The sequence below is a fragment of the Marinomonas sp. BSi20584 genome (genome assembly GCF_002792415.1).
Taxonomy (GTDB): Bacteria; Pseudomonadota; Gammaproteobacteria; order Pseudomonadales; family Marinomonadaceae; genus Marinomonas; species Marinomonas polaris.
The window spans coordinates 1-57,671 of sequence record NZ_KZ454897.1 but is presented as its reverse complement, the minus strand read 5'-3'; the positions used below and the strand labels follow the sequence as shown (position 1 = coordinate 57,671).

The window sequence follows — 57,671 nt, the reverse complement described above, 5'->3', positions numbered from 1 at the left end:
CATTACATCAATTCAGCGGTGGCAAAGAAAACCTGATTGATCAAGCCGCTTGGACATCTAATGGTTTAGCATTTTCCCCTGATAACACCATTATGTATTATTCGGATACTCCGAATCATGTTGTTTATCAATTTGATTATGACTTAGAAAACGGCACCGCAAGCAACAAACGCGTTTTCATTCAATTTCCACACGGCAACGGTCGCCCAGATGGTGCTGCCGTTGATAGTGATGGAAATTACTGGTCTGCTCTTTATCAAGGACAGCGCGTTGTAAAAATTAGCCCACAGGGTGAAATTTTAGAGGAATATCCTGTTCCTGCAACGTACCCAACCATGGTTGCCTTTGGTGGACCAGAAATGACAACACTATTTGTGAGTACTTGCCGTGGCGCACAAACAGATGAAGAGCTGAAACAATTCCCTCAAGCAGGCGGAATTTTTGCCCTTGAAACGAACGTAAAAGGCCAGATTGAGCCGCGTTTTGCAGGCTAAGGCTTTTTTTGTAATTTGATGTTTTTTTGCAATTTAACTTTAATCACTCAACTTTAAAGTACTGATATTATTATGCGCGCAAGCAACTATTTATTCTCTACCCTACGTGATGCACCAACTGACGCAGTCGTCACCAGCCACCAGCTAATGGTTCGTGCAGGCATGATTCGCCAAATTTCAAAAGGTTTGTACACTTGGCTACCTACAGGTCTTAAAGTCTTCCGCAAAGTCGAGAGCATTGTTCGCGACGAAATGGAAAAAGCAGGCTCTCTTGAAGTCATGATGCCAGGCGTTCAACCTGCAGAATTATGGCAAGAAACAGGACGCTGGCAGAAATATGGTCCAGAACTACTACGTCTGCAAGACCGCCACGGTCGCGAATATTGCCTTGGCCCAACCCACGAAGAAGTCATCACAGAACTTGCGCGCAACGAACTGACTAGCTACAAACAGCTACCAATGAATTTCTTTCAAATTCAAACAAAATTTCGTGACGAAGTTCGCCCTCGCTTTGGTGTAATGCGTTCACGCGAATTCTGCATGAAAGATGCGTACTCCTTCCATGTTGGCGCTGAATCACTCCAACAAACCTATGATGTAATGCACCAAGCTTATTGCAATGTATTTGATCGCATTGGCCTTAACTACCGCCCAGTTCGCGCAGATACAGGCAGTATTGGTGGCGCATATTCACACGAATTCCATGTATTGGCCGACTCTGGTGAAGATGATATTGCTTTCAGTGATTCATCTGACTTTGCTGCTAATATCGAGCTTGCAGAAGCCGTTTGCCTAAAAGAAAAAGCCGACACACCAACACAAAACATCGCGGAAGTATTTACTCCAGATTGTAAAACAATTCAAAAAGTCGCTGAGTTTTTAAAATTAGACGTCACCAGCACAGTGAAAACCATGCTTGTGAAAGCCGTTGACGAAAACGAGCAACCAACTATCGTCGCTCTTGTGTTGCGTGGCGATCACAACATCAACGAAATCAAAGTGGAAAAACTGCCTGGTATCGTGTCTCCTTTTGAATTCGCCGATGAAGCTGACATCATCGCAAAAATTGGCTGTGCACCTGGCTCCATTGGACCAAAAGGTCTAGCTGAAAAAGGCGTTCGCGTTATCGCAGATCGCTCAGCAGCCGTTATGTCTGACTTCTGCGCTGGTGCAAACAAAGACGACTACCACTTTATCGGTTTGAACTGGGAACGTGACTGTGCGGCATTTGAAATTGCAGATATCCGCAACGTTGTTGAAGGTGACCCTTCTCCAGACGGACAAGGCACTATCATAATTAAACGCGGCATCGAAGTGGGTCACATTTTCCAACTTGGCCAACAATATGCTGAAGCACTAAAAGCCACCGTTTTAGATGAAAATGGTAAAGCGCAAGTCATGCACATGGGCTGTTATGGTATTGGCGTTTCTCGTATCGTCGCAGCAGCAATCGAACAAAACTTCGATGAAAAAGGCATTTTGTGGCCAGAAAGCATCGCACCATTCGATATTGCTATTGTTGCGATGAACTACGACAAATCCGAAGCAGTACGCACAGAATGTGACCGCCTATACGCTGAATTAAAAGCAAAAGGCTTAGATGTATTACTAGATGATCGCAAAGAACGTCCAGGCGTTAAATTCGCAGATTGCGAACTACTAGGCATCCCGCATCGTTTAGTTGTTGGCGATAAAGGACTAGAAAAAGGCACATTAGAATACAAATACCGTAAAGCTGGCGAGAACGAAGACATTGCTATTGCCGACGCTATCGATTTTATCTTAAGCAAAAAATAAGACTACCAAGCCTGACGGAAGCAGTTCCTTCTGTCAGGCTTTTTATACCAGAGATCCAGTAATAAATAGGAACCAACATGACCACTATTTACCACAACCCTCGCTGTTCAAAATCTCGCCAAACCTTACAACTTCTAGAAGAAAACAATATCCAGCCTGAGATTCGTCTGTATTTGCAAGATCCCCCAAGTATCGAAGAAATCCAAGCATTACTTACACAGCTAGATATAACACCACTAGAACTCATGCGCACTAAAGAAACCATCTACAAAGAACTTGGTTTAAGCAAAGAATCTACCGACGAAGAACGTCTGCAAGCTATGCACACGACCCCAAGCCTAATAGAACGCCCTATTGTTATACACAACGACAAAGCAAAGATTGGTCGCCCACCTGAAGATGTTTTAGCCTTATTTAAATAAATGAGAGCAACTAAATAGGAACTACTGAATGATCCCTTCACCTTACGTATTGGTTTTGTTTTACAGTCGTCACGGCTCAGTCTCAGAAATGGCAAAGTACATTGCTCGCGGCATCAACAAAACCAACGGCATAGAAGCAAAGATACGCCAAGTTCCAGAAGTGGCTGATACAACAAAAGTCGCCGCTCCAGCATTACCAGACGATGGCGCGCCTTATTGCACTTTGGAAGAACTAGCAGATTGCTCAGGACTTGCTATAGGATCACCTTCCTATTTTGGCAGTATGGCCGCACCACTGAAACATTTCATCGATCAGACATCGACACTCTGGCTAACAGGCCAATTAATCGACAAACCCGCTTGCGGCTTCACCAGCGCAAGCACCATGCATGGCGGCCAAGAACAATGCATTCACAGCATGATGACACCGTTAATCCATCACGGCATGGTTTGGCTTGGTTTGCCTTACAAAAACAAAGAGCTAATCAGTACGCAGGCAGGCGGAACGCCTTATGGTGCAAGCCACCTAGCAAACAGCACACATGAAACTGCTTTAACCAATGATGAAAAAGCACTTTGTGAAGCGCAAGGTAAACGCATCGCCGAAATGGCCATCAAGCTAAAAAAATAAGCCTTTTTAGTTTATCTAGAACAAACCATACAAAACGAAAAAAGCCGCAACATAAAAAATTATGCTGCGGCTTTTTACTACCTAATGACTAGTATCTTACAATCAATTCTTAGTGATTAAGCTCAATGCCTTGGAAGCTCGATATCCTTAAACAATAATTCAACATCTTGCCGATTCCCAGCCTCCATCGCAGCCATTACGACATCTTTTGTCAGATGAGGCGCAAAAGATTCAATAAATTTATACATATAGCCACGAATAAATGTATTACTACGAATGCCTATTTTTGTGCAACTGTCTGCAAAAAGATGCGAAGCATCTAAAGCAACCAAATCTGCATCTTGTATTTCATCATGGGCCATTGAAGCTACAATCCCCACACCAAGTCCTAAGCGCACATAAGTTTTAATCACATCAGAGTCCGCAGCAGTAAATACAACATTTGGTTGTAATTCTGCCTCTTGAAACGCCTGATCCAATTGAGATCGACCCGTAAAACCAAATACATACGTGACAATAGGATATTCAGCCAATGCTTGCAGAGTCAGCTTATTTACTTTTGCCAAAGGATGGTCTTTTGGCACAACCACTGAACGGTTCCACGTATAACAAGGCAACATAACCAGATTGCCAAATAACTCTAACGCTTCTGTCGCAATTGCAAAATCGACAAGACCGTCGTTTGCCATTTCTGCGATTTGCATTGGTGTTCCTTGATGCATATGCAAACTAACGTCAGGATAACCTTCAATGAATTGATTAATCACTTTAGGCAAAGCATATCGAGCCTGTGTATGCGTCGTTGCGATATCAAGCGACCCTTTACGCTCATCACTAAATTCTTTCGCCACACGCTTAATATTTTGCGTTTGACTAAGCACTTCACCTGCTAAAGCAATAATTTTTTCGCCAGCCGGTGTCACATGCGTTAGGTGCTTTCCGCTCCGCGCAAAAACCTCTACACCAAGCTCATCTTCCAAAAGACGAATCTGCTTACTAACGCCTGGCTGTGACGTGTATAAACTTTGCGCCGTGGCCGAAACGTTCAAGTCATGACGTGCCACTTCCCATATATACCTAAGCTGCTGTAATTTCATCGTCTGCCTTATTCGAAAAAGAGTTAAAAACATAATAAAATATTACTTTATAGAATAGTAAAAAACCTCTAGTGTTGCCAGCTTAAATAACTTCAATGTGGCTTTTCTAATGGATTTTCTTTGGTACATTTCTGCAGGTGCGGCGGTTGGCTTGGCTGTTGGCATCACAGGTGTTGGTGGCGGCTCACTTATGACACCACTTTTATTGATGTTTGGCTTTCCTCCCCATATCGCGATTGGCACAGATCTTATGTATGCAGGCATTGCAAAAAGCACCGGCGTTGTCATGCATGCTAAACGCGGCAATGTAAACTGGAAAATTGTTTTCGCCATGGCGGCAGGAAGCATTCCCGCTTCCCTCATAACCGTTTGGGCATTATCAAGATTTGAAAAGCCCGATCACTATCAAGAAATTTTAACCAGTACGTTAGGTATGATGCTAGTTCTCACTGCCGTGGTTATATTATTTAGAGCTAAGTTAACCAAAGCACTAAGCTTCAACATATCAGACGACCAAAGTACAAAAATCGTCTTTGTCTGCGGATTTATTTTAGGCGTATTAGTTACCCTTACTTCCGTTGGTGCTGGTGCCTTAGGAACCGCCATCATGATGATATTATTTCCGATCATGAGAGCAAAAAATATTGTGGGAACCGACCTAGCACATGCAGTACCACTAACCCTAGTTGCCGGGACAGGACACATTTTTTTAGGCAACGTTGACTACTCATTACTCGCTGCCCTTTTAATCGGCTCCATACCGACAATATACATTGGTACACGTATCGCAAGCCATGTACCCAACCATGTTTTACAACCTGTATTAGCAACCGCTTTACTCTCTTTTGGCGTGAAGTATCTTTTCTTCTAAAAAGTCAAAAAATCACAGCTAAGCGGTTCATTCAGAGGGAAAAACACGATATTGTAAGCAGCTATAACTAAAAGCAAAAAAGCAGGAAACCCCGCAATGAGTAACAAACGTCTTGAAGACTTAAATATTGCCTCATTTACCTCTCTGGTAACACCGAGTCAATTAAAGAAAGAACTGCCTGTTAGCGAAAGTGTTAGCATCCATGTAGCTAAATCACGCGACATAATCAAAAACATTATGGACGGCAAAGACCACCGTCTGGCTATCGTAATTGGACCCTGCTCTATTCATGATCCAAAAGCAGCTTTGGATTATGCGACACGCCTAAAAGCGCTTGCCGAAAAATTAGATGACACCTTATACATCATCATGCGTGCTTATTTTGAAAAGCCACGTACTACAGTTGGCTGGAAAGGCTTAATCAACGATCCTAACCTAGATGGTACTTTTGACATAAACAAAGGTATTCGCATTGGCCGTAAACTACTTATCGATTTATCCGAGCTTGGCCTTCCACTTGCCACTGAAGCTTTGGATCCTATTTCACCTCAATATATTCAAGACCTTATTAGCTGGTCTGCTATCGGTGCGCGCACGACAGAGTCACAAACTCACCGTGAAATGGCATCTGGTCTATCTGGCCCAGTTGGATTTAAAAATGGCACTGATGGCGGTCTAACCGTTGCTATAAATGCAATGCAATCAGTCTCCCATCCGCATTCTTTCTTAGGCATAAATGAAGAAGGTCAAGTGACCGTTGTAAATACTAAAGGAAATGATTACGGGCACATTGTTCTTCGTGGCGGCGGCGGAAAACCGAACTATGAAACAAAATTTGTAGCTGAAGCTGAACAAGAATTATTGAAAGCTAATCTAAAAGTGAACATCATGGTGGACACCTCCCATGAAAATTCTAGTAAAAAACCTGAACGCCAAGTAACCGTTGCAGAAGACTCAACTCAACAAATCCTTGATGGCAACCAATCCATTATGGGACTAATGATCGAAAGCAACATCGGCTGGGGCAACCAAAAAGTACCAGCAAACTTAAGCGACCTAGAATACGGCGTATCCATTACTGATGCCTGCATTGACTGGGAAACGACAGAAAAAGCGCTAACAGAAATGGCTAATGCATTACGTGACGTACTTCCAAAACGTCAACGCGGATAAGTTTTATTAACTAGAAAGCCACCCAATAAAAAGGGGAATCGCAATATAGCGACTCCCCTTTTTTATTAAATGTTTTTTGTAAGATACACTTACATGAAAGCATTATCTGTAACAGTATGATCCGTAGAGTCTTTAACAGCAGTAAGACCTGGAACTTTCTCCATTAAAGTTTTTTCAACACCTTCTTTAAGAGTCAGATCAACCGCACTACAACCCTGACAGCCGCCACCGAATTTCAATACAGCAACTTGACCATCGATCACTTCAAGCAAACTTACTTCTCCACCATGAGCCGCTAAGCCTGGATTGATATCAGAATAAAGTACGTAATTGATTTGATCTTCAATTGGACTATCTGCCGTGACTTTTGGCATTTTGGCATTAGGCGCTTTAATAGTTAGCTGACCACCCATTTTTTCAGTAGCGTAATCAACAAAAGCTTCATCCAAAAAATTTACAGAATTCTTTTCGATGTACACTTTTAACTTAGGCAAATTCAAGATTTCGTCTGTTTCATTTACTTCGTCTGGACGACAATAAGCAAGACAAGTTTCAGCATAAGGCGTACCCGGCTGCTGGATAAAAATTCGCACTGCAATACCTTCTACACCTTGTTTTTCCAGCAAAGAAGAAAGATATTCTTGGGCACCATCGGTAATTGTAATATTCATAATAACCCTTTCAAAATCTACATAACGATCAATGAGGGTTATATTACAGGAGATAAAGAGCAAAGCCAAAGACCAAGTAAAAAAGTAGGGTATTTTTCCTCTTTCTATATATACCTTTTTCCGATAAAGAGATTCCGAATAAGCCTTATTATGAAAACCACTAAAGATATAGGTAAATATTCATTTTTAGAATAAAGGATATTTGCTAACATAGTTCAACTTACATTTATTAACCACGGTTCATTTCACTATGTATCAATACGACGCCATTGACCAACAGCTTGTTGAAGAGCGTGTAGCACAATTCCGCGACCAAACACGCCGCTATTTAAATCAAGAATTGAGCGAGCAAGAATTCTTACCATTGCGACTACAAAACGGCCTTTATGTACAACGCTACGCACCAATGCTGCGTATTGCTATCCCATATGGAATGCTATCTAGCGCTCAATTACGTAAATTAGCCGATATTAGCTGCCGCTATGACAGATCATACGGGCATTTTAGTACCCGCCAGAACTTACAATTAAATTGGCCTAAAATAGAAGACGTGCCTGATATTTTAGCAGAACTTGCTGAAGTACAGATGCACGCCACTCAAACCAGCGGTAACTGTATTCGTAATACAACGACAGACCAATACGCTGGCGTTATCTCAGATGAAGTCGTTGATCCACGCCCATACTGTGAATTGATTCGTCAGTGGTCTACCTTCCACCCTGAATTCGCATTCCTTCCTCGTAAATTCAAGATTGCTGTCAATGCTACTGAGTCTGCTGACCGTGCTGCCGTACAGGTTCATGACATTGGTCTGCAAATCCGTAAAAATGATGCTGGTGAAATTGGCTTTAAAGTCATGGTTGGCGGCGGCCTAGGTCGCACTCCAATGGTTGGCGTTACAATCAGTGAGTTCATTCCTCGCGTAGACCTACTAACCTACCTAGATGCCATTATTCGTGTATACAATCAACAAGGTCGTCGTGACAATAAGTACAAAGCACGCATTAAAATATTAGTCAAAGCGTTAGGGATCGAAGAATTCCGTAGCCGTGTTGAAGCTGAATGGCAACACCTAAGAGGCAAAGAAAGCACTGTTCCAATGAGTGAATTCGAGCGCCTTCAAGGCTTTTTTAGCGAGCCGAACTATGAAACACTAGAAAACAATCCAGCTAGCTTAACAAACAAGCTAGCTGACAGCGCTGGCTTTGCACGTTGGTTTGAACGTAATACTTTTGAACACAAAAAAGCAGGTTACCGCATAGTAACATTGACTCTCAAAAAAGCAGGCCAAGCACCAGGCGATGCAACCGCTGAACAAATGCAAAAAGCAGCAAATCTTGCCGACCAATTCAGTTTTAGTGAGTTGCGTGTTAGCCATGAGCAAAACCTAGTACTTGCTGATGTTCGTCAAGACCAATTGGTAGAGCTTTGGGAAGCAGCAAAAGAAGCTGGTTTTGCCACACCAACTCTTGGCCTATTAACTGACATGATTTGCTGTCCTGGCGGTGATTTCTGCGCGTTAGCGAATGCGAAATCCATTCCGATTGCAGCACAAATCCAAGAAACCTTTAATGATCTTGACTACCTCTACGATCTTGGAAATATCGATTTGAATATTTCAGGCTGCATGAATGCATGCGGTCATCACCATGTTGGTAACATCGGTATTCTAGGTGTAGACAAGAAAGGTGAAGAGTTCTACCAAATTTCAATTGGTGGCGCTTCAGGGCACGATGCAAGTATTGGCAAAATCCTTGGCCCTTCATTTGCTCAAGAAGAAATCAGCAGCGTTATTCAAAAGCTAATGAACGTCTATGTCGAAAACCGCTCTGAAGAAGAACGTTTTATCGACACTTATCGCCGCGTTGGCATCACACCATTTAAAGAGGCCGCTTATGCCAAAGCTAATTAAAAACGGCGAGATAATCGACAACACTTATAATTGGATACAAGACGTCGAGCAAGAAGTTACACCGAACAGCATTATTGCTGCGCAGAAATGGTTATCTGAAAAAAATACTATTAGTAACGTCGCTGGGATTTGGTTAGAAGCAGGTGACGGAGTCGAGTTCCTACAAGACGTTGATTTAAATCAATTCGATGTTATTGGCGTTCATTTTCCTGCATTTACTGATGGAAGAGGCTTTAGCTATGCGCGTCTTTTAAGAGAGAGATTAAATTACCAAGGTGAAATTAGAGCACTTGGCAACTTCATTCCTGACCAATTGGGCTACCTTTTACGCGTTGGATTTAACAGTTTCCAATTCAACGAAGAAGTAAATTTAGAAAAAGCCCTTGCCCTACATAAGCCATTCTCAATCGCTTATCAAGGTGACGTAACGGACCCTAGACCGCTATTCTTGCGTCGCTAGACAAAACATTTTCAATAAACTAACAAGAAAAGGCCATTACGATGGCCTTTTCTATTGCGTATTGGACGCCTCATCATTATCGTACTAAACAGATAAAGTGATTGATTGTTAAAGGAACTTGACGTGTCTAAAATACGCATTACCAGCCTAATTATTGGCGCACTACTCTCTGCCACTGCGCATTCTGCGACAGTATATATTTCCGACATCCAATTTGTTGCCATCCGCGAGGGGCTAGACAACAATACAAGAGCAGTAGAAAGAGGCTTAAAAAGTGGAACACCATTAGTAGTTTTAGAACAAAACGATGGCTATACGAAAGTTCGAACGCCAAGTGGAAATGAAGGCTGGGTTGCAGATTATTTTCTTAGCGAAGATATGGTAACAAGAGATCAGCTAGAGACACTACAAACTCGTTTAGATAAAAACACCGAAAGCAGAACGGAAGTTGCCGATGCACTGAAAGTAAGCCAACAAAAAATTCAAGAGCTAAACAGCACAAATACTGCGCTTCAGGACGAGAACGAATCGCTAAAACAACAACTGCAAAATGCCGCTGAATTATCAGAAAAGGCACAAGCCATCGTATCTCAAAACGAAGATGTTAGTTATCAAATAGCAACTCTCAAACAGCAAGCAAGTATAGCGATAGCTCAAGCAGAGAAACTACAAGATACGACCGAGCAAAAATGGTTTATGATTGGAGGAGCAACTCTTTTTGGTGGCTTACTACTAGGCATACTATTACCCATGCTACGACGCAAAAAAAGCGGTACAGGCTCTTGGTCTTAAATAGAGGTCTTCGCTTTATATAAGCTCCTAGCTTTATAAAGGATAATTAATGGAAGCATCGATAGTACACTCCTTCTTTTTAGTATTTGCAGGAGCGGCAGTCGTTGCTTCCATAGCCTTATACACAAGGCAACCTATGATTATCGCCTACATTGCACTTGGCGTTTTATTTGGCCCCTCCGCACTATCCCTGATTAACGAACCAAAACTAATGGACGAGATGAGCCATATTGGCATCATCTTCTTACTCTTTCTACTTGGCTTAGATATGCAGCCAAGTCACTTAATAAACATGCTCAAAAAAGCCTCATGGATCGCCCTACTTAGCTCCGCCGTTTTTGCAGCTTTAGGATATGGGGTAGCCATACTTTACGGCTATAGCAGCACAGAAAGTTTAATCATTGGCCTTGCAATGATGTTCTCCAGCACAATTGTTTGCATCAAACTACTTCCAACTACCGTTTTACATCACAAACATACAGGAGAACTTGTAGTCGGTTTATTGCTATTACAAGATATGATAGCAATCGCAGTATTATTGGTACTGCATAGCATTTCCGGCAACGAAAGTATTGACGCAATACATTATATAAAACCTCTAATTGAATTACCGCTACTTGTCGCTTGTGCCTTCCTGTTCGTAAAATATATTTTGCTAAAGTTAATTACTCGATTTGACCGATTCCATGAGTATATTTTCTTGGTTTCTATTGGGTGGTGTCTATCCATGGCCGTACTGGCTGAGATAGCAGGTTTATCAGCAGAAATGGGGGCCTTCATAGCTGGCGTCGCATTAGCAACCAGCCCAATTTCTCAATACATAGCTACTCATCTAAAACCACTAAGAGATTTCTTCTTAATTTTGTTTTTCTTTAGTATTGGTGCGAGCTTTAATCTTGATCTACTAGGCCTCGTCATCGTGCCCGCCTTAATATTGGCCATTAGCTCAATGTTTATCAAACCGGTGGTTTTTCGCTACCTACTGAAAGCCATCAAAGAGGATGCCAGTACATCCTGGGAAGTTGGCTTTCGTTTAGGTCAAATAAGTGAGTTTTCGCTGCTAATTGCTTATCTAGCAGCCAACATAGGCCTAATTGGTAAAGAAGCTTCCCATGTCATACAGGCCACAGCTATTCTTAGTTTTGCGCTATCAACCTATATTGTCATTTTAAACTATCCCAACCCTATTGCCATATCAGATAGATTGCGACGAGATTAGAGCAATTCAGTTGTTTTATCGCCCTCATTAGAAGAACTTCTGCCACATTTATAAAATGCTTTTATCTTGCCTCTTTCTTTAAGTGCATAAAATATAATAGAATAGCGCGAAATACCTGACTACCAATGCAAAAAGTCTTGTATACTAACGCGCAAATTTCGTCCTCACTTATTTAGAGTAATGTAATGGCTGACTTATCAAAATACAGAAACATCGGTATTTTTGCTCACGTTGACGCGGGCAAAACTACTACCACAGAACGTATTCTTAAACTTACTGGTATGATCCACAAGCTTGGTGAAGTACATGAGGGTGAATCTACTACCGACTTCATGGAACAAGAAGCTGAACGCGGTATTACCATCCAGTCTGCGGCTGTAAGTTGTTTCTGGAAAGATCACCGCTTTAACGTTATCGACACACCTGGACACGTTGACTTCACAGTAGAAGTATACCGTTCACTAAAAGTTCTTGATGGTGGTATCGGTGTATTCTGTGGTTCTGGCGGTGTAGAGCCACAATCAGAAACTAACTGGCGTTATGCGAACGATTCTGAAGTTGCACGTTTGATCTTCGTAAATAAGTTAGACCGTCTAGGCGCTAGCTTCTATCGCGTAACTGAGCAAGTTAAAAAAGTACTTGGCGCGACCCCATTGATCATGGTTCTACCTATCGGTACTGAAGATGAATTCTCAGGCGTTGTTGATCTATTAACTCGCAAAGCTTACATCTGGGATGATTCTGGCCAGCCAGAAAACTACAGCATCGAAGATGTTCCTGCTGACATGGAAGAGATTGTTGAAGAATACCGTGAAAAGCTTCTAGAAACAGCTGTTGAGCAAGACGATGACGTAATGATGGCCTACATGGACGGCGAAGAGCCTTCTATGGAAGACCTAAAACGCTGTATACGTAAAGGTACTCGTGATCTTGCATTCTTCCCAACATACTGTGGTTCTGCCTTCAAAAACAAAGGCATGCAACTTCTTCTTGATGCAGTAGTCGACTACCTACCAAGCCCAACCGAAGTAGATCCTCAAGATCTTACTGACGAAGAAGGTGTTCCAACAGGTGAAAAAGCGATCGTAGATGCTAAAGAGCCGCTTAAAGCTCTTGCATTTAAAATCATGGACGACCGTTTCGGCGCCCTTACTTTCGTACGTATCTACTCTGGCGTACTAAACAAAGGTGATACAATCCTTAACAGCTTCACGGGCAAAACCGAACGCGTAGGCCGTATGGTTGAAATGCAAGCGAACGACCGTAATGAAATTAGCACAGCTCAAGCTGGTGATATCATCGCAATCGTTGGCATGAAAAACGTGCAAACTGGTCACACTCTATGCGATCCTAAGCACCCTTGCACTCTTGAAGCAATGGTTTTCCCTGAGCCAGTTATCTCTATCTCTGTTACGCCAAAAGACAAAGGCGGCAACGAGAAAATGGGTATCGCAATTGGTAAAATGGTTGCTGAAGATCCAACGTTCCGCGTTGAAACTGACATTGATTCTGGCGAAACCATCCTTAAAGGTATGGGCGAGCTTCACCTAGACATCAAAGTAGACATATTGAAACGCACTTACGGCGTTGATCTAATTGTAGGTCAGCCACAAGTAGCTTACCGTGAAACTATCACGAAGAGCATTGAAGACACTTACACTCACAAGAAACAATCTGGTGGATCCGGTCAGTTTGGTAAAATCGACTACCGCATCAAGCCTGGTGAAGTGGGTTCTGGCTTCAAGTTCACATCTTCAGTTGTTGGTGGTAACGTACCAAAAGAGTTCTTCCCAGCTGTAGAAAAAGGCTTCAAGTCTATGATGAACCAAGGTGTTCTAGCAGGCTTCCCTGTACTAGACGTTGAGGTTGAATTGTTCGACGGTGGATTCCACGCGGTTGACTCTTCTGCAATTGCCTTCGAAATCGCTGCTAAAGGCGCTTTCCGTCAGTCAGTTCCAAAAGCTGGCCCTCAGTTGATCGAACCGATCATGAAAGTTGACGTGTTCACTCCAGATGACCACGTTGGTGATGTTATCGGTGACTTAAACCGTCGTCGCGGCATGATCAAAGACCAAGAGAAAGGTTTGACTGGTGTTCGCATCAAAGCAGACGTACCTCTATCTGAAATGTTTGGTTACATCAGCACTCTACGTACAATGACTTCTGGTCGTGGTCAGTTCTCTATGGAGTTCTCTCACTACCTACCATGTCCTTCTAACGTAGCTGAAACCGTTATCGCTGCGGTTAAAGAGAAGAAAGAAAGAGAAAAGAACTAAGTTCTAGTTTTTTCTAATCTCTAAAAAAACCCGATACACATTGTGTATCGGGTTTTTTATTGGTCAAAATCCCCCCCTCCTTCACCAGCCAAAATTTTAAAGACATAAAAAAAGCGCCGAAGCGCTTTTTAAATTCATATCAGAGTTAATCAGCTGCCCATTAGAACGGAACAGGATATTCTTTAAAGACTGCCATGATCTCCTTCAAAGCTTCTTCAGACAGTGGCATGTCAAAAGCAGCCATATCTTCTTTCAACTGCTCAAGAGACGTCGCACCAATGATAGTTGAACTAACACCGTCAACTTGATCACACCATGCTAATGCAAGCTGCGCAGCAGTAAAGCCATGTCTCTTAGCCACTTCCATATAAGCGGCAACCGCTTTCTCAACCAAAGGGGTATCACGGAAAATACCGTTACGCTGCGCATAGGTCCAACGACTTCCTGCAGGGCGGGCACCACCAAGATACTTACCTGTTAAAGCACCAGCCGCCAAAGGCGACCAAGGCAAATACGCAACATCTTCATGAACACAGTTTTCAACCAAATAGGGCCAATCTTTTGTGTGTAACAAGCTAAATTCATTTTGAATAGACGCAACTCGAGGCAAACCATGTTTATCACTCAAACGAATAAACTCATTAATCCCCCAAGTCGTATCATCAGATAAACCAAAGTGACGAATTTTACCCGATTTAATACAAGCATCTAACCCTTGAAGAATATCTAATATTTGAGCGGACTGCTCATTACGATCAACATCAGTAAAGCTAATAACCCCAGGGAAGTGCTTTGCAAAATGTGGTGTAGAACGATTTGGCCAATGAAGCTGATAAAGATCAATATAATCTGTCTGCAAACGCTTCAGAGAAGCATCTACTGCTTCAATCACCGTTTTGCCAGAAATATTGCTTCCATCACGAACGTATTTCATTCCAGGGCCGGCAATTTTAGTAGCAAGAATAAATTCTTTACGACGCGATGGATTACGAGAAAGCCAATCACCAATAATAGTTTCTGTTTTACCATAAGACTCAGGCGTTGGCGGTACAGAATACATTTCAGCAGTGTCGATAAAATTCACACCATTTGCTAAAGCGTATTCAATTTGAACATCGGCATCAGCTTGGTTGTTTTGAGTACCCCAAGTCATGGTACCCAAACATACGCGAGAAACTTCTAAGCCAGTTCGGCCAAGTGGAACATACTTCATGATATCAACCCTTTAAATTCAAGCGGCACATACAAGATGCGAAAGAAAATAACTAAAGAATCAATGTAATAAATTTTTTACTTACTAGCCAGTTTTATCAATGAAAACAATAAGGAGTTAAGCCTAGCTGTCACAACAATAACAACACTATTGATCATTAAGTAATGACTCATAGCGCTGATCTGTTAATGTTTTCAAAAACGCAACAATGGCATCCACCCTTTGATCTGGCAAGGCTGGACCCTTTTGCAAATTCACCAAGTCGATATTTTCCGCCACTTCAGGCTCAGCCCAAGGCTTACCTGTTTCAGGGTTTATCGTACGCCTTGGATTATTATATTTATCATAAAAAAGCACTACCGTTCGAAGATCTTTAAAGACACCATTATGCATATATGGCCCTGTAACAGCGACATTTCGCAAAGACGGCACTTTAAACTTACCTGCTTGCTTAGGGTCATCTATGGACGGATTATCCAATAATCCAAGATCTTTTTTATTACCATTGTGCGTCATCAAGTCAGGGTTAGCCGGTACACCAATATTACGATATTCATAATTAGTAAAGGTTTCTTGGGAGTTAAGTGGTGAGGCATTCAGTTGGTGACAAGCATTACAGTTTGTAAACTGTTGAGAGAAAAATAAGGTTTTTCCAAGTTCCTCTTGAGGCGTCAGTTTTATCTCGCCACGTAAAGCTCGATCGTATTTCGAGTCAAACGGCAGGAACATAGCTGTTTTTTCAAACGTCGCAATAGCCTCTGTGATTGCGGCATAACCCTTTATTGGATCATTTAAAATATCTTGCCCATAAATTGAATTAAACAAGCCTTCATAGCGCTCATTTTCTTTTACTCGGTTAACAACAGCCGCACCGTCTGGCAAAGCCATCTCCAAAGGATTTAAAAATGGTCCTTCTGCTTGTTGCGCCAAACCAGAGGCTCGACCATCTAGAAACTGGCCACCACGATATTCACCATTAGACATGCGATGAAAAGCCGGAGCAAACGCCGCATAGGCCGCAGTCGGTGTATTGCGACTCCCCATAGATAATCGATCGCTGCCCAATGAAACCGCACCAAACAAAGCATCTTGTCTTTTATCTACAAAACCGTTTGCGATATCGTGACAGGTTCCACAAGACTGATTGCGCTCTTTAGATAAATTCGTATCAAAAAATAACTGCGCTCCCAACATCGCTTTAGGATCTGTCATTGCAACAGGAAGCTCAGGAGAGGAACTAGTAGACTTAGCTTGCAAAACAACTTGCTTAGGTTCACTGCAAGCAGCTAGAAACAAAGAAACAGCAATCACACCCAAAGAAAAACGCAGCATGTTATCTTACTCTAACAATCAAAAAAGAATGGCTCGCATCATACACCCATGAAAACCTGAGTAAAACGATGACGACTGTACAATAATAATTCGGCACAAAAAAAGCGCCAAACAAGACATACATCAATTGTCTCATTGAGCGCTTTCTTATTATTAACGAGAACTTACCGAAGCACTAATTCTGCTCTGGCAAGGTCACATTTAACTCTAATATTGAACAATCATCGGTATTGTCTAATTGTATCTGCACATCTTCATTGCCGATATTTACATACTTACGAATTACATCAATGATTTCTTGCTGCATCTGTGGCAAATAATCTGGCTGATGGCGTTTACTACGCTCATGAGCAACAATAATCTGCAATCGATCCTTGGCAACAGAAGCGGAGCTAGGCGCGCTTTTGCTTTTAAAATAGTCAAAAATTCCCACTCTAACCTCCTAACAAACGTTTGATAAAACCTTTTTTCTGGACCTCTAAGAAGCGCAAAGGACGCTCCTCGCCCATCAATCGGTCAACAGCGTCCATGTAGGCAAGACCGGCTTCAGAATCTGTGTCTAAAATAACTGGTGTCCCTTGGTTTGAAGCTTTCAAAACAGCCTCTGACTCAGGAATAACACCCAGTAATGGAATTGCTAAAATATCCTCAACATCAGAGACACTTAGCATTTCACCTAACGCAACACGGCCAGGGTGGTACCGTGTTAGAAGGAGATGCTCTTCGATTGGCTCTTTACCATCTTCTGCACGCTTAGACTTACTTTGTAGAATACCCAAAATACGATCCGAGTCGCGCACAGAAGATACTTCTGGATTAGTTACAACGATGGCAGCGTCAGCAAAATATAGCGCCATCTGAGCGCCCTTCTCAATACCTGCTGGCGAATCACAGATAATGTATTCAAAGTCCTTAGCAAGCTCCTCAAGAACTCCCTGAACCCCTTCAATAGTTAAAGCATCTTTGTCGCGCGTTTGCGACGCCGGCAAAATAAACAAATCTTTTGTACGCTTATCTTTTATCAAAGCTTGAGATAAAGTCGCCTCTTTATTTATGACATTCACGAAATCATAAACCACTCGACGTTCACAACCCATAATCAAGTCTAGATTACGTAAACCCACATCGAAATCTATAATTACCGTTTTATGACCTTTTAACGCAATACCAGTCCCAATAGCAGCACTGGATGTTGTCTTGCCGACACCACCCTTGCCCGAGGTGACTACTATAATCTTTGCCAATGTTGTATCCCCCGATAAACTCACACTGAGTCTACCTAACTAATTAAATGAATAATAAATTTTAAAGCGGTACGATTTCTAAGCTATCGTCAACTAATAACACTTGAGCGCTGTCTTTCCAAACGATATTTTGCAGCGCATCGCTCAACATAAAATTACCAGCAATGGAAACCAATTCCGCTTCCATGCTTTTGCAAAAAATTCGGGCGTCCGCATCACCTTTCACACCAGCCAATGCACGACCACGCAATGCACCATAAACATGGATATTCCCATCAGCAAGCACTTCAGCACCAGCACTAACCTGATTAAGTATAATTAAGTCACCTTCAGCATAAACTTGCTGACCAGAACGAATTGGCTTAGTAATCACCTTAGTAGCTTGAGGCACTAAGCGCTCTTCAACCACTGTCTTCACCACTACATCTGGGCTAGTTTCTTCCTTAACAGCAGGAGATATATTAATTGGTCTTGCTTTACTTGCCGGCAATAGAGGAATAGTTACCGAAGCATTCCAAACAGGTAATGCTTCAGGATCACAACGCCAGCCAATTACGCCAAGGCCAAGAGCGCTGACCGATTGAATCAGCACCTCGAATTCTTCTAACCTAATACCACGCTTCATTTTCGAAATATCAATGATGATCGGCGCTTGATTAAAAAAATGCGGGACCTGATCAATCTTCTCTTTTAAATGAAATACAATGTCATCTAATGAAAAGGTTTGAATTTCTAATAAAACCGTTGTAACGACACTTCCTTTAAGTCGGAAGCCTGAGTCTGTCATGCAAACTGTCCTTTTTTAAATAGCTTAAATACTGAAAAGCCGCACTGAACTTTCATCATCAGCGTTAAAAATCTATTCTATCAAGCTGGATGATTAAAGAAAGCCACCACTACAATGTCTTTACACTTACATAAATGCCCATACCGCTCTCTTGTAGTGCTAAGAATAACGCAAAATGAGCAATAATGAACGTAAGATTAAGCATTTGATTTAATTAATATTTTACAACTTACTTACATACTTGTTCCCATAAATCTGGGGAAAACTTTTGCACCAATAACAGTCAGTAAATAAACGGATTAATACCTCATTCTTCTGTCGAATGCACAGCAAATTCAGCAGAAAGACGACTCACCCCCAAACCACTTTGTTTTGTTAACTTAATTTGTACAGGAATACGTTCTTTCAGAGCATTAATATGACTAATAATACCGATAGTTTTACCTGATGAATGCAAGTTATCCAAAGCATCAAGGGCAGACTCTAGCGTCTCGCTATCCAAAGTGCCGAAACCTTCATCTAAGAATAGCGAATCGATACTAGTCTTATGGGACACCAAATCAGACAAAGCCAAGGCTAGTGCTAGACTCACCAAGAAAGACTCTCCACCAGACAGCGTTTTCGTATCGCGCGAGGCGTTCGCTTGCCAAGTATCTACCACAAGTAAAGACAAAGCATCTTCGTTACGCATTAATTGATAGCGACGATGCAAAATATCCAAGTGTTGATTCGCCAAATACACCAAATGATCCAGCGTCAAACTTTGCGCAAAACGACGGAATTTAGCTCCATCAGCAGAGCCGATTAAATGATTCAAGCGCTCGAGATGAACAAACGCCTCTCGACGAGCCTTTAGAGCCTCTTTAGATTTGGTTACCTGATCCCTGCGTTTAACTTCTTCTTGAATCTGCTGAGCAACTACACCCCATTGACGATGCAGAGCTTGACGCTCTAAATCAAGCTCTGCATATTTTTCTTCCAGCTCTTCAAGAGAAGACTTTTCAAAGATAGAGCCGTCAAGAGCAGCATCGTCAAAAACAGCAAGCTTGGACTTGCTTTCGGAATGCTTAAGCAAGGATTCCTCGGATTGAGTTAATAATGTTTGTAATCGAGAAACGGCTTCTTGTAACTTCTTCTGCACGTCTTGACGTTGATTGACTTCCTCTGTGGATAAACTTGCTTGCAACCAAACAGCCTCACTTTCAAAGCCTGTCTCAGCTAAACGTTTTTGCCAATGAGACAAAGCTGCCTCATATTCTGACGTTAATAAAAGCTGCGTTTTATTGAGAGCTTCCAACGTAGCATTACTAGACGCCAATGCTTGAGCGATTTGCTGTCGCTCAGATTCTACCTTTTCTAACGCTTGATGAGCATGATCAGTCTGAGATTGCACTTCTTGACGAAGTTCACCAACACTCTTGCCACCTAAAAGTTCATGTAACTGTTCAGCGATAGCTTTTAAACTCGCATCAAGCTCAGCGACTTTCTCACGTGCTTCAGTATGCAATTGCTGACTCTCTTTTAACGCACCTTGCAGACCTTGGCATTCGTAAGAAAGCTGCTCACGTTGCTGCCATAGAGCATCGTAACCCGTTTTACTGTCGCGCCATTGCGTCATCGCGTCTTGCAACTGCACCAACGCTTCTGCCAAAGACAAATCAAAGTAGCTTTCAGGAACATTTGCTTGCTGCATTTCATTGCGCAAATGCCCAATGGTTTGCTCTTGTTCGTCTCTTCTAGTTGTTAAATTCTGTTGATGCGTTTCTAAAGTTTGCCACAACAGCTGACACTGATTCTGATCTTGTGAAACTTGCTGTTGCGTCGTTTGATGCTGAAGATTCAAGCGTTGTAATTCAGATTCTAATGCCACACGAGATTGTTGGAGCGCTTCTAGCTTAGGCGCGATTTCTTGCAAAGCACGCCAGTCTTGATCGACGCGCTGAACCAGAACCGACACTTGCTCTTTATCAAACAGATTAAAGCTGGCATCTTGGCTATTCACATAGTGAGTTAGTGATGCTATCCATTCTTTCAACTCATTTTCTGTGGTGAGCAAACCTTCAATTAATTGCTGACGTCGAGTTTGACCAGAAGTTAACTCTCGCTGCAGAGATTCTAAATCCGCAGCCAATTGCATGCCTTGCCCCTTAAGGCTATCCAGCTCTTTGCCTAAACGAGCAAATTCTTCCTGGCTGCCAGAATCCACTTGGTACATAGCATTAGCGAGATCATGCTCCGCCGAACCACACAGCGGACATGCATCATGCTCGCCAAGTTCATCACGCAACTGCGTGAGCACGATAATATGTCGCTCTGCCTCTGCAAGTTTTTCAACCGATTTTTGATGACGTAACTTATCTTTATAAGTTTGTCTTTGTTGCTCCAATTGGCTTTGCTGTTGTTGAATGCTGTTTGTCATCGTATTCAGGCTGGCGTCTATATCAGCCAGCTGAGCTTGTCGCTCTTGATACTGATGAAACTGCTTCCAGAGGGATTGCGCATTATACTGAGCGCGTTCAGTCTGATGATAAGCTTTCTGCCAATCAGCATAGTCACGTTGCGACGACAACTGCATAAAAGCATCAAGGGTGTTCTGTAACGCTTGTTGGCGATCAAGCATACCTGCTTGGTCTTGCTCTAACTTAGCTTGATTCGACGCATAAGACGAACGAGCGACATCATAGGATTTTGTAGTAGAGGCAATATTGCTTTCTAGCTCGGCAATGGCTAGAGCATTCGATGCCATACTTTGCACTTGATGCTGCCAACTCGCCAACTGATTTTCGATCTTTTCCGGTGACGCCCAGCGACTCAAAATAGCTTTGCTGTCTTCGCACGCTTTATCAATATCTGCTTGTTTTTCAGTCACCGCTTTTAACTGCGACTGCTGATTTTCGACTTTTTCAGCCGCCTGTTTTAACCGAGCAGACACATCTTGATGTTGCGCCTTCACACTTTCTTGGCGAGACAAGATAGGCTGAATTTCATCATTAATTTTGTTGTTTAACGCTTCTAATTCAGCACGAGTATTCGCTAATTTCGTTTTAGCCTGTTCAACAGATTCCTTGATAATCTGGCTTTGTTTAAGCTGCGCTTGTTGCATTTCAGTATATTGGGCAATATCTGCTTGATTCTGATCCAAGCGAGATTTTAAGCTTTGCTGCTTTTCATAATCAGGCAGCAAAACTTGCGCGGTCAGCGCCTGCTCAAGCTGCTGCTGTTGAGGCGCAAAATCCGCAAGCGCCTGACTCGCTTCTTCTACTTGTTGCTGATACTGAGCAACTTGCTCTTGCAGCTTTTGTTCAGTGCGACGCCATTCAAGTACATTTTGATGTGCTTTTAGCGCCTGCGCATTGGCTTTTTCATTGGCTTCAAAACTCGATTCTGTTTGCTTTAGTTCAGCAAAAGCGTCGTCAGTTAGCAATTGAGTCTGCTCATTGAAGCTTTCAAGCGATGCAATAGATTGCTTTTCTTGCTTATGCTTATCAAACACCCACTTAGACACATCACCGTAAATCTCCGTGCCTGTTAGCTCTTCTAACAACTCAGCACGATCATTAGCAGAGGCATTCAAGAAAGCCGAAAAGCCGCCTTGAGCAAGCAACATAGACTTAGTGAAACGCGAAAAATCTAAGCCAGTGATTTCCGCTATCTTATCGATCTTTTCGTTTATCTTAGTAGTAATGATGTTGCCATCACGTTCGCACAGCTCACAAGTCATGGGCTGTAACTTACCATCACTCTGGCCGCGGGCACGTCGTTGCCCCCAAAAAGCGCGATAACCTTTGCCCTTTATTTCAAACTCGACTTCCGCCAAACATTCAGATGTATGGCGTGTCATCACATCATTCTGACTAGGTGAGACTTTCAGACGCGGTGTTTCATGGTACAAAGCCAAACAGATCGCATCCAATAAGGTCGACTTACCCGCGCCCGTTGGTCCGACAATGGCAAATACACCCGCGTCATCAAAAGGCGCTTTGGTAAAATCAATTTCCCATTCGCCTTTTAAGGAGTTCAAATTCTTCAGGCGCAGTTTACAAATTTTCATAATTGCTTCTCCTCGCCTTTTGACACCTTACTTTCTAACTCTTCTTGCGAATGACCTTGCTGATGCTCTTCCAACTCTACTAAGCAAGTATTGAAAAGCTCGGTCAGTGTTTTACTTTCTTCTGCATCAAGTTCTAAATTCGATTTAAGACTCTGTTCAAAAACATCACCAACAGTTAATTCTGACAAGGTTTTACGCGCCTCAAAGCCTTCGTTCTTTTTCTCTACCGCACTTCTTCGCATGACACGAAGTAATTCAATTGGCTTACCGTCAATGACTTCTAACAAACGCTTATGCACATCGCTCAAATACTCATCAGCAATCACCGTCACTTCCATCCAAAGGGCTTTATCTTCCGCCAATTTCAACCCAGTAATCTGTTTAATCACGTCTTTTAAATTACCCTTCAAACTCGCCATTGGCTGAAAATTAGGTATCGTCACCAATTGAACCGGATCCATAGGCTCAGCAAACAAGTCTTCAACAAAAGTGTCTTCGCCTAATAAATCGGTATCGAACATAACCAAAGTCTTGTCGCGACCCAGCTCATCAAAGCTCAATGGAATCGGCGAACCGCTATAACGGAATCGACCGCTTTTGCTAATCGGCTGAGCACGATGAATATGCCCAAGAGCAAGGTAATCAAACGCCGGAAACACCGACGTCGGCAAAGCTTCCAAAGTACCCACATAAAGATCACGCACCGACTCGCTCACTTGTCCACCCACTGCGGTCAAATGCCCAGTACCAATAATCGGCACAGGCGTTTTCAGTGCTTTGTTTTTCTCACAAGCGGCTTCATAAACTCGCTGATAAAAATCACCAATCATCTGCAATAGACTGAGCTTCTTATCTTGCTCAGACTGCCCAGCAACGCTTTGCATTACATCTTTTGGTCGCAAATACGGCACAGCACACACCCAAGCCGCAATCTCGCCTGTCTTGTCTTTAAGAGGAATTACATGTGAGTCGATATCTTCGAGATTGGCCTGGCTCGACACTTGCGTATCGAGATAAGTCAGCAAGCTCTTGGATTCATTTAGCATACTGACCGAATCGTGATTACCCGCGACAATCACCAACTGACACTGGCGAGCCTTCATATCCAATACCAGCTGATGATACATTTCGCGTGCATAACTTGGCGGCGAGCCGGTGTCGAAAACATCGCCAGCAATGATCACCGCGTCGATAGATTTTTTATCCACCAGCGCCAATAGCCAGTCAATAAAAGCTTTGTGCTCATCGCGACGAGATTTCCCCATAAAATGCTGACCAAGATGCCAGTCTGAGGTGTGTAGTATTTTCATTTATAGAATCCGTTGAATATAAAAATATGCATAAAAATAAATAGGCCAAGTTACCGAACAAAATGCAGCTGATTCGGATGAATCCGCAAAGGACGTAATAACTTACTCCAATCCTTCGCTGACACGTTTTGACCATGATAAATAAGTTGTAGAGATGTGCTGCCAGAATTCGCCAACGCCTCTTGAAGAAAAGCCATAAGCGCATCATCCGCCAAACTAAGCGTCAGATCATTATTCGCATACAAAACAAAATGCCCGAGAAACATTGGCGTATAATCCAATAAAGCTTCACGCCAATAAGATTCAAAAATCCCATTTTCAGGAGAGGAAATAACCACCACTGGCGAATCGGCAATGTCCATTTCGAACAACAAGCGCCCTTTTCTAACGCCCGTTGATAATTGAACATCTAGCTTGTCATTAGACGAAAGCGCCAAGGCTCGTAACCAATCCCCAGCGGAAAGATACTTTTTGTGCAGTACGACTTTTAAAGGCGCTCCGGCAGGATTCAATGCCATACATTCGTAGAAATGAGCTTGCTCATCAGATAATTTTTCAAAGGGAAAAGACACCAAAACGCGATCACCGAAGGATTCGTCACTTGGCCCTAAGAGAGTCAACTCAATCGATACTTCATCAAGTGGAATCTTTCTTAAAACAGAAAAAACGGAAGACTCAGCCGGCGTTTGCCGAGTCAAAGACATCGCCGAAGCAACCGTCGTTTGGCAAGAAAGAATCGACTCGCAATTGCTCGCATCATAAAGACGACACGCACCACAAGCCCCAGCACGACAACCGTAACGAACATCCGCACCCTGAGAAAGCAATGACGACAACAAATTATCGCCCAAAACCGCCTCAAACTGCTCATCATCCAATTCTATCGTCAGCGCCTGCGAATCCATCATCCAACCTCATCTTCGATTGGGCTATTATGACATATTCTAACCCGCTGACCTTGCACCCATTCCAAAAAAGAAAAGGCAATACTTATTGGAAGCATTGCCTTGGGTTCGGTTTGTAATATCAGCTTATTTGGCAACGACAAAGTGAAATGACATTCCTTCTTCGAAACTATCGCCTACCTCGTCGGAAGTTCATTTCACTTTGTTTAAGGGGAAGTTTACCTTATGAATGATGTTTGGCTGCTTTAACAGCCAAACTTAACACTGCGAATAGAGTAAGGTTATTCTTTTTACGCCTCAGTCAGCCGACGCGTTAGCGGTCGGCTGGATTGACTTGTTAGCCTTTTTCTCTATCAATATCGATGAAGTACCTATGTCTTTGTATTCATAGATCGCTTTTGCTCTTTTCACTAGTCTCCTATCCTCTGACAATATTGCAGAGCAGTATGCTCCCATACCGATATGACTAGCATCACTTCTCACATTGTGGATTTTACTAATTTTTCTACATTTCTTTTCCGCTTGAAAACCCAATATATCCATAACTGCATTGCATCCAATTATGCCAAGATACACGGGCCATGACTCATAACCTTGCTTATCAAGGGGATCAAAACCAAAAAACTGATCGCAGCTAATACCAGAACCTTCCATTGTTGAAGATATTATCTCCCAAATTTGTGCAATCTGATATTCTCCTGCGATGCCGCCAATAGTCCCTTTTTCATCACCAAATGCAGCTCTAGTCTTTTTAATGTCATTTCCGTTCGAAATCATATTGTCAACCATCGCATCAAATTCTGGTTTGATGGCGCCGATTTTGTTAGTCATCTCTGCTGTGTCATATGGTAAATCAGATGTTAGTTGTAAAACTTGATCTGCTAAATTATCTGAAAGTTCTTTTAAGGGACCCTCATCTCCACCGCCGTTAACCCACACTTGAAATGGATCAAAAATGGTTTCGTCGAATTCTACAACGCCTATTGCTTCAATATAGTTCTGATAATTCTCAAATGGAGTAAGATCTTCGATCAATCTTGCTTCACCGGTAATTTTCCAGTTTTCATCAAGTACAAGATCCAGCATTATTGCGCCAATCTCATTTAGCACATCTAAATATTTTTCTGGGTTATCGGCTCGCTTGATTTCCGAAAAGTGTTCCTTCGAATAAACCCATTTAATGTCATCTCTTTTGCTAAGGTTTATATGTCCTAGCAACTGGAGACCTATGATGTTTTGATCAATGTAGACTAAGGGGGTACTCATAAATCTCCGGGAAGGCTAACGCCGCATTAAGGTGTGAGCGGCGCTTGGCTATACTTGAGCGAAGCGAAACTGCCAAGCGTTGCGAATCACTCTTAAATGCTTTGTTAGGCATTTGCTTGCTGCTTAGCTTTTTCAATTACTGGAACTACAACCAAGTTAATATACTCATCGATGTCACTTTTAGGAATGTTACGTACACGCTCCCGCAGTTTTTCAATTTTTTGTTTAACTTCCTTGGATGTAACTCTACTTACTCGTTTTGAAACAACTAACAAATCTTGTTCAAGGTCCGATAGTGATTCCTTATTAGTAAATGATTTAAAGCTTGATAGAAAAGCTTGATCCTCTGCACTCTCTGTTGGGATGTCATGTAAGATCTTCAAATATTCAACCAAGACTCTGTTGCTGGATAGTTTGAAAGCAAGCATCGGATCAATCTGAGCGAGAGACTCTACTGAGTCGTGATACTTATCATATAACTCAGATTGTTTACCTATTGGGACGTACTCCATGATTCCTTTTGATATCTCAACAGCTAAGTTATCTGGAATAGCTTCATTTGGATACTTCCTCTTGAGTCCAGCCACAATAGCTTCAGCATATGAGTCAGACGCTATAAACTGTGACATAGATAGATTTTGCCAAACAGATAGCAAACGGAAAAGAGATTGATTTAATTTTTCTTTTTCAGCTTTTCTTTCCTTATAGTGGAATGCAATAAAGCTGATAAGCGAACCTAGGAAAGCACCTAGTACAACCGAAATTATTGAAGTCAAAATTTCTCCTTTTTGATGCCTAACGCCCGCAACACCGGACAAATTGAAGCGCAGCGGAAAATTGTTCCGAGTGCTTGCGTTTGTTAGAGGCTCTCCATGTAACTGTTGAGCTCAAGTATTAACTGTGACGTATGATCCCTGTGCTCATTTTTGATGACCCTCTTGTTATCAAGAAGACCATCTACAGCTTGAGTAGCTTTTCTTTCTTGTTTGGTTCGTATATCGTCTGCACATATATGAACAAAATGAAAGTCTGGGAATTCAGCCTTAAGTTTAGGAACTTCTTCTGCCTTATCTCCATCGAGTATTGCCGCTACTTTTTTAAAACCTAAATCTTGTAGCAGGAAGCAAATAAAACTTATATTCGAGGCTCCCCCAGCCCCCCATCCAAAGAAGGAGGCTGCTATATTTTGCTCTAACTGTTCCGCAATATCAGGAAATAAAAGAACATCCTCTTGACCTTCAACTACGATAATTCCGTCCTCCTGAAAGAATAGCTCTCTTGTATCTAAGCCAAATGTATGCGGGTTATATAAATTCCCGCTAGCTAACTTTTCAATTACCCTTCTGCCCTCAGGTGACAATTGATAAATCTCAGTTCCACTACCATCATTAATGACACGAACCAATTGCGAACCATTAATAATTGACTTGATGTCAACGAAATAGGGGGAGTGGGTCGAAATAATAATTTGTCTATCTTTAGAAAACTCGTTTAATAATCCAAACACGCGCTTTTGTAGGGCTGGATGAAGTGAAAGCTCAGGCTCATCTATAACAATGACATCACCAGGTTTTGAATCATACAGGGAATCAACAATAGCAAATATACTTACAATACCTTCTCCCATGCCATCACTAGTATGAGAGTTATCACCATTGTAGAATTTTAGAAAATATTGCCCTTGGTCAGACTGGTCAATCGACCACTCTGGTTTAAATGGTAGTACTTTATGCAGTATTTTATTAAAAGCCTCTTGATTATCTAATATATTAAATAATCTGAATTGAAAGTTATTCATCATAGAACTGCGTTGAGCAGGAAGCTCTGTGTTATTAAGATATTGCTCCCTCGTTTTAGCTCCTCGGCCGAAAAATGGGTCGAATGCTCGCCTTGACGGCAATACAAATACCTGAAATTGGTGATTTACTTCCGCTTTTCTAGTTTCACTGCTGCCTTTTTTTAAAGACGATATTCTTTCTTCTTTACCATCAATAATGTACGTGATGTCGACCCGATCAACTGACGAGTTTCTTGCGCCAACAGTAAAACTTGGTGCCTGATAGCCACCACGAGCTTTTAGGCATTCTATAATAGATGACTTACCGGAATTATTGGCTCCAGTTATTATTGTTAGCCCGCTACCCAATGTTCCATTTGGGATTGAGAAACAAACACACTGCTTAGAGCTAAACCCCCTGAAGCCGATAATTTCAATTTTTTCTAAGGGCATATTTGCTCCGTATGGCCTCTAACAGTTTAATAGTACGCATGCGCGTTTACACATATTTAAAACCTTCTTAACATAACTATAAGTAACTGACTCCAAAGCCATTAATAGAGATACTAACAAAAGGCAAAACTGGATAAACGAGCATGCGCGTTATTTCTGAATAGTGGATTCTTATTCATTGATATTAAGAGACTTTTTCATTTACTGCCAGCCAAAACACGCAATACCGTGATTATTTATTAAGCAAACTGTGTCAATAATTAGTCATTTTAAAAATAAACTGTATATCCGGACAGTCTATATTAATTTGTCTTGGTGTGTTTGGTGAATACGGATTAAAAGCCTTGGAATGAAAGCTAAATTCCGCGCCGGCCTAAAGGCGAGACCCACCATAGAAAATGAAAGCTTTGCTTTCAACGGCACATTACGCTGCGCTAATGATGACCTGCGATTAGCTAAGAAGAAGTCAGTACGACACGACGAGTCTTATTAATGAGAACAAGAGTGACATTCACCTGAGGTAGGCGGTAGTTTCAAAGGGAATGTCACTCGGTTCGAGTTATGTGTTCGGCATCATGTTCCAAACAGGCGTAGTTAAAGCAAATATCAAGGTGATTTATAGAAAATTGGCACGACCAAAACGGCGGATCACGGTCGTGCCTCCCTCATCGCGCCCTACCATTAGTTACAAAGAAGTCAGTTCGACGCGACTAGGCTTAGTAACGAGAATAAGAGTGACATTCACCTGAGGTAGGCGATAGTTTCGAAGGGAATGTCACTCGGTTCGAGTTGTGTGCGTAAGCCCGAAGAGTTAAGCCTTTGGAACGGATTCCAACAACGCCACAAGTAGTCGCCAAAAATCCCCAACGGAATCAATCTCCATGCGTTCTGTTGGTGAATGCGCGCCGCGGATGTTAGGGCCGAATGAGACCATTTCCATGCCTGGGTATTTCGCGCCGATGATGCCGCATTCTAAGCCCGCATGAATAACTTTAACATTGGCTTCGTGACCCATGACGTTAGTGTGAACAGTTAAGAAATGCTTTAGCAAGCCAGCATTTGGATCTGGACGCCAGCCTGGGTAGCCGTTCTCTAATTTCACATTAGCTTGGATTAACGAAAATGCGGATTTTGCCACGTAAGCAAGGTGTTCCACGGCAGAATCGACAAGGGAACGTACCAATAAGCAAGCATCAAAGGCTTTCTTGCCATCTTCTGTGTTGCGTAGATTGATCACGCCAAAGTTACAGGAGGTTTCTGTCACGCCTTCCAAGTCCGCACTCATGCGATGAACACCATGAGGCGCGCAGTACATGGCATTTAACAAGGCATCTTTATCGTTTGCTTCCAGTTCAGTATCCAATTCAGCGGTTTCTAACGTCACCATCAAATTCGCTTCCGTGGTGATAAATTCTGCCTTAGTGGCTTTTTCGAACTCTTCGATAAAAGCAAATAACTTGGCTTGGTCTTTGTCACTTATATTAATCGTCGCTACCGCGTCTCGAGAAATAGCGTTGCGCAGTGTTCCACCAGTAAACGAGCTTAAACCAAAGTCACAGCGCTCTTTAAGAAGGTTTAACAAGCGCACAATAAGCACGTTCGCACTGGCGCGGCCTTTGTGAATATCCAAACCTGAATGTCCGCCACGTAAGCCCGACACAGTGATTTTGAAGGCTTTTTTATCACTGCCAGTCGCCACAATGGGATATTGTTTTGCCACATTGATGTCCATACCACCAGCACAGCCAATGTACACATCACCGCGATCCTCTGAATCCAAGTTCAATAAGATTTTACCTTTTAGAATGCCCTCTTCAAGCTGCAATGCACCACGTAAGCTGGTTTCTTCTTCGATGGTAAACAAGGCTTCAATTGGCCCGTGAGCTAAATCAGTCGATTCCAACACCGCCATCGCAGCAGCCACACCAATGCCATTGTCAGCACCAAGCGTTGTTCCGGTGGCTTGAACCCAGCCATCGATCACTTGCGTGATAATCGGGTCTCTAGTGAAGTCGTGGTCAATATCAGCATTCTTCTGCGCCACCATGTCCAAATGGCCTTGTAAGACGACTGTTTCTCTGTCTTCCATCCCTTTGCTGGCGGCTTTGCGAATTAACAAGTTGCCGACGGGATCCACATAGGTTTCATGACCTAAATCGGTCGCCCATTGAATCAAGTGTTCTCTTAATACTGCTTCATAGTATGACGGGCGCGGTGTATTACATAGTGTTTGGAAATGGCGCCAAATTGCGGTTGGTTGTAACGTCGTTAGTACTTCGTTCATCTTGGTCTCTTGTATTTTTTCATGGCATGTTGCGAATGCTAGCAACACTAAAGAAGAGCACCAATTGTGGCAATCGAAATTAAGACTAAGCCGATAGAGAAAACGCATGCACTAACAGATCATTCTTAATAAAAATTAACAAATCTAGCAAGCTAAACAGGCACAGAAAATTAAATGAAACGCCGTTTTAATTATTTCTGGTGACAAACAAAAATCTCCTTTAAGATGAGGGAAAGAATAAAAACATGGATAAACACAATGCAAAACATGCTGGATTACCTAACCCACTACGCCAACACCATTCTTGAACACTATCGCGATCCATATCACGGTACGCCGCTTTTCTTTGATGGCTGCAACACTTTTAATAATAAGCCAGTATCATGGAAAAATACCGACGGTACCGAATGGGAACTGTCCAATATTGCCAGCCAACAAAATTTGTTCCGCTTTTTTTATGGATTAAGCGCGTTAACCAATCAACCAAAATACAAACAAGCCGCGCAAGAGGCGATCCAATGGCATTTTGATCATGCCGATTCAAGTGGCCTTATTCGTTGGGGCGGTCACTCTTTTCTTGATTTGAAAACGCTAAATACCGTAGGGCCAGAAAATAAGAATATGGTGCACGAACTCAAACACCATTGCCCGTTTTATGAACTTATGTATGAAACTAATCCAAACGCCACCAGCCGAATGATAAAGGCGATTTGGAATTGTCATGTGACAAACTGGGACAATATGGAAATGTCCCGCCACGGCAGCTATGGATTAGAATTCGATGAAATAACTTTTTGGGACAAACCACAAAACAGACACCTAGAACCACTACGTGAAATGAAAGGATTATCTTTCGTCAATATCGGCAACGATCTAGTATTCAGCGCAGGTATGCTCTACAAGCTAGACAGCGATGAAAAAGCCCTTTCTTGGGCAGAATTTTTAATGAGTCAATACGTCAACAGCCGCCATCCAGACACAAAGCTTGGTTGTTACCAATACAATCGCCCATTAAAAACTGGCGACGCGCCAGAAGACGAAAATGATCCGCAATACACTTTCTCGTTTTGGGGCGACAGGGCGCAGCGACAATTTGGCCCAGAATACGGCGATGTGGCGAAAGAAGCTTGGGTATTGTTCAAAATGGATGAAGAGGCTCTTAATGGGCCAGAAGGAATTTATGGGGACTGCGGTCTAGCGCAAACGCTACTCGCAAGAGAGCTTGGTGAGGATGGTAAACAGCTATTAGATTGGACGACTGAAGGCTTGGAAGCTTGGGCGTATTACGCCTACGATGCCAATACAAATGAAATCAAGCCCATGTTCGCCGATGGCAAAGACCTAACAGGACAACAGATTCCTCGTTACGGTTATTATGGTAAAAAGGGCGTAGAAATTATTCGTCGCCCTGTTCCTTCTCATGTTTTTCTTGCTTACGTCACTAACTGGACAGAAAACTGCTCGGTTGGGAACCAGAGCAATATCATTTGGGCTACCGTCTGCGCTATGGCAAAACATTTTGATCTTGGCAACTGGGTAAACGATGAACCAAACGTCAATCTGCAAACCAAGGCAGACGAACCACTATTCCTATTTGCCACCTTAGAAATGTATCAAGCAACTAAAAACGCGAGCTACTTAACCCTTGCAGAAAAGTTGGGAGAAAACATATTTGAACGCAGTGCAAACCGAGAGCTTTTTACGGCTAGCCACAAACATATTCACTGCCGATTCGACGATATCGAACCGCTCGCCCTACTCAGTCTTATTGCCGCGAAACAAGGTCAACGTGAATTGGTGCCAATTTATCGCAGTCGCGGCGGTTATATTCACGGAGATATGATGATGCCTGATGGCAGTATCAAAAATACCATGGATGTAAAATCGATTTACCCTTGCACTCTATAAACAGAATTAAGACAAGCAACGTTAAAAAAAAACGCGATAACCAAAATAAAAAAAGACGCCCCGATAATATTTACCGTGGCGTCTTTGTTAAGCTCATTAACTGAGCCAATAGCACTGAGCCAGTAAGGCCGAGCTTGTGTTTTCGTCTTATTTTTTCTTTAAAGACGCAGCAGAGAAGGTAACAAATTCTTCTGCGCTTGTTGGATGAACACCCACAGTATCGTCGAAGTCCGCTTTGGTTGCACCAGCTTTGATCGCAATACCTAAGCCTTGAATAATCTCACCAGAGTAATCACCCACCATGTGTGCGCCAATGACTTTGTCGTCCACATTGTTCACCAATAGCTTCATCAAAGAACGTGATGTGCCGCCGCTTAATGTGTGCTTCATTGGACGAAAATCCGTTTGATAAACTCGGAAGTCTAGACCACGTTTTTCAGCTTCTTGTTCGGTTAATCCGACAGTACCGATAGCTGGCTGGCTGAAGACAGCAGTTGGAATATTGTCGTAATCGAAATTCACTTCTTTGCCATCGAACCAGTAAGCAATAAGCGCCATGGCTTCTTTGATAGCAACAGGCGTTAGCTGAATATTGTCGGTCACGTCCCCAAGGGCAAAAACACTTTTCGCAGACGTGGTGAAATTCTTATCAATAATCACTGCGCCATTTTTACCGGTTTTAATGCCCGCTTTTTCAAGCGCTAAAGAAGCAACATTAGGTACACGACCCGTTGCATAAAGAATCAAACCGAATTCTTCCGAGTGGCCATCTTTAAAATGCACTGTTCGAGCGCCGTTTGAATTAGTCGTATCGGCAAGCTCAACACTCTCTACGTCTGTATTCAAACGCACATCGATACCTGACTTTTTGTATTCTTCACTGGCAAAATCACGTACGTCTTGGTCAAAACCGCGAAGTAGCTGATCACCACGATAAGCAAGACTGGTTTCAACACCCAAACCATTCAAAATCCCTGCAAACTCTACGGCAATGTAACCGCCGCCAACAACAAGGGCTTTTTTAGGCAGTTCGTCTAGGAAGAACATTTCGTTAGAACTAACCACTAAATCGCTGCCGTTGAATTCAGGAATAAAAGGCTTAGCACCAACAGCGATTAGAATTCTCTCTGCAGTGTAGGTTTTACCATCTACCATCACAGTGTGTTCATCGACAAAGCTCGCATAACCCGAAATTAGCTCCACGCCAGCATTACCGAGTAAATTGCCGTAAATGCCGTTTAGACGCTCAATTTCTTTGGTCTTGTTGTCACGTAAAACCGACCAGTTGAATTTAACACCTTGATGAGACCAACCAAAGCCTGCAGCTTCGTCAAAACCATGGCCATATTCAGAACCATAAACAAATAACTTTTTAGGCACACAACCAACATTTACACAAGTTCCGCCTAGTGCACTACCTTCCGCAACGGCGACTTTATAACCTTTAGATGCTGCAACACGGCTCGCACGAACGCCACCAGAACCGGCGCCAATAACAAATAAATCGTACTGATAAGACATTCTGAGTCTCCAAAATTATTCACGATGTAATTATGAGAACAGTTTATCAGTCTCGTCCACTTAGAAGAAGGCTGATCAAATAACAAAGATCTATAAAACAAATACTAGATTGAAATTACAAGATTTAAGCAAGGCTAAATTTACATTTATCCTAATTCAGAAACCAAAATAGAATCTCGTTCTTTAATAAAATCAAAACTGTCTACTTTAGCTATTTTGTCTCTGTTTTCAGCGATGACCAACGAAAGCTAGGCCAGTAGTAACTAAAAATAATTAACAACAAAGTAAGCGGCCATGCACCGAAAAACACAGTAAAATCGCTATAATGCGGCATATCTTTCGACAAGATGACAACCAGAACACCTTTTAAACCATAGGTAAGAATCCATGCCAAAGAGACCTCTTGCCAAACTCGATCATATTTTGCAGTGCCATAAAAGGGAGACAGCTTCAAAGATGGAAGCGCATTTTCAGCCTGCGTTCGCACGACTGGTCGCCCTATCAACGAATAAAAACTAAAAACTATGATGACAGTGATAGATCCACCAACCGACAAAAACACACTTTCCTGCTTAATTCCAAAGAAGGTGAAACCATTGAGATATAAAAAATGGGCACTGCCAGAGATAAGGATAAGCGCAATAATGGAAAGTGATTTAGCTTGTTTAGATAACAATTCTAGAAAACCAGAGTAACAAGCAGTTAGCAATAGGGCAGCACCGGCACCAAGACTCCAAAATGCAATATTGTAGAGGATGACTGGTATAATAATGGAAAGTCTCGCTTCCGGTGACAGGAAATAGCTCATTGCTCCGATGGATTTTGTATCCGTCATCTAAAAGTCCTTTTCACAAGAAAGTATTTTAAATAAAAAATGTTACGCTTTAAGTCTCTAAGATATCATCAAGCGCAATAGATAATACGATAACTATTGCGAAAATAATTACTACGAATTGTCCTACAAGGAAGTCATTGATATGTTCGTTTTCATCATCCTCACTTACGTTGTCATCATGGCGCTCTATTTCTTGCGTAAAGAAGACGGTAATAAATTAATTATTGCCATGGCAGGACTAACCGCTATTCCTCTTTTTACCGACGATTATTGGCATTGGTTACAGCTAAGTGCGGCATTGAGTGTGGCGATCTTAGTCGTGGAGGGATATAAAGCGGGACCAACTGGTGGTGGAGCGATTGTTGCTCTTTTTGCTTTTTTTCTGGTCGCTTTTTTTATCAGTATCATCATAAAAACAGTATGGACTTTTTTTACCGACTTCAGCTTCTCGACTTTTCATCTAGACGGTCCACTTAGCTATGAATGGCCTACTTATGTTATTGCTTTATATGGACTCGCTATTATTCTTGCCCTAACTGCTATTTTCCGTAGCAATAAAGAGACTCTAGAATTACAGAACATCAATATTGCTGCATTAGGCTTCGCAGCTTTACCGCATTTCTGTGGCTCATTCCTTTATGGTATGGCACTAAGCTTAAGCATAGTTGCCATATTATTTTTACTCGCAATAATGAGAAAAATAGACTCGGAACAACGCTTCCTTTTTGCATACTCAACGTTAGGTATAATTCCTGGTAGCTTTTTAGTGAAAGGGATCATGATCGCCTTTTTCTGAAGAATACAAACAGGCTTGATATATCAAGAGATAGATCTATCTATAGCAATGAATGCGTAAATCCCTTTATGCCACCAACGCAACTGGGTATCATTAAGAAAATTCGCTATGGAATCATTCACATGAAATTTGTCTCTTTTAATATCAATGGTTTGCGTGCTAGACCACATCAAATAGAAGCATTAGTTGAAAAGCACATGCCAGATGTCATTGGCTTGCAAGAAATCAAGGTACACGATGACGCTTTCCCTCACGAGATTCCTGAATCTGTTGGTTATCACGCCTATTATTATGGACAAAAATCACACTACGGCGTTGCCATTTTTAGTAAGCAAGAAGCGACTAAAGTAGAATACGGTTTCCCAGGTGATGATGAAGATGCTCAGCGTCGTATGATCATTGCGACATTTGATACACCACAAGGTCCAGTAAAAGTATTGAACGGTTACTTCCCTCAAGGTGAAAGCCGTGACCACGAAACTAAGTTTCCAGCGAAACGAAAGTTTTATGCGGACTTAATGGAATATCTTGCGACTTACTCTTCTGATGAAAAAATCATCGTGATGGGCGACATCAATATTTCTCCAACCGATTTAGACATCGGTATTGGGGAGCCAAATGCAAAACGTTGGTTAAAAACAGGCAAATGTAGCTTCTTACCTGAAGAAAGAGAATGGTTTGCGACTTTGGCAAACTGGGGATTGACGGATACGTATCGTCAACTTAACCCTACCAAAAATGATCGCTTTAGCTGGTTTGACTATCGTTCAAAAGGCTTTGAAGACACACCAAAACGCGGTTTAAGAATTGACGTGATTATGGCTTCCAATGGCCTAATGCCCTACTTGGAAAATTCCGATGTGGATTATGATTTGCGTGCACTAGAAAAGCCTTCAGATCACGCACCAATCTGGACTAGCTTCAATCTGAGAGAATAAAAGTCATCTAGGCGGTCATTGTGCAATTATTATACAAAACCATATAATGACCGTCTTACTTGATAAGAGCTGCTACTCAACACCACTAGTCCCAGTCTTATCCACAGACAATGTGGATGGTTTTATTTTTACTATAAAGCTCAGCACGTAATTTGCCGTATTAGAAACGAGAAAAGACCATGAAAAACGAAACACTTACAATGGAAGATATGCTGCAACAATCATCTCAAGCGGCTACATTTCTAAAAGCACTGAGCAACGAAAACCGTCTGATGATTTTATGCCACATACTTGATCAAGAATTGTCCGTGACTGCTTTAAATGAAAAGCTTCCATTAAGCCAATCCGCTCTATCTCAACACTTAGCAGTGTTGCGAAAAGATGGGCTAGTTAATACTCGTCGCGAATCACAAACTATTTTTTACAGCATTGGCGACGCTCGTGTAAAAGAGTTAATCAAAACTCTTCACGGCCTATTTTGTCCGGCACTTTAGAATAGAAAAGAGTTTTATAGATAAAACTCTTTCAGTAAATCCGCCAGCAAGGCCGGCTGCTCTAAAGGCAACATATGCCCGCAGTTATCGACAGTTTTAACATCAAAACATTTTGAGCTTTTCATTTTTGCTAATACTGCACTCGACAATAAAGGATCTTCGCTTCCTACATCAAAACATAGTGGAAATTTGACCTCTTCAAGTATTAACAATAGATCTGGCCGAACCAAACTACTCTTTAATTGCTGAATAAATACCGCTTCCCCCAGTGCCTTATCCATTGCAAAAATAATATCAACAAGCACGCTTTTGTCCTTATTAGTCTGTCCCAACATAGCAGCAGCTTTTTTCTTTGGTATACCGTTGTAACCTTGCTTCAGAACCCAGTTGAGTGCAACTTCACGTTGCTGCTGTTCTGTTGCTAGCAGGCCGCTTGCTGTATTAGATAAAACCATTAGTCGCTTCACACGCTCTGGATACTTCAACGCAAACGCGCAAACCAAATACCCACCCATGGAAAAGCCAAGTAAGTTAATAGGACTTTCTGGCAATATCTCTGCAAGAACATCTACTATGGCTTCGATTGTCTCTTCCATAGGTATTGGCACATGTTGCAAATGTAGCGACTCGCCTAGCGTATTCTGTGTGAAACTCCAAAGACGCTCATCACACATAGTACCGGGCAAACAATAAATTTTCGTAACCAAAACACGCTCTCTTCAAATGAAAATTAATATCGTGTATCACGAAATCTTAGAAAGCTTGCAAACCTAGGGATGCCTCGCTCAGTAAAACCATGATATTTATAAATGACATTATCACCTATATTTGGAGGAGAGTTGCGCTCTTCATCTGAAAAGCCACTGCCTATTTTAAAGCGAATACCAGATGGCATTTCCACTAAAACAGACCCCATCATGCCATCGTATTTACCTGAACCGTTAAGAATCTCAATAACTTGTGCATCCGCTTCCATGTGAGGCTTTAACTTAAGCAAGTTATCAGTACGCCCCCTTTCAAACCGGGCGAGCTTCCTATGCAGCATCAAACCTTCTGCACCTTTATTTACATATGCAGCCAACATACTATGAAGCGCTTCGTTATTACGAACAGAGAATTGTTCAACAGGTCGAACGTGGGGAAGATCTAGAATCGTCAATAGACGAGTATAACGCTTATACCTTTCTTCAAAGGTCATGTTTCTTTCTCTGTCTGGCGCATCAAACACCATGTAGTAAATCTTACGCCATTCGCTGTCTACTGGAGTCTGTTTCCTCACAGTCGACATGATAAAAGAAAAATCATTATGTGTAGACCAAAGTTCTCCATCGAGCCAAACTCGTGGCAATTTATCAGTAAACCATTTAGGAGCAAAAATTGGATTTCCTTGACGAGTTACTAGCTTTTCACCCGTCCAGATAGCACGGATTCCATCGTATTTTTCACTAATAAGATACTCTTTCACATGAACATCTTCGGAAAACACATTGGCCAATTGCACATTAGGTTGTGCAAAAAGAAATAAGGGAAGCAAGCATAGCCATACGGCCAAACATTTTATTTGAAACATTATTCACTCCTTTGACAATAAAAGCGCTATTCCATAGCACTTAATTAAGCTAAACGATTTGATTTAAAGAATCAAATCGTTTGCACTGCGTAACTAAACAGTTATGCATAAAAAAAGCCCATATTTGTTACCAAATATGGGCTTAGGTATCACTTTTTTAAATCACTCTATTTACTTAGTTGAACAATCAATTTATTCATGCGGCTGACAAAGGTCGCAGGGTCTTCTAATTGACCACCTTCTGATAAAGTTGCTTGTTCAAACAACAACCAAGCCATATCTGAAAAGCGCTCTTCATCGGTTTCAGTATCCATTTTAGCAACGATTGGGTGATCTGGGTTCACTTCCAATGTCGGTTTAGACTCAGGAAGCTTCTGACCAGCTTGCTCAAGCAAACGGCGCATCTGCAGACCCATATCGTATTCACCAACCACTAAGCACGCAGGAGAGTTAGTTAATCGATCAGTTGAGTTAACACCAGCAACTTTCTCATTTAACACGGCTTTCATACGATCAAGAAGTGGCTTCATTTTCTCAGCCTTTTCTTCTTTCTCTTTCTTCTCTTCTTCGTTTTCTTGGTCAGCTAAATCTAGCTTGCCTTTAGTGACGTCTTGGAAAGATTTGCCTTCAAACTCTTGTAGAGAAGACATCATCCATTCGTCGATACGATCGCTCAACAACAAGACTTCAAAACCTTTTTTACGCAAGATTTCTAAATGCGGGCTGTTTTTCGCTGTATTGTGGCTCTCGGCGTAAATGTAGTAGATCTTATCTTGACCTTCTTGCATGCGCTCGATGTAATCAGCCAAAGACACAGTTTGTGCAGCTGCATCTGTATGTGTTGAACTAAAGCGCAACAAGCCTGCGATTTTGTCTTTGTTGCCCATGTCGTCAGCTGGGCCTTCTTTGATGACATTACCGAACTCATCCCAGAATTTTTGGTAATCTTCTGGCTCGTTCTTCGCCATTTTGCCTAGCATATCCAATACACGTTTCGTCAATGCTGAGCGCATAGAGTCAACCGCGTGATCGTTTTGCAAAATTTCACGAGATACGTTCAAAGACAAATCATTAGAATCCACCACACCTTTTACGAAACGCATATAAGGCGGTAGGAATGCTTCTGCTTCATCCATAATGAACACGCGCTGAACGTATAGTTTCAGGCCGCGTTGCATATCACGATTCCAAAGATCGTAAGGTGCTTTAGAAGGAATATACAACAAGCTTGAGTATTCCAACTTACCTTCAACTTTGTTGTGAGACCACTTCAAAGGCTCTTGGTAATCATGAGAAATGTGCTTGTAGAATTCTTGATATTCTTCGTCCGTTACTTCATTACGTGGACGAGTCCAAAGTGCTTTTGCAGAGTTAACCGCTTCGTATTCTGGCGCTTTGTTTTCATCAACTGGTTTAGGATTGCCCTCTTCGTCCATTTCTGGATAAACCGGTTTTTCCATTTCCACAGGAATAGAAATATGGTCAGAGTATTTAGTGACCAAATGACGAAGACGGAAGTTATCAGCAAAATCTTTTTCGTCTGCTTTAAGATGAAGTGTGATACGTGTACCGCGAGTTTCTTTATCGATGTTTTCAATAGTGAATTCACCAGAACCATCAGAAACCCAACGTACTGCTTGGTCAGCAGCAACACCCGCACGACGGGTTTCTACAGTCACTTTATCGGCAACGATGAAAGCGGAATAAAAACCAACACCAAATTGACCAATTAACTGACTGTCTTTTTTCTGATCGCCACTCAATTGCTCTAGGAAAGAAGAAGTACCGGATTTTGCAATCGTACCAAGGTTGGTAATCGCTTCTTCACGGGACATACCAACACCGTTATCATCGATAACAACCGTATTCGTATCTTTATCAAATTCAATACGAACACGTAGGTTTGGGTCTTCTGCGAGAAGGTCTGCGTTAGCGACAGACTCAAAACGAAGCTTATCTACTGCATCGGATGCGTTAGAAATAAGCTCTCGTAGAAAGATCTCTTTGTTGGAGTACAAAGAGTGGATCATCAAATGCAGTAGTTGTTTAACTTCTGTTTGAAACCCTAACGTTTCTTTTTGAGTATCAGTTGCCATGTTGTAGCTTGCTCCTATTTGAATGAACCTTCGGACAAAAACCAAAGGCGTATTTCGTTTCACTTGTGCCTCATAGATAAAGCCTCTTGGAGCAATTTCAAGAGGTTGCCTCACTAAAAAAAGTAAAAAGTCACAATAAACTTATGGATATAAACACGTTAGAGGCATTTGGGAAGGAACAAAGAAGATACCTGATCACTTTGCGATCAGGCTTTAGGTGTTTTTCCGAACCAAGGTTAGGCCATCCCCAATCGGAATGAGGGACAGTTCAACGTCTATATCATCATGAATGGTTTTATTTAACTCGCGAACAATCTTTGTGTCTTTATCGATAAACGCCTCATCGGCGACATTCCCCCACCACAGAGTATTATCGATTAACAAACAACCGCCCGGACGTAATAATTGTTTCGCCAATTGATAGTAGGTCAAAAGGTTTTGCTTATCTGCGTCGATAAAGATGAAGTCGAAGGTTTCACGCTCAGCATCTAGAAAAGATTCTATAACAGGCAAGGCTTTATCACAGTAGGTCGTAACACGATCCATCACGCCAGCTTGGTCTAAATAGCGAGTAGCAATATCCAGCCACATTTGCTTTTTCTCGATAGCGACTAATCTTGCTTCTTTTGGCATCGCCATCGCCATAGACAAAGTACTGTAGCCAGTAAAAACGCCAATTTCGAGAAGTTTCTTTGGCGCTTGTAGCTTAACCAACAAGGCTAACAACTGCCCCACTTCCGGCGACAGCTGCATACGAGCCATATGATATTGAGCTGTTTCACGACGTAAGGCTCTTAATAAACCGTCCTCACGAACGGAGACATCAACCAAATACTGGTAAAGCCTGTCATCAACATTAACGGTACGATTAACAGGCTTATCATCTTCAGGTAAAGGTTTAGGAAAATTAGGAAGCATGAGATTTCATAACGAGTCCGCGGCTCAAGGTTTTGAATGTTTTAGAACGGAATTCACGGCGATAAAGTACCGCTACAACCATCAAGCTGGCAGCCATACAGAAATACGGACCAAGGAACCAACCACAAAAAGCCATCGCAAAATAGAAAGCACGTAAACCGTAGTTAAATTGGTTTGCGGCTAGACTGCAAATTTGCGCCATATGCATGGCATAAAGTTCACGCTCGCTATCTTCGATACCACGCTCTGTCGCTAATGGCGCACTGCCAACTAATACGGAGCAAAAGTTATATTGTCTAACGGACCAAGTAAAAGTGAAAAATGCGTAAGAAAAAATTACTACTAAAACGATAATTTTCAATTCCCACTCTTGCTGACTCATCGGAGATAAAAGATAAAAATCCGATAAAATGCCAAGCGCTTTTTCTGAATAGTTAAAAGCGGTAAAAAGACCCGCAATAATCAACAAGCTGCTTGAAGCAAAAAACAAACTACTTCTTTCTAAGTTCGCCATTACAGAGGCATCCGCAATGCGATTATCTCGTCTAAGTAAGCGTGACATCCAAGCTAATCGAAACTGATGCAATACGCTTACCAAACAAGAGCGACGCTTAGAATTATATTGAGCATAAAAAGCATACCCCCACCAACACGCAAAAAAGACAAAAAGTGTTGCTATATCAAGGGGGTTTAACAGTAATGAAATAGAATGCTTTTCCATATTTTAACTCTGCTGAAAGAACAGTTTAGGGTGATAATATTAGACCACTTTTCACTTTACATGTCCCAGTTTCCGCTTAGAAAATTCAGCAAATCATTCTAAAAAAATAAATATAAATACTTCATCAAAAAACACTTGCATCGATAGAAAATATCGGTAAGATCTCGCCCGTCAACACGACATGCGGATGTGGTGGAATTGGTAGACACGCTGGATTTAGGTTCCAGTGCTTCACGGCGTGAGAGTTCGAGTCTCTCCATCCGCACCATCTTATTTGTTTCTTAGCACTCACCTCTTAAGTCAAATTACGAAATTACTAACCTTTTTATTAATTTATAAAACACTCATATCTTTATCATCACGTTTTTGGCATAAAAAAACCGAACCCATTTACTGAATTCGGTTCTATATAGTTACCTAGCCTCAAACCAAGTTACTTTATTTCAATTTCCAAGATACTTGTTTGCCAGCAAAGAAAGGCACAATTGGCTCTCCGTTCGGCAAAGTAATACTGTTAGGCACCTCCCAAGACTCACGAATCAAGGTCACTTTTTCTGTGTTACGCGGCAAACCATAGAAGTCAGCACCATAAAGGCTTGCAAAGCCCTCTAGCTTGTCAAGGGCGCCTAGCTCATCAAATACTTGTGTGTATAGCTCAAACGCAGACCAAGCACTGTAACAGCCCGCACAACCACAATCTGACTCTTTACGGTGTTTAGCATGTGGGGCAGAGTCAGTTCCCAAGAAAAACTTAGGCGATCCAGATTTAACCACTTCACGCAAAGCTTGCTGGTGAGTACTGCGTTTAAGCACAGGCAAACAATAATTATGTGGTCGAACACCACCATCTAGCATGTCATTACGATTCAACAATAAATGCTGAGGCGTAATTGTTGCGGCTACACCATCACGAGCCGCCAAGACAAAATCTACAGCCTCTTTTGTGGTTATATGTTCGAACACCACTTTTAGATTCGGCACTCGATCAACAATATTCACCATGTGCTGATCGATAAATTCTTTTTCACGATCAAAGATATCAATGTGTTTTTGCGTCACTTCCCCATGAATCAGCAACAACATGTCATTGTCTGCCAAGGCTTCAAAAACTGGATACAGTGACTCTAGGGAATTCACACCAGAATCAGAGTTAGTTGTCGCGCCAGCTGGATACATTTTGGCCGCCAACACTCCGGCTTTTTTCGCATCTTGAATATCTTGAACACTGGTTTTGTCTGTTAGATAAATAGTCATGACAGGCATAAAAGTACTACCAGCAGGACGAGCCGCTAAAATACGCTCTTTGTAGCTTAATGCTAACTCAGCAGTCGTAACCGGCGGCACCAAATTGGGCATCACTACAGCACGCTCGAAACAACGAGCCGTAGCTGGAACCGTCTCAAGTAACATATCTTGATCACGAAAATGTAAGTGCCAATCATCTGGCTTGATAATAGTAATTTCGTTCATTATTTACCTACTGTTTTTTTTCAGACGAAAAGTTGTATAACGAATTATCAATAAGCCCATTAGTATAAATTTGTATATAGGCTTTTAATCGCTGCTCTAATTTCTCTAGATTTACTGGCTGCACCAAACCCGCAGGCTTAGTAAATGTTTTTGGTAGCTCACCAGTTTCAACTAATGCACCCTCTGCCATAGGTAACTTCACATATTTTCCTTGTGATAATAACCAAAAAGCATCGTCTTCCTTGATGATTGCATCTGCACGAGCATTCTGTTCCAACAATGAACGCCCAAATGGCAAGATTTTCTCTTGCTCTGGCAGATTCAAATAATCAACGATTGTAGCAGGGATATCGATTTGTTGAGCCATATCGGTGATAACACCATTATCTATTTCTTGATTAGGCTGATACAAAATAATGGGGACCTGATGACGACCTAAAGAAGAGGCAAAACGAGGATCGAAGTTATCCGATGTATGGTCAGCAGTAAGAACAAACAAAGTATCTTTATACCAATCTTTGGTGGCCGCCTCCTCAAAAAAACGTCTCAATGCAATATCGGAGTATTGAATAACTCTATGCATTGGGATATCACCTTCTTGTATTTTATCTACATACTGATCAGGCAAAGTATACGGAGGGTGAGAGCTGATAGTAAAAATACCCGCCATAAATGGCTTAGACATTTTATCCATCTCATTTACAGTAAACTTAAGAAATAGTTCATCAAAAATCCCCCACTGCCCATCAAACTGGGAAGAATCAGGATATTCATTAAGTCCAAAATAGCGATCAAAGCCAAATCGATAGGTTGTGTCGTCAAAGTACATGCTGCCATTCTTCGCACCATGGAAAAAAGCAGTACTGTATCCATAAGGCTTTACGATTTCACCCAAGCCATGCATTACATTTGACTGATACGGCGATCGCATAAAAGCCTCAGACATCAGTGATGGGACACCCACTAAAACCGATGGAATAGCTTCAATAGAACGACGACCGTTCGCAATGCCATTTGGGAAAAAGCGCCCCTTCTCAGACAGCTCTTCTAAAAAAGGTGCGTATGATTTCAAACCATAAGGAGGACCCAAATACTCCAAGCCAAAGCTCTCCAAGATCAAAATAACAACATTATGCTTTTTAATTTCAGAATCACTAGAGATCGATTTATTTTTATCAGCTATTGCCATCAACAAATCACTGTCAGAGGCAAAATAAGCCACCTTTTCTAAATGATCAGCATCCTCTTTTAAAAGTGAAAATGGCGTATTTAGAACAAGAGCCCCTAACCCGCTAGAAGGATAACTATATGCATTCAGAGCTCTAATAGGCTTAGATTGAAATCCTCCCCGCCCAGCCAATACAAAAACCACTGTTAGTACAAGGCAAAGTAACACAACCCAGAATTTGGGCATAAAAATCGGTTTAAGTCGCTTGCTCACCTTAAAAAACAACACGGCATAAAGAAAATAAATCAAAATGCTACCGACAACATACCACCAATAAACAAGGATTAACTCAGGCAACTGGGATACAACATCATTGGCCATAGAGAGCACTTCAAGACCACTACGACGGCCTGTGTATGGGAAATAAACGGTATCCATGAAGTTAATGATAATTGCCGATACACTTACAAAAAACAAGTAGACAAAAACCATTACCATATTCGCTTTGAATAAAGCGCGAAACCAAATTGAAACAAACAAGAAAAGTAAGAGTAAAGAATTTAATAGCGCAATAGTCGCTAAATCAAATCGCAAACCATGCAATAGAGCCAGCAATATATTATCAGAGGTTTCAGCCACAAAATAATCTGAGTGGACTCCAAAAAAGTACAACCGGGTTAAAATAAACCCTATAAATATCAAAATTAGCCCAACACCTAAAAAGACAAGAGGTGTTATATTTATTCTTTTGTTTTTATTATCTTGATGCATGCTGACCCTTTTCAATCAGAGTAAATATTAACGTTCATTTATAACAAAAAAAAACCGCGATTAGGCGGTTTTTTTATTTACATCATTCTAATTAATCGTTTTTACGTGGTGCTCTTGGACGACGCTCGCCGCTGCGATTTGCATCGCGATCACGACCGCCACCAGCACCAGCACTTGGACGACGACGCTCACCACCAGATGGACGACGATCACCACCAGATGGGCGACGATCACCGCCACCAGCTGGACGCTTACGAGTAGAAGGTGCTGCTGCACGCTTATTCAACTCATCGGCATTGTCTAGCTTAGCAATGTCAGTACGCTGACCACAAATACGAGTTTTACCCAACTTACCTAATGCATCCGCGCTTAGGTTAGAAGGTAAATCGACTGTAGCAAAATCTTCATAGATTTCGATATGACCAATGTAACGGCTTTCAATGTCAGCTTCGTTAGCAATCGCACCAACGATGTTGCCAGGCTTAACACCATCACTATAGCCAACTTGAACAACATAACGCGTCATAGACGTATCAGGATCATCCTTTAATGGCATAGCTTCTGCCGTAACTGGACGAACTTTACGTTCGCGTGGTGCACGATCGCCACGATCGCCACGGTCTCCGCGATCACCACGGTCTCCGCGACCGCCATCACGATCATCACGATCATCACGACGTTCTCTGCGTTCTTGACGAACTTCCATTTCAGATAACAACAATGGTGTTTTACCTTGAGCCATATGAGCCAAAGCAGCCGCCATTTTCAATGGATCAACTTCGTTTTCTTTCTGGTAGCTTTGAACAAGTTCCAAGAAGAAATCAAGGTTTTCGTTATCCATCGCATCTGTAATGCTCTGCTTGAAGCGATTAACACGATGCGCATTAATATCTGAAGCAGTTGGTAGTGTCATGCTCTCAATTGGCTGACGAGTTGCGCGCTCAATCGCTTGCAACATACGACGCTCGCGATGAGCAACAAACAATATTGCTGTACCAAGACGACCAGCACGACCAGTACGACCGATACGGTGAACGTAGGATTCAGTATCATATGGAATATCGTAGTTAACAACGTGACTTACGCGTTCTACATCCAAACCACGAGCTACAACGTCAGTTGCAACAAGAATGTCAATTTGACCTTTCTTGATACGATCAACAGTACGTTCACGCAAATTCTGGCTAATGTCACCATTTAAGGCTTCACAAGCGTGGCCACGAGCAGTTAGCTTTTCAGCCAATTCTACTGTTGCCGCTTTTGTACGAACAAAGATGATCATGCCATCATGTTCGTTCATTTCAAGAATACGAGTCAAAGCGTCTAACTTATGTAGACCGCTTACTGGCCAATATTTTTGAGTAATCGTCATCGCAGTAGAAGTTTTTGTAACGATTTTCACTTCTTTAGGATTATTCAAATGACGGTTAGCTACCTGACGAATCACAGGAGGCATAGTCGCAGAGAACAAAGCTATTTGGCGAGTTGGTGGCGTTTGCTCAAGAATCCATTCGACATCGTCGATGAATCCCATACGTAACATTTCATCCGCTTCATCAAGAACTAGGGCTTTAAGGCCGTCTAGTTTCAATGTTTTACGACGAATATGATCCATAACACGACCAGGTGTACCAACAACAACTTGAACACCACGTTTTAGTTGGCGAAGTTGAGTGTCGTATGACATGCCGCCGTAAATTGGCAAAACATGAAAATCAGGAAGGTTACGAGCGTAACTTTGAAATGCTTCAGCGACCTGAATAGCAAGTTCACGGGTTGGAGCCAGTACAAGTAATTGTGTCGTTTTATCTGTAACATCAATGCGAGACAGTAGCGGAAGCGCGAACGCTGCTGTCTTACCAGTACCCGTCTGCGCTTGCCCCAAAAGGTCTCGACCTTCTAATAGATATGGAATACTTTGCGCTTGGATAGCAGATGGTTGCTCGTAACCTAGGTCAGCAACCGCTTTAAGAACAGGGGCGATTAGGCCCAACGAATCAAATGTAGGCTGAGTATCAGCGTCAGACATGTAAATTAGTACCTTTTTTTGGTGAGGATAAGGCCTGTAATCATTTACATGCCTTAATGAAATTCTCTAGAAATTCTCTGAGGAAAAACTGATGGCGAAGTATATACAATAAAAGAGAAATAAGCTAGGCCATATTGAAAATAAGATTGGCGCCCTTGCGGCGCCAATCACTTGTTAGTGCTTATTATCAGTATCCACTTTAGAGTCAATCATCACTGCCAACCAATGCATCTTAGGGTTTGCCTCGAATGCTAGCTTCATGATGATGGTTAGTGGAATCGAAAGCAACATGCCAACTGGACCAAATACCCAACCCCATAGTAGTAAAGAAAGAAACACCACCAAAGTGGAAAGCCCTAACCCACGCCCCATGTAGCGAGGCTCAATCACATTACCAACAATCAGATTCACAATTAAAAACACGCCAGCAACCAAACCCGCCGATAAGCTACCAAGCTGAACAAAGGCAAGCAAAACAGCAGGAACCGCTGCAATAATAGACCCAATATTTGGTACAAAATTTAAAAGAAATGCACATACACCCCATAAAATAGGGAAATCAACACCTAATACCCACATGAAGAAAGTAATTAGGACACCCGTCAACATACTTAGTAAGGTTTTTATCACTAAGTACCGATTAACCGATTTGATGAAGGAATCAAATTTATCCATTGATTTAGAGGCGTCACTGAACGCTAAAGACAGTTTTTTAGGTAGTTCAACGGCTTCAAATAAAATGAAAATCACAATCATCACCACCAAAACAAGATTAGTTAGCGCGCTCCCAAGCCCTCTTAAAGCATTCGCAACCATCTGCATTAAAGCGGAAGGATCAATGTACCCCTTCACTTGATCATAAGATACATGCAACCCTAGTCGATTAATCATTTGTATTAAGCTGGACATTTCTTCGCCAAAGCGCGTTTTGTAACTAGGCAGCTGATTGGAAAAATTATCTAAAGATGCACCTACAAGCACAGCAATAGAACTAATTCCAACCAGTATAACTAACACAACAACCAGGATAGAAAGCCAAGTTGGCAGATTCCGACGACGTAAACTGGACATAGCTGGGGCGCAAATAATGGCGATAAAAACTGACAACATGAAAGGCACCACTATTTGAGAGGCCTCCTTCAGCGCAGCAATTATGATCACAAAGGCCGCAAAACCAACTAGCCAATGAATGCCTTTATGCTGTTCATTCATATAAATTCCTTATAAAGGTATCGGATAAATACTTTGAGCGTAATCAGCCAAGTCCTGTAACATAATTTGTTTCGCTGCAGGCAGATCCGGTGTTTGAGCAATTTGATTCAAACGTTCAAAATACTGTTCCATATTGATTGAGCCGCCGCCATCTTTTTCAAGTAAACGAACCTGCCTATATTCTTCCCACTCGAATTGTTGCTGTTCACTCAATTGATCCGGGTAATTTCGACCAATATAACGCATTAACATTTCAGGCAGGCGACGATCATCAAATGACATAGCCAATTCTGACAAATGGCTAGCCGGTGTCGAACGAATCTTTTCCATCCTCACCCGATCTTCACGAGAGAAAAAACCACCAGAGTAAAGCATGACATCTGGATCTTTGTGTATTGGTCGATCTTCTTGCATAAAGACATCACTGAGCTTAGCCGCTAAACCAGCATGCCCTTTTATGATGGCAAGATTATGACGACAAACTGAACCATCCAATTCTAGACGTTTGACGACGTCAGCATCTTTCAAAAAAGTGGCTGGAGCAACTGCCGGAGATTTATTGTAGTGAATCACTTTTAAAGGCAACCTTTCTAGATCCCCCAACTCATCTTGACGAGTAAAAACCCGATGACGAATCTCTTCCACACTCAAATCAATTAAAGGCTGAGCATCTGCCATAAGATCAAAAACAATCACACCATTTTTGTTCGTTGGGTGTGGCGCAACAGGTACAACAAAAGCCGCGTAGTTTTTTGCCTGCCCAAACATCCCAGAAATATGCAAAAAGGGTTTTAGTCGCGCCACATCAATAAATTGCTGCAATTCGTGTTTTTGGCGCATTTTGAAATAGTAAGCAAACAATTTTGGCTGCTTACTACGAATTAACTTAGCAATCTCAATGGTTCCATAAACATCAGATAAGGCATCATGCGCTTGCTCATGAGCAATGCCATTTGCTTTCGTGAGCGCTTCCAGCTTCATCGAAACCTGGCCGTCTTCATTCTTCGGCCAAACAACCCCCTCTGGACGCATAGCGTAAGTCATACGCACTAAATCAATCATGTCCCAGCGAGAGCAGTTGTTCTGCCATTCTCTGGCATAAGGATCAATAAAATTACGATAAAAACCATAACGAACGACTTCGTCATCAAAACGAATCGTGTTGTAACCCAAAGCGCAAGTACCAGGCTGCGAAAGCTCTGCCTCTACTGCCTGCATAAATTCTGCTTCGCACAAGCCTTCACGATTAGCATCTTGTGGGCTAATACCTGTCAGCAAGCATGCCTCTGGTTGAGGCAGAACATCCTCCGCTAAGCGGCAATAAAACATGATTGGCTCGCCGATGGGATTAAAATCAAGATCTGTTCTAATCCCAGCAAACTGCATAGGACGATCTCGCGCAGGGTCCGTTCCGGTTGTCTCAAAATCAAACCAAAAAAATGAAGTGGGGCCCGATGAAGTCACAAATAATTCCTGTAAGCCGTTAAATAAAAAAGGTATTATACGCATCTTGGCGTGCATTTGGCGATGAAAGGAGTAGATCTATGCCAGTCCCAATGATTTGCCCATGCGGAACAGAAAGTCCTTATGAGATGTGTTGTGGTATGTACCACCACAATCCAGGCACCGCTCCGACAGCAGAAACACTAATGCGTTCGCGCTACACGGCTTTTGCTATTGGTGATTTTCAATACATAGCCGCCACGCAAAAATTAGAAGATGAGCCAGATCAAGACACTGCAGACATCCAAGACAGTAATGAACATACCAAATGGATAAAGCTAGAAATTAACGCAACAGAAGATGGCTTGGAAAAAGACAAAACAGGGGTTGTCACCTTCTCTGCTCATTTCAAAGAAGGCAAACATATAGGTCGCCTAAACGAACGATCTATATTTAAAAAGATAAAAGGACAATGGTTCTATATTGCTGGCGAGCACGATGTTCAGAAGAACACGCCGTTAATTAATTCTGAAGCTATGAACATAGGCAGGAATGACCCATGCCTATGTGGATCTGGTAAAAAATTCAAGAAATGCTGTGCTGTTGCTTAACTTAGTCAACAGCGTCCCATTTTTCTTTTATGCTTCTCAGCTCATCTTCAATGGATAAAAAAGTGCGCACCAACTCTGGATCAAAGTGTGTGCTTGCCGCTTGCTGAATATGCTCAAACGACTCTTCTATTGTCCAACTCTTCTTGTAAGGACGCTTCATAGTAAGCGCATCAAATACATCCGCTAAAGCAACAATACGAGCGGATTGTGGGATATTCTCCCCTATTAATCCTGATGGATAACCCGTTCCATCCCATCTTTCATGATGACCTAATGCAACTTCTGCTGCCAATTTAAATAATGGCGCTTCTCCCCTTATTAAAATTTCATGCCCAATGACGGTATGCTGACGCATTATCACCCATTCATCATCTGTTAGCTTATTAGGAGATTTTAAAATGCTATGAGGAATACCCACCTTACCAGTATCGTGCATAGGTGCAGCCAGTTTTAACAATTCGACCTGTGATTCTTCCCACCCTATCGTCCTAGCTAATGCTGCACAATAATCCGCCATTCTCCACATATGCACACCAGTATCGGTGTCGTTAAGCTGACTTACCGCACCTAACATACCTATAGCGGACTCCAATGCTTCATCAAGCTCTCGAGTTCTATCATCAATAATTTGTTTGTTACGTAAATTTTCTTCAGCTAATTTTAAATGGGTTGACACTCTAGCTAAAGTTGTTAGAGGCGTTATTGGCTTAGTAATAAAATCCACACAACCAACATCAAAACCTTTTTGCTCGTGCTGAGGATCAGTAACAGCAGTTAAAAAAATAACAGGAATGTCTTGTGTTTTTGGGTTGGATTTCAATCGCTCACATACTTCAAAACCATTCATATCTGGCATCATAATATCCAGCAATATAATATCTGGTAAGCATCGATCAATAATATTTAAAGCTAACAGTCCGCTTTTTGCCACTTGAACATGGTACTGTTCCGACAGAATATCTTTAAGTAAATCAATATTTCTAGGCACATCATCAACAATAAGTACTCTTTTGTTTTTTGAAGCCATCCGACTTACTATTTCCTTTGTACTAGCCAATTCGCTCTCCTTTACTACACTCATGACACGAAGCCACGTTTAAAAGCCTGAATCTTACCCATGGCATCTTGATAATCATAAGAAGAAATATCTTCTAGGGCAGACTTTAAAATATCTATACCTTCGTAATCAGAACATTTTTCGATTATTTTTTTGACTAACATTTCAGAATCAGAATCTCCACTCTCTAAAAAAAATTCTAATTTTTCAATGTCAGACCATAAAGAAATTAAACCTTTATTATCCCGCGAAAAAGAGCCGCTTTCTTTTTTAGTCAACGAGTTAAATCCATACTTCATTATCCAAAACTCAAGCTTTTCAATCAAAAGATATGGATCTAACGGTTTATACAAAACATCATCAATACCTAAATCTGCAAGGTTCTCTTGCTTTAAACTTAAAGCATCGGCCGTCAAAAAAAGAATAGGGGGTTTTTTGTTACGCAATGAGCTGAATATCTTTTCACTGGCCTCATAACCATCCATTATGGGCATCCTAATATCCATTAGAATCAAATCATAATCGAGAAGAAGTGACTTTTCCCAAGCATCTTTACCGTTTTCAACCCAATCAACGGATGCCCCTAGCTTTTCAACTATAGCCTTAACGATATTGGCATTTATTTTATTATCTTCAGCTAATAATATAGTTTTGCTTTTAAAGAACTCTTTATTATCTAAAGCAGCCTTAATGGATTTCTCATTCTTTGAATCGTCTTCACCTAAACTAAAAGCAGCTATTTTTTTATGCAGATTGGTAGGAGTAACAAGTCCTGACACTTGACAATCAGGCATATTTAAATCGCTACCATTTAAAAATAGTATATGCCTTTCAAGACCTTTGAGTTGTTCAGAAACCATACCTTCATCATTCAACCAATGACGGCCTGCAATTATCGTCAAGTGATTTTCTGACATATCCGATAGTTTCAACTTAGAGATACGGTCAAAATTTAGCTCTGTAAAAAAAGAAGCTATGCCAAGGTCTTCTTCAAATATAGTCACATTTTCTAAATGTGGTAAAGTCGATTTCGAATCTGGACGGTAAGGAAGTTTAATTGTAAAAACACTACCTTCGTTCAATACACTTTTATAAGAAATATTACCACCAAGCAATCCCACTAGTTTTTGCGTAATACTCAAACCCAAGCCAGTACCACCATATAATCTTGTAGTACTGCTATCGGCTTGTTTAAACACACCAAACACATCGACATTGTCAGCTATGCCAATACCACTGTCCTGCACATCAATCAAAATTCCTTCGGTATTTGATTGATGAATTTTAACCATGACGGAACCGGAATCAGTAAACTTAATTGCATTACCAACCAAATTTACTAGAATTTGCTGAAGTCTGGTCTTATCACCAATCAAACTATCACTAATGGTAAAATCACGAACAATCATAAAATCTAACTTTTTGGATCGAGCTGGGTTTTCACCCGTCTGATAAACATACTCCAGTACTTCATCTAAGCTAAACGACCTATTTTCTAAATCTATTTTGCCTGATTCAATTTTTGAATAATCTAAAACACTATTAATGATCGAAAGAAGAGCATCGGCCGATTGCTGAATTTTAAGCACTTTTTCGCGATGATCCCTACCCAAATCCCCATCTAATAATAAATAACTAAAGCCGACAATAGCATTCATTGGTGTACGAATTTCATGACTCATTGTTGCTAAAAACTCTGATTTAACTTTTAAAGCTTGCTCTGCAGAAAAAACAGCAATTTCAAGCTCGCCAGCTAATTTCTGAGATCTTTCAAAGGACTCTTTAGCTACTTTAAGCTGCTTAAACAGCATAACAATTATGATCATCATAGTGATTGTTAATAAGGCAATCAAAGAGCCTAAATAGAGAAATAACCCCAAACTGTCTTTTCTCTGTTGTACTTTATTCTTAGACCTAGATGCTAATGTACTTAACACCACGCCCTCTGTTTCTTTCAGCAGAAAGTTGCTTTTTTCTAAAAGTTTTTTAACATCGATTAATGACTTATCAACAAATAAAAGCTGATCAATTTCAGTTACTTCACTTTGCAAAGTTGTCATTAACTCTTCAGCATTGTCTAATCTATCAAATAGAACTCTTAATTGTCCTTTTGCTAAAACATTCACACGACTATAAAGAATATCAAATCGCACCTGAGCATCATTGAGCCTTGATTCACTAAAATCATCTTCCAGTAAGTTTAATGAATTTCTCAACTTCAAGGTTTCTCTATCTAGCTGATAAGCAGCCCATAACGCATCTTCTTCGACCGCAGACAACATTATCTTTTGACGATCAACCAATTCGGTAAAGATCAGCATTGCTGCTCCCATGAAAATAAGAGCAGTAACCACCAATAAAACAAAAGGCGACGACCCCTTATTACCAAGAACTCTTACAATGGGAGATAGACGAAAAGACATAATGACTTTTACTCAACGTTTATCGATTTTATTTGCCAAACAGAGCGGTTATGAATAACTTCATTATTTAAGTTTGGATTATCACTAAAAGGATAAAGTAAAAATATCGGCCCCTTATCTCTCACACTCATAACTTTGCCGTTCATGTCCATCGCGAGAATCACATTGTAGTCATCACCATCTTTTTTCGGCACTATCGCACTATAGTCATTTAATGCAGTCATGGATAAGGTAGCTGTTTGAGCACCCACCGCCGACATGACGGAACGCAACAAAGGCCCACGATAAAGATCAACACCCTCACTCCAAGGCGTTACAGTTTTTTGCTCTATAACCTCTAGATTCATCAGCATACCGCGGTCAAATTCAGCTGTATTTTGATCAGTATTAGTATTGGAGATATTTCCAGTGACAGTTAGGATGACAGGCCCTGTTGGTTTAGATAAAACCTGCGCCTGTACAGTAGTAACAGCGAATACTCCAATCACTATCATTCCTGCGAGAACATATTGCTTCATTACAAACACCTTAAATGGATTAATATTGTGGCAGTATAATGAATAAACATCAGGCTTTCGTTACTAACTTACGAAACGACACGTTTTCTACACCAAGCAAAACAAAGGTCGAACAATAGATACAAAAAAACCGCAGAAGCGGCTTTTATATTCTTTAAGTATCTAAAAATTAAAAGATATTTAAGGTACTGGATGACCTTGAGATGCGACCCAAATACGAAACCAATCATCATCACTAAGCGGAGTAGACACAGCATCTACTGCTGCAGCTAAACGAGCAATTTTTCCAGATCCCATAACAGGACAAATACCAGCTGAATGACGCAATAACCACGCGACAACGATTTGATCAACTGTACAATTTTTTTTCTGCGCCAACTCACTCAACACAGCTTGAACTCGCTTTGCTTTTTCGCTTGTTCCTGAAAACAATTCACCACCAGCAAAAGGTGACCAAGCCATTGGTGTTACAGCATGCTGCTGCACATGATCCAATGTACCATCTTCAAAGTGCTGCAACGCCAGTGGAGATAATTCCACCTGATTAATAATCAACGGCGCATCAAGGCGCGACTGCAACAAATCGAATTGACGAGTGGTAAAGTTGGATACGCCAAAATGCTTAACCTTGCCAAGCGTAAACAACAAATCAAACGTCTGAGCGACTTCATCCGCATCCATCAAAGGACTTGGACGATGCAATAACAAGGTATCGATATGCTCACATTGCAAATTCACCAAAGATCGATCAACACTCGCCAATATATGCTCAGCACGATAATCATAACGATGGACCTGAATGTCTGGGCGATTGTCTGACGGCAACAAAATCCCACACTTAGTGATGATTTCCATCTTATCTCGCAAAGCAGGTTTAAGCTTTAACGCCTCGCCAAACAAAGCTTCACACTGATAACCACCATAAATATCCGCATGATCAAACGTCGTCACACCAAGATCTAAACATGCTTCAATAAAGCCTAGTGTTTCTGAAGAAGCCATATTCCATTCTTCTAGCCGCCAAAAACCTTGAGCGATACGTGACCCTTCAAAACCAAGGGGATGATATTGGTGTCTCATGGATATTTTCCTCAACTTCATTATTTTATTGCCAATCATTCTAAAGAGACTTTGTTATAAAAAACAGCAAACTGAGTGAATCGGCATAACTGACAGGAAACATCATCGAAGGTATACTATGCCTCATTCAAGACTGACCTCTAACGAAAGAGCGACGCGACCACCTACAACGGACAGACTATAACGATTAAATTGCGGGCAATATCGAACACTTATAATTTACACGCAGCGATACACTACTAAACACAAGAACTAAACAATAAACACAACACCACTGTGATGGACTTAATAATGAATTCAATTACGCTAGGCCCTCTTTCCAAAGCCAATGGAGAGATCCAAATTCCGGGTTCCAAAAGCCTTTCAAACCGTATTTTATTGTTAGCAACGCTAGCAAAAGGCACCACAAAAATTACCAACCTACTAGACAGCGACGATATTCGCCGCATGCTAGAAAGCCTAACAAAATTAGGCGTTAACTATTCTCTAGAAGATAACGGCACAACCTGTGTACTAAAAGGACTTGCCGGCCCAATCCAGGCAGATTTCGGTGATTTATTCCTTGGCAACGCGGGTACAGCAATGCGTCCCTTGGCTGCAGCACTTTGCCTAGGCAAAGGTGAGTTTCATCTACATGGTGAGCCACGGATGCACGAACGCCCAATTGGTGACCTTGTAGATGCTTTGCAAGCACTGGGTGTCGACATCTCTTACGAAGGCGAAAAGAATTACCCACCTTTACGCATTAAGGCAAATGGTTTATCTGGCGGCGAAGTGTCTATTAAAGGCAACATCTCAAGCCAATTTCTAACCGCTATATTGATGAGCGCCCCATTGGCAAAAGATGATTTAATCATCAAAGTTGATGGTGAATTGGTTTCTAAGCCTTACATAGACATCACGCTACATGCCATGAAGCAATTTGGTGTGGAAGTGGAAAACCAGAATTACCAAGCATTTGTTGTGAAAGGTCAGCAAACTTACCAAAGCCCTGGTGAAATCATGGTAGAAGGTGATGCTTCTTCTGCGTCTTACTTCTTGGCAGCTGCTGCTATTGCAGGTGGAAAAATTAAAGTCCACGGCGTTGGTACAGACAGCGTACAAGGTGACGTAAAATTCGCCGATGTACTGGCTAAAATGGGGGCGAAAATCACCTACGGTCCAACTTGGATCGAGGCGGAGCGTAACGAACTTAACGGTATTGATATGGACATGAACCACATTCCTGATGCGGCCATGACCATCGCAACAACTGCACTATTTGCCAAAGGCCCAACAAAGATTCGCAACATCTACAACTGGCGCGTGAAAGAAACTGACCGTTTATATGCCATGGCCACTGAACTGAAAAAACTCGGTGCCGACGTCATTGAAGGCGAAGACTTCATTACCGTCACACCCGTTGAGAAACTTCAACATGCGGCCATCGATACTTATAACGATCACCGCATTGCGATGTGCTTCTCACTCGTTGCCTTCTCAGATACGCCAGTGACCATCAACGATCCGGGTTGCACATCAAAAACCTTCCCAACCTATTTTGAATTGTTCAATACCATAGCCAGCTAACAGTCACTTTAGGTAACACGAAAAAGGCCAATTACAAACAAAAAAGCCCCAGCTTTGAACTGACCCCATAAAGTTGGACTCTATTC

The 57,671-nt window shown here is 41.7% G+C and carries 47 protein-coding genes and 1 tRNA gene (1 of these 48 running past the window's edge); 18 read left to right on the top strand and 30 right to left on the bottom strand.

Annotation, left to right across the window (positions count from 1 at the left end; all coding sequences use genetic code 11):
• From TY87_RS20490 to wrbA, 4 genes are all read left to right on the top strand, one after another.
• On the top strand, positions 1 to 494 hold the 3' portion of the coding sequence (locus TY87_RS20490) for an SMP-30/gluconolactonase/LRE family protein (RefSeq protein ID WP_100188477.1). It extends 376 nt beyond the left edge of the window; the window shows 494 of its 870 coding nt (coding positions 377-870); its start codon lies off the left edge, out of view; its stop codon occupies positions 492 to 494.
• A 72-nt stretch (positions 495 to 566) separates the two neighbouring features.
• Positions 567 to 2,291, top strand: a complete 1,725-nt coding sequence (locus TY87_RS20485; RefSeq protein ID WP_072841961.1) for a proline--tRNA ligase — start codon at positions 567 to 569, stop codon at positions 2,289 to 2,291.
• 77 nt (positions 2,292 to 2,368) lie between these two features.
• A complete protein-coding gene (arsC, locus tag TY87_RS20480; RefSeq protein WP_072841959.1) occupies positions 2,369 to 2,713 on the top strand; it encodes an arsenate reductase (glutaredoxin) in 345 nt (114 codons plus the stop codon).
• Positions 2,714 to 2,741: 28 nt separating this feature from the next.
• On the top strand, positions 2,742 to 3,344 hold the full coding sequence (wrbA, locus tag TY87_RS20475) for an NAD(P)H:quinone oxidoreductase (protein WP_100188476.1): 603 nt from the start codon (positions 2,742 to 2,744) through the stop codon (positions 3,342 to 3,344).
• 122 nt (positions 3,345 to 3,466) lie between these two features.
• Here wrbA and cysB read toward each other — a convergent pair whose 3' ends face one another.
• A complete protein-coding gene (gene cysB / locus TY87_RS20470) occupies positions 3,467 to 4,441 on the bottom strand; it encodes an HTH-type transcriptional regulator CysB (RefSeq protein WP_072841955.1) in 975 nt (324 codons plus the stop codon).
• A 109-nt stretch (positions 4,442 to 4,550) separates the two neighbouring features.
• On the opposite strand from cysB, the gene TY87_RS20465 reads away from it, so the two are divergent.
• Together TY87_RS20465 and TY87_RS20460 are read left to right on the top strand one after the other, a co-directional pair.
• A complete protein-coding gene (locus TY87_RS20465) occupies positions 4,551 to 5,312 on the top strand; it encodes a sulfite exporter TauE/SafE family protein (protein ID WP_100188475.1) in 762 nt (253 codons plus the stop codon).
• Between the two features lie 96 nt (positions 5,313 to 5,408).
• Positions 5,409 to 6,485 (top strand): 3-deoxy-7-phosphoheptulonate synthase, encoded by a 1,077-nt coding sequence (locus TY87_RS20460; RefSeq protein WP_100188474.1) that lies wholly within the window; start codon positions 5,409 to 5,411, stop codon positions 6,483 to 6,485.
• Positions 6,486 to 6,574: 89 nt separating this feature from the next.
• On the opposite strand, the gene nfuA is transcribed toward TY87_RS20460, so the two are convergent.
• A complete protein-coding gene (gene nfuA / locus TY87_RS20455; RefSeq protein ID WP_072841949.1) occupies positions 6,575 to 7,156 on the bottom strand; it encodes a Fe-S biogenesis protein NfuA in 582 nt (193 codons plus the stop codon).
• 250 nt (positions 7,157 to 7,406) lie between these two features.
• On the opposite strand from nfuA, the gene TY87_RS20450 reads away from it, so the two are divergent.
• From TY87_RS20450 to fusA, 5 genes are all read left to right on the top strand, one after another.
• The gene (locus TY87_RS20450) at positions 7,407 to 9,068 is read left to right on the top strand and encodes a nitrite/sulfite reductase (RefSeq protein ID WP_072841947.1); all 1,662 of its coding nucleotides are present in this window, start codon (positions 7,407 to 7,409) and stop codon (positions 9,066 to 9,068) included.
• On the top strand, positions 9,052 to 9,528 hold the full coding sequence (locus TY87_RS20445) for a DUF934 domain-containing protein (protein WP_072841945.1): 477 nt from the start codon (positions 9,052 to 9,054) through the stop codon (positions 9,526 to 9,528). Before TY87_RS20450 ends, TY87_RS20445 begins: the two co-directional genes overlap by 17 nt.
• A 123-nt stretch (positions 9,529 to 9,651) precedes the next feature.
• Complete coding sequence (locus tag TY87_RS20440) at positions 9,652 to 10,320, top strand: TIGR04211 family SH3 domain-containing protein (protein ID WP_072841943.1); 669 nt, start codon at positions 9,652 to 9,654, stop codon at positions 10,318 to 10,320.
• A 49-nt stretch (positions 10,321 to 10,369) separates the two neighbouring features.
• The gene (locus tag TY87_RS20435; protein WP_100188473.1) at positions 10,370 to 11,539 is read left to right on the top strand and encodes a cation:proton antiporter domain-containing protein; all 1,170 of its coding nucleotides are present in this window, start codon (positions 10,370 to 10,372) and stop codon (positions 11,537 to 11,539) included.
• Positions 11,540 to 11,724: 185 nt separating this feature from the next.
• Positions 11,725 to 13,815, top strand: a complete 2,091-nt coding sequence (gene fusA, locus TY87_RS20430; protein ID WP_072841939.1) for an elongation factor G — start codon at positions 11,725 to 11,727, stop codon at positions 13,813 to 13,815.
• A gap of 160 nt (positions 13,816 to 13,975) precedes the next feature.
• Here the strand turns inward: fusA and TY87_RS20425 are convergent, their stop codons facing one another.
• The 12 genes from TY87_RS20425 to TY87_RS20370 all read right to left on the bottom strand — a co-directional run bounded on the left by TY87_RS20425 (position 13,976) and on the right by TY87_RS20370 (position 30,437).
• Positions 13,976 to 15,028 (bottom strand): aldo/keto reductase, encoded by a 1,053-nt coding sequence (locus TY87_RS20425; protein WP_100188472.1) that lies wholly within the window; start codon positions 15,026 to 15,028, stop codon positions 13,976 to 13,978.
• 147 nt (positions 15,029 to 15,175) lie between these two features.
• Positions 15,176 to 16,360 (bottom strand): cytochrome-c peroxidase, encoded by a 1,185-nt coding sequence (locus TY87_RS20420; RefSeq protein ID WP_100188471.1) that lies wholly within the window; start codon positions 16,358 to 16,360, stop codon positions 15,176 to 15,178.
• A gap of 175 nt (positions 16,361 to 16,535) precedes the next feature.
• A complete protein-coding gene (gene minE / locus TY87_RS20415) occupies positions 16,536 to 16,793 on the bottom strand; it encodes a cell division topological specificity factor MinE (protein WP_012070053.1) in 258 nt (85 codons plus the stop codon).
• Between the two features lies 1 nt (position 16,794).
• Positions 16,795 to 17,604, bottom strand: coding sequence for a septum site-determining protein MinD (gene minD / locus TY87_RS20410; RefSeq protein WP_048814317.1), 810 nt, complete (start codon positions 17,602 to 17,604; stop codon positions 16,795 to 16,797).
• 61 nt (positions 17,605 to 17,665) lie between these two features.
• Positions 17,666 to 18,391: a septum site-determining protein MinC gene (gene minC, locus TY87_RS20405; protein WP_012070055.1), complete on the bottom strand. Its 726-nt coding sequence runs from the start codon at positions 18,389 to 18,391 to the stop codon at positions 17,666 to 17,668.
• 307 nt (positions 18,392 to 18,698) lie between these two features.
• Complete coding sequence (locus TY87_RS20400; RefSeq protein ID WP_100188470.1) at positions 18,699 to 22,442, bottom strand: SbcC/MukB-like Walker B domain-containing protein; 3,744 nt, start codon at positions 22,440 to 22,442, stop codon at positions 18,699 to 18,701.
• Positions 22,439 to 23,752, bottom strand: coding sequence for an exonuclease subunit SbcD (gene sbcD / locus TY87_RS20395; protein WP_100188469.1), 1,314 nt, complete (start codon positions 23,750 to 23,752; stop codon positions 22,439 to 22,441). Before sbcD ends, TY87_RS20400 begins: the two co-directional genes overlap by 4 nt.
• A 50-nt stretch (positions 23,753 to 23,802) precedes the next feature.
• On the bottom strand, positions 23,803 to 24,660 hold the full coding sequence (locus TY87_RS20390) for a 2Fe-2S iron-sulfur cluster-binding protein (RefSeq protein ID WP_100188468.1): 858 nt from the start codon (positions 24,658 to 24,660) through the stop codon (positions 23,803 to 23,805).
• A gap of 294 nt (positions 24,661 to 24,954) precedes the next feature.
• The gene (locus TY87_RS20385) at positions 24,955 to 25,923 is read right to left on the bottom strand and encodes a hypothetical protein (protein ID WP_100188467.1); all 969 of its coding nucleotides are present in this window, start codon (positions 25,921 to 25,923) and stop codon (positions 24,955 to 24,957) included.
• Positions 25,924 to 26,027: 104 nt separating this feature from the next.
• Positions 26,028 to 26,699, bottom strand: coding sequence for a hypothetical protein (locus tag TY87_RS20380; protein ID WP_100188466.1), 672 nt, complete (start codon positions 26,697 to 26,699; stop codon positions 26,028 to 26,030).
• Positions 26,700 to 26,782: 83 nt separating this feature from the next.
• On the bottom strand, positions 26,783 to 28,153 hold the full coding sequence (locus tag TY87_RS20375; RefSeq protein ID WP_100188465.1) for an ATP-dependent nuclease: 1,371 nt from the start codon (positions 28,151 to 28,153) through the stop codon (positions 26,783 to 26,785).
• Positions 28,154 to 28,964: 811 nt separating this feature from the next.
• Complete coding sequence (locus tag TY87_RS20370) at positions 28,965 to 30,437, bottom strand: aminoacyl-histidine dipeptidase (protein WP_100188464.1); 1,473 nt, start codon at positions 30,435 to 30,437, stop codon at positions 28,965 to 28,967.
• Between the two features lie 258 nt (positions 30,438 to 30,695).
• Between TY87_RS20370 and TY87_RS20365 the strand changes: the two genes are divergently transcribed.
• Positions 30,696 to 32,345, top strand: a complete 1,650-nt coding sequence (locus tag TY87_RS20365) for a pectate lyase (protein WP_232617195.1) — start codon at positions 30,696 to 30,698, stop codon at positions 32,343 to 32,345.
• Between the two features lie 147 nt (positions 32,346 to 32,492).
• Here TY87_RS20365 and gorA read toward each other — a convergent pair whose 3' ends face one another.
• Together gorA and TY87_RS20355 are read right to left on the bottom strand one after the other, a co-directional pair.
• Positions 32,493 to 33,866, bottom strand: a complete 1,374-nt coding sequence (gene gorA, locus TY87_RS20360; RefSeq protein WP_100188462.1) for a glutathione-disulfide reductase — start codon at positions 33,864 to 33,866, stop codon at positions 32,493 to 32,495.
• A 211-nt stretch (positions 33,867 to 34,077) separates the two neighbouring features.
• Positions 34,078 to 34,701, bottom strand: coding sequence for a hypothetical protein (locus tag TY87_RS20355; protein ID WP_100188461.1), 624 nt, complete (start codon positions 34,699 to 34,701; stop codon positions 34,078 to 34,080).
• Between the two features lie 142 nt (positions 34,702 to 34,843).
• On the opposite strand from TY87_RS20355, the gene TY87_RS20350 reads away from it, so the two are divergent.
• From TY87_RS20350 to TY87_RS20340, 3 genes are all read left to right on the top strand, one after another.
• Entirely contained in the window at positions 34,844 to 35,497 is a 654-nt protein-coding gene (locus tag TY87_RS20350; protein ID WP_100188460.1) for a hypothetical protein, read from the top strand.
• A 122-nt stretch (positions 35,498 to 35,619) separates the two neighbouring features.
• Positions 35,620 to 36,435: an exodeoxyribonuclease III gene (xthA, locus tag TY87_RS20345; RefSeq protein WP_100188459.1), complete on the top strand. Its 816-nt coding sequence runs from the start codon at positions 35,620 to 35,622 to the stop codon at positions 36,433 to 36,435.
• Between the two features lie 179 nt (positions 36,436 to 36,614).
• Complete coding sequence (locus TY87_RS20340) at positions 36,615 to 36,929, top strand: ArsR/SmtB family transcription factor (RefSeq protein WP_048814012.1); 315 nt, start codon at positions 36,615 to 36,617, stop codon at positions 36,927 to 36,929.
• Between the two features lie 14 nt (positions 36,930 to 36,943).
• Here TY87_RS20340 and TY87_RS20335 read toward each other — a convergent pair whose 3' ends face one another.
• From TY87_RS20335 to TY87_RS20315, 5 genes are all read right to left on the bottom strand, one after another.
• Complete coding sequence (locus tag TY87_RS20335; RefSeq protein WP_232617194.1) at positions 36,944 to 37,636, bottom strand: alpha/beta fold hydrolase; 693 nt, start codon at positions 37,634 to 37,636, stop codon at positions 36,944 to 36,946.
• Between the two features lie 23 nt (positions 37,637 to 37,659).
• Positions 37,660 to 38,499 carry a DNA ligase gene (locus TY87_RS20330; protein WP_100188458.1) on the bottom strand — a complete coding sequence of 280 codons (840 nt, stop codon included), beginning with the start codon at positions 38,497 to 38,499 and terminating at the stop codon, positions 37,660 to 37,662.
• 167 nt (positions 38,500 to 38,666) lie between these two features.
• A complete protein-coding gene (gene htpG / locus TY87_RS20325; RefSeq protein ID WP_100188457.1) occupies positions 38,667 to 40,595 on the bottom strand; it encodes a molecular chaperone HtpG in 1,929 nt (642 codons plus the stop codon).
• Between the two features lie 213 nt (positions 40,596 to 40,808).
• Positions 40,809 to 41,513, bottom strand: coding sequence for an O-methyltransferase (locus TY87_RS20320; protein ID WP_100188456.1), 705 nt, complete (start codon positions 41,511 to 41,513; stop codon positions 40,809 to 40,811).
• The gene (locus TY87_RS20315; protein ID WP_084122625.1) at positions 41,503 to 42,234 is read right to left on the bottom strand and encodes a DUF599 domain-containing protein; all 732 of its coding nucleotides are present in this window, start codon (positions 42,232 to 42,234) and stop codon (positions 41,503 to 41,505) included. The genes TY87_RS20320 and TY87_RS20315 overlap by 11 nt, the downstream gene beginning before the upstream one ends.
• Positions 42,235 to 42,417: 183 nt before the next feature.
• Between TY87_RS20315 and TY87_RS20310 the strand changes: the two genes are divergently transcribed.
• Positions 42,418 to 42,502: transfer RNA gene (locus tag TY87_RS20310), tRNA-Leu, on the top strand.
• A gap of 170 nt (positions 42,503 to 42,672) precedes the next feature.
• On the opposite strand, the gene pyrC is transcribed toward TY87_RS20310, so the two are convergent.
• The 5 genes from pyrC to sbcB form a co-directional block, all read right to left on the bottom strand.
• Positions 42,673 to 43,704, bottom strand: a complete 1,032-nt coding sequence (gene pyrC, locus TY87_RS20305; protein WP_100188455.1) for a dihydroorotase — start codon at positions 43,702 to 43,704, stop codon at positions 42,673 to 42,675.
• Positions 43,705 to 43,711: 7 nt separating this feature from the next.
• Positions 43,712 to 45,643, bottom strand: coding sequence for an LTA synthase family protein (locus TY87_RS20300; protein WP_100188454.1), 1,932 nt, complete (start codon positions 45,641 to 45,643; stop codon positions 43,712 to 43,714).
• A 91-nt stretch (positions 45,644 to 45,734) separates the two neighbouring features.
• Positions 45,735 to 47,672, bottom strand: a complete 1,938-nt coding sequence (locus tag TY87_RS20295; protein ID WP_100188453.1) for a DEAD/DEAH box helicase — start codon at positions 47,670 to 47,672, stop codon at positions 45,735 to 45,737.
• A 174-nt stretch (positions 47,673 to 47,846) separates the two neighbouring features.
• Complete coding sequence (locus TY87_RS20290; RefSeq protein WP_100188452.1) at positions 47,847 to 48,884, bottom strand: AI-2E family transporter; 1,038 nt, start codon at positions 48,882 to 48,884, stop codon at positions 47,847 to 47,849.
• A gap of 9 nt (positions 48,885 to 48,893) precedes the next feature.
• Positions 48,894 to 50,348 (bottom strand): exodeoxyribonuclease I, encoded by a 1,455-nt coding sequence (sbcB, locus tag TY87_RS20285; RefSeq protein WP_100188480.1) that lies wholly within the window; start codon positions 50,346 to 50,348, stop codon positions 48,894 to 48,896.
• 80 nt (positions 50,349 to 50,428) lie between these two features.
• Here sbcB and TY87_RS20280 point away from each other — a divergent pair, with 80 nt between their 5' ends.
• Positions 50,429 to 50,938, top strand: a complete 510-nt coding sequence (locus TY87_RS20280) for a YchJ family protein (RefSeq protein ID WP_100188451.1) — start codon at positions 50,429 to 50,431, stop codon at positions 50,936 to 50,938.
• Position 50,939: 1 nt separating this feature from the next.
• Here TY87_RS20280 and TY87_RS20275 read toward each other — a convergent pair whose 3' ends face one another.
• The 4 genes from TY87_RS20275 to TY87_RS20260 all read right to left on the bottom strand — a co-directional run bounded on the left by TY87_RS20275 (position 50,940) and on the right by TY87_RS20260 (position 56,016).
• The gene (locus tag TY87_RS20275) at positions 50,940 to 51,995 is read right to left on the bottom strand and encodes an HD domain-containing phosphohydrolase (protein ID WP_232617193.1); all 1,056 of its coding nucleotides are present in this window, start codon (positions 51,993 to 51,995) and stop codon (positions 50,940 to 50,942) included.
• A gap of 20 nt (positions 51,996 to 52,015) precedes the next feature.
• A complete protein-coding gene (locus tag TY87_RS20270; protein WP_100188450.1) occupies positions 52,016 to 54,418 on the bottom strand; it encodes an ATP-binding protein in 2,403 nt (800 codons plus the stop codon).
• An 8-nt stretch (positions 54,419 to 54,426) separates the two neighbouring features.
• On the bottom strand, positions 54,427 to 54,936 hold the full coding sequence (locus TY87_RS20265) for a putative pterin-binding protein (RefSeq protein ID WP_100188449.1): 510 nt from the start codon (positions 54,934 to 54,936) through the stop codon (positions 54,427 to 54,429).
• A 180-nt stretch (positions 54,937 to 55,116) separates the two neighbouring features.
• Positions 55,117 to 56,016, bottom strand: coding sequence for an aldo/keto reductase (locus TY87_RS20260; RefSeq protein WP_100188448.1), 900 nt, complete (start codon positions 56,014 to 56,016; stop codon positions 55,117 to 55,119).
• A 291-nt stretch (positions 56,017 to 56,307) separates the two neighbouring features.
• On the opposite strand from TY87_RS20260, the gene aroA reads away from it, so the two are divergent.
• On the top strand, positions 56,308 to 57,585 hold the full coding sequence (gene aroA / locus TY87_RS20255; protein WP_100188447.1) for a 3-phosphoshikimate 1-carboxyvinyltransferase: 1,278 nt from the start codon (positions 56,308 to 56,310) through the stop codon (positions 57,583 to 57,585).
• Positions 57,586 to 57,671 lie beyond the last annotated feature (86 nt).

What these genes read in the sequence shown, in the direction of transcription:
- TY87_RS20485 (WP_072841961.1), top strand. Translation starts at nt 567, where the DNA reads ATGCGCGCAAGCAACTATTTATTCTCTACCCTACGTGATGCACCAACT.
- arsC (WP_072841959.1), top strand. Translation starts at nt 2,369, where the DNA reads ATGACCACTATTTACCACAACCCTCGCTGTTCAAAATCTCGCCAAACC.
- wrbA (WP_100188476.1), top strand. Translation starts at nt 2,742, where the DNA reads ATGATCCCTTCACCTTACGTATTGGTTTTGTTTTACAGTCGTCACGGC.
- cysB (WP_072841955.1), bottom strand. Translation starts at nt 4,441, where the DNA reads ATGAAATTACAGCAGCTTAGGTATATATGGGAAGTGGCACGTCATGAC.
- TY87_RS20465 (WP_100188475.1), top strand. Translation starts at nt 4,551, where the DNA reads ATGGATTTTCTTTGGTACATTTCTGCAGGTGCGGCGGTTGGCTTGGCT.
- TY87_RS20460 (WP_100188474.1), top strand. Translation starts at nt 5,409, where the DNA reads ATGAGTAACAAACGTCTTGAAGACTTAAATATTGCCTCATTTACCTCT.
- nfuA (WP_072841949.1), bottom strand. Translation starts at nt 7,156, where the DNA reads ATGAATATTACAATTACCGATGGTGCCCAAGAATATCTTTCTTCTTTG.
- TY87_RS20450 (WP_072841947.1), top strand. Translation starts at nt 7,407, where the DNA reads ATGTATCAATACGACGCCATTGACCAACAGCTTGTTGAAGAGCGTGTA.
- TY87_RS20445 (WP_072841945.1), top strand. Translation starts at nt 9,052, where the DNA reads ATGCCAAAGCTAATTAAAAACGGCGAGATAATCGACAACACTTATAAT.
- TY87_RS20435 (WP_100188473.1), top strand. Translation starts at nt 10,370, where the DNA reads ATGGAAGCATCGATAGTACACTCCTTCTTTTTAGTATTTGCAGGAGCG.
- fusA (WP_072841939.1), top strand. Translation starts at nt 11,725, where the DNA reads ATGGCTGACTTATCAAAATACAGAAACATCGGTATTTTTGCTCACGTT.
- TY87_RS20425 (WP_100188472.1), bottom strand. Translation starts at nt 15,028, where the DNA reads ATGAAGTATGTTCCACTTGGCCGAACTGGCTTAGAAGTTTCTCGCGTA.
- TY87_RS20420 (WP_100188471.1), bottom strand. Translation starts at nt 16,360, where the DNA reads ATGCTGCGTTTTTCTTTGGGTGTGATTGCTGTTTCTTTGTTTCTAGCT.
- minC (WP_012070055.1), bottom strand. Translation starts at nt 18,391, where the DNA reads ATGACAGACTCAGGCTTCCGACTTAAAGGAAGTGTCGTTACAACGGTT.
- TY87_RS20400 (WP_100188470.1), bottom strand. Translation starts at nt 22,442, where the DNA reads ATGAAAATTTGTAAACTGCGCCTGAAGAATTTGAACTCCTTAAAAGGC.
- sbcD (WP_100188469.1), bottom strand. Translation starts at nt 23,752, where the DNA reads ATGAAAATACTACACACCTCAGACTGGCATCTTGGTCAGCATTTTATG.
- TY87_RS20390 (WP_100188468.1), bottom strand. Translation starts at nt 24,660, where the DNA reads ATGATGGATTCGCAGGCGCTGACGATAGAATTGGATGATGAGCAGTTT.
- TY87_RS20385 (WP_100188467.1), bottom strand. Translation starts at nt 25,923, where the DNA reads ATGAGTACCCCCTTAGTCTACATTGATCAAAACATCATAGGTCTCCAG.
- TY87_RS20375 (WP_100188465.1), bottom strand. Translation starts at nt 28,153, where the DNA reads ATGCCCTTAGAAAAAATTGAAATTATCGGCTTCAGGGGGTTTAGCTCT.
- TY87_RS20370 (WP_100188464.1), bottom strand. Translation starts at nt 30,437, where the DNA reads ATGAACGAAGTACTAACGACGTTACAACCAACCGCAATTTGGCGCCAT.
- TY87_RS20365 (WP_232617195.1), top strand. Translation starts at nt 30,696, where the DNA reads ATGCAAAACATGCTGGATTACCTAACCCACTACGCCAACACCATTCTT.
- gorA (WP_100188462.1), bottom strand. Translation starts at nt 33,866, where the DNA reads ATGTCTTATCAGTACGATTTATTTGTTATTGGCGCCGGTTCTGGTGGC.
- TY87_RS20355 (WP_100188461.1), bottom strand. Translation starts at nt 34,701, where the DNA reads ATGACGGATACAAAATCCATCGGAGCAATGAGCTATTTCCTGTCACCG.
- TY87_RS20350 (WP_100188460.1), top strand. Translation starts at nt 34,844, where the DNA reads ATGTTCGTTTTCATCATCCTCACTTACGTTGTCATCATGGCGCTCTAT.
- xthA (WP_100188459.1), top strand. Translation starts at nt 35,620, where the DNA reads ATGAAATTTGTCTCTTTTAATATCAATGGTTTGCGTGCTAGACCACAT.
- TY87_RS20340 (WP_048814012.1), top strand. Translation starts at nt 36,615, where the DNA reads ATGAAAAACGAAACACTTACAATGGAAGATATGCTGCAACAATCATCT.
- TY87_RS20330 (WP_100188458.1), bottom strand. Translation starts at nt 38,499, where the DNA reads ATGTTTCAAATAAAATGTTTGGCCGTATGGCTATGCTTGCTTCCCTTA.
- htpG (WP_100188457.1), bottom strand. Translation starts at nt 40,595, where the DNA reads ATGGCAACTGATACTCAAAAAGAAACGTTAGGGTTTCAAACAGAAGTT.
- TY87_RS20320 (WP_100188456.1), bottom strand. Translation starts at nt 41,513, where the DNA reads ATGCTTCCTAATTTTCCTAAACCTTTACCTGAAGATGATAAGCCTGTT.
- TY87_RS20315 (WP_084122625.1), bottom strand. Translation starts at nt 42,234, where the DNA reads ATGGAAAAGCATTCTATTTCATTACTGTTAAACCCCCTTGATATAGCA.
- pyrC (WP_100188455.1), bottom strand. Translation starts at nt 43,704, where the DNA reads ATGAACGAAATTACTATTATCAAGCCAGATGATTGGCACTTACATTTT.
- TY87_RS20300 (WP_100188454.1), bottom strand. Translation starts at nt 45,643, where the DNA reads ATGCATCAAGATAATAAAAACAAAAGAATAAATATAACACCTCTTGTC.
- TY87_RS20295 (WP_100188453.1), bottom strand. Translation starts at nt 47,672, where the DNA reads ATGTCTGACGCTGATACTCAGCCTACATTTGATTCGTTGGGCCTAATC.
- TY87_RS20290 (WP_100188452.1), bottom strand. Translation starts at nt 48,884, where the DNA reads ATGAATGAACAGCATAAAGGCATTCATTGGCTAGTTGGTTTTGCGGCC.
- TY87_RS20280 (WP_100188451.1), top strand. Translation starts at nt 50,429, where the DNA reads ATGCCAGTCCCAATGATTTGCCCATGCGGAACAGAAAGTCCTTATGAG.
- TY87_RS20270 (WP_100188450.1), bottom strand. Translation starts at nt 54,418, where the DNA reads ATGTCTTTTCGTCTATCTCCCATTGTAAGAGTTCTTGGTAATAAGGGG.
- TY87_RS20265 (WP_100188449.1), bottom strand. Translation starts at nt 54,936, where the DNA reads ATGAAGCAATATGTTCTCGCAGGAATGATAGTGATTGGAGTATTCGCT.
- TY87_RS20260 (WP_100188448.1), bottom strand. Translation starts at nt 56,016, where the DNA reads ATGAGACACCAATATCATCCCCTTGGTTTTGAAGGGTCACGTATCGCT.
- aroA (WP_100188447.1), top strand. Translation starts at nt 56,308, where the DNA reads ATGAATTCAATTACGCTAGGCCCTCTTTCCAAAGCCAATGGAGAGATC.